Here is a 54,626-nt window from a genome sequence, read left to right on the forward strand (position 1 = left end):
CAAGCGCGGCGTATCCCTCCTCCTCTCCGCTTTCGACAATGTGTGAATCTAATAGCCCCAGCGGGGAGAAGGTGGCCGAAGGGTCGGATGAGGGGGTTTCGCCGCACGGCACTGCCCTTCGCTTGCGCTCTGGACGCTCGTCGCTTTGCTCCCCCTCATCGCCTCGCGCTGCTCGGCACTTCTCACGGCTGGGCAGAAGAAGATTCATGGCCACCCTCGTAGGCCCGTTTGAATCCATTGCTGAGAATTGCGCCTTTAAAGAGCTAGCGCAAACACTGTTTAGCGTAACGAGCAGCACCTAAGGAGGAGGCCCCTACTGCACAAACACCCGCACACTCGCTGCCCTGCCCGCGGCATCGATGACCGTCAGCGTCGAATAGCCATCTCCGTCCGGCACCCATTCGCTGATGCGGTTGCGGAAGACGCCCTCCAGCGGCTTGCCGTTCGCCAGCCAATGGAACGGCGCCCTACCCCCTTGCAGCTTCAGAATCAGCGGCAATAGCGTGCCGTCCGTGTCTGTGCCGAGTTCGACATGGGCGCCCTCCGGCGGATAGACGATCTGCGGCGCCTGCTCGCGAGCGGAGGCCGAGAGCAGGCCGCTGGCGTCGAGCGAGAAGCGGCGCTGGCTGATGGGGAGCTGCGCCTGGGCGATGCGCACGGCCCCTGTTGGCGCCGGCGGCAGCGGTGTGACGGCGACACCGGATTTCTCGAAGCCTTGGAAGAGAATCGGCGCAGCGGAAACGTATCCCGACAGGCCGGGAACGGCGCCATTGTCCGGCCGGCCGACCCAGACGCCGAGCACGTAGCGGCCGTCATAGCCGACGGACCAGGCGTCGCGATAGCCGTAGCTGGTGCCAGTCTTGTAGGCGATGCCGCGCTGGCGGCTGCCGGCGGGCGCGATGACGCCGGAAAGGATATCGGCAACGTTCCAGGCGGCCACCGGCTCCAGCAGCGGCTCGCCGTCAATCGCGCCGGGAATGTCCTGGATGCCATCACCGATCCGGATCGGCCGGCCGCGATTGGCAAGCCCGGCATAGAGCTGCACGAGGTCCTTCAGCGTGATGCCGACGCCGCCGAGCCCGATCGCAAGCCCCGGCGCCTCGTTCGCCGGCAACGCCGGCTTGACCCCGGCGCGACGGAAGCGGACCATCAGCCGCGTCGGACCGACCGCATCGAGCAGGCGCACTGCCGGCACATTCAATGAGAGTTGCAACGCCTGTCGCACGGTAACGTCGCCCTGGTAGCTCATGTCGAAATTCTTCGGCCGGTAACCGAAGAAATCGGCGGGCTTGTCCTCGATGATCGTTTGCTGTGCGACCAGCCCCTGTTCGAAGGCAAGGCCGTAGATGAAGGGCTTCAGTGTCGAGCCCGGCGAACGGTTGACGCGGGTCATGTCGATCCAGCCGGAGCGACTGGCGTCGAAGTAATCCGCCGAACCGACCTCGCCGACGATGGCGCCCGTCGTCGCATCCGCCATCACCATGGCGATCGAGACCTTCGGGTTGAGCTTTGCTGCCGCCTCGCGCGCCACCGCCTCCAGCCCCTGCTGGATCGGCCGCTTTAACGTCGTGCGATGCTGGTCGACCGCAGGCTCCTTCCGAAGCGCGGCTTCCGCGACGTGAGCGGCATAGGCGGGAAGCTGCATGCGCGTGCGCGGGATCGCCTCCGCCTTCGCCCGCCCGCTCTCGTCGCCACCGATGGCATTGACGACCGCCACGCGCTGGAGCACGCGGTCGCGCGCGGCCTGCGCCTCGGCCGGATTGCGATCCGGCCGGCGTTTCTCCGGAAGCTGCGGCAAGGCCACGAGGAGCGCTGCCTGCGCCACCGTCAGACGACGGGGCTCCTTGCCGAACCAGGCAAGGCTTGCGGCGCGCACGCCTTCGAGATTGCCGCCATAGGGGGCGTGCGTCAGGTAGAGATCGAGGATCTGGGCCTTGGTCAGGCGCCGTTCGATCTGGATGGCGCGGGTGATCTGCATGAGCTTCGCCGTCAGCGAACGGCCGCTCCGCGGCTCGATCAGCCGCGCCACTTGCATGGAAAGCGTCGAGGCGCCGGAGACGATGCGGCCGTTGCTCACCAACTGCAGAGCGGCGCGACCGAGTGCGATGACATCGACGCCGCGGTGTTCGTAGAAGCGCCGGTCCTCATAGGCGACCAGCATGCGCAGGAATTGCGGGTCGACGTCGGAAGCCTGCGTCTTCAACCGCCAGCGCCCGTCGGGCGTTGCGAAGGCGCGCAGCAGGTCCCCGTCCGCATCGAGAACCTCCCTGGAGACCAGCTTGGCACCATCGAGCGGCGGCGGGAAGGCCCGGTCGGCGGCATCAAGCCCGAAGCCTAGGCCCGCCGCCAGAAGCAGCAGGCCGAGGGAGCCGATCGCCAGTTTTCGCCGCATGGACATCAGTGTGCCGCCAGGACCTCCGTGCGGCCCGTCGCCGTGCGGGCCGAAAATTGCGGCCGGTACATGTCCTCGACATTGGCCGCCGGCTGGTCGTAGACGCCGGGGGTCACGGCGCGCACGACATAGGCGAGCGTGATGTCGCCGCTACCGTCGCCGTCAAGGCTCGCGCCCGTACCGCGGTCGAATGCGGCGACGAAGCGGTCGTCACGGAATTCGAGATGGGCGGGATTGACCTCGCCGATCCAGTCGAAGTTCGAAAGCTGCGCACTGTTGACGATGCCGGGATTGTCGATCTCGAAGCCGGCCGGCAAGAGATCGGTGATCAGGACGCGTGACGGCCAGTCATTGATCTGAGTGACCTTCAGTACGACGACATAGCGCTCGTTCTGCTGCACCTGGCTGATATTGGCCTCCGCGCCATCCATCGTGTAGTAGGTCTTCTCGATCGTGTAGCCGTCGCCGCCGGCCGGCAGCGGCTGTTTCGGCGCCGCATAGGTCGTGACCACAGCCGAGACCGGATCGCCCGTCTCGTTACGCACGGTCACCGGATGGGCGAGCAGCTGGTCGCCGGTCATGTGCGCACTATAGGCGCCGCTGTGCTCCGCGCCGTTAACCTCCAACTTCAGGTCGCTGTCGCCCTCCTGCAGGGCGCGGGCGGCAAGCAGCATCCAGGTCTGTTCCTGGGTGCTGGTGTAATTCTTGTGCTGCCATTCGCTGGAAACCACCTTCGTCAGCTCCGGTATGATCGGCGGCACGGGGCGGCTTTCGGCGGCAAGCGCCAGCACGGCGGCACCGTCGCGCAGCGATGAGCCATAGTCGGAGCGCACGAAGCTGACCTTCGTCACCTGCGCCTGCTCGGACATCTGCAGCGCATCGGCGAAGATGTTGCGCGAGCGCGTCGCATCGCCATAGAGCGCAAGGGCTGCCGCCAGATGCGCTTTGGAGAGCGGTGTCGGGAAGCTCGAAAGCATCGTATCGGCATAGTAGCGCAGGTCGCTGATCGCCGCCTTCCTGTTGCGGGCGAGCACATAGAGCGCATAGGCGATCTCGTTGCCCCGGTCCTGGATATTGGTCTCGTAACCGATCGCATTCTGCAGATTGTCGAGCGCCTGCACCATCGCCTGGTCCGGCACCTGATACTTCTGCTCGCGCGCCCGCGTCAGGAAATCGGTGACATAGGCGTCGAGCCAGAGATCGCCCGAGCCCGGCGCCCAGAGGCCGAAGCTGCCGCTCGAGGACTGATAGGACAGCACGCGCCAGATCGCCTCCTGCACGCGCTTCTGAACGTCCGGATCATCAGGCAGGCCGGATTTCTTCGACAATTCGCTGAGATAGAGCAGCGGCAGCGCCCGGCTGGTCGTCTGCTCGGCGCAGCCATAGGGATATTTGTCGAGGCTCATCAGCAGCGCCGGGATGTCGAAGCCATCGGCGCGCGCCACATTGAGGCTGACGGAAGCGCCGGGCAGCAGGCTGTCGGCAAGAAGATTGCCGTCGACCGTCAGGCTATTGCCGGCCTGGATAGTCAGCGGACGCCGTTCGGCGACCGGCAGCGACGAGGGCCTGACCGGAATATCGAGCGACTGGTCGAGCGACATTCCCGATGCGTCCAAAAGCCGGATGGAGACAGTGCCGGCACCGGGCTCGCCGCCGGTGAGCGGCAGGGTCAGCGAGGTCTTTGCGCCCTGCGCCAGATCGAGTGTCTGCGAGGCGGAAGCCTGATCGATGCGAACATTGTCATTGCTCGTCACCTGCATCTGGAAGGCGCCCGACGGCGCGTCGGTATTGGCGATTTCCAGGAGAAGCCGGGAATTGTCGCCCGGCGCCAGGAATTTCGGCATGCTCGCCGTCACCACGACCGGATCGCGGATGACGACGTCGCTTGCGGCATGGCCGAGACCGGTCTTCGACCAGGCGACCGCCATGACGCGCACCGTGCCGTTGAACTGCGGGATGTCGAAGCTGACATCGGCCTTGCCCTCGGCATCGACCTTCACCGGCCCAGAGAAGAAAGCGACGAGCTTCTGCGTCGGCGGGTTGCCGTTGAGCGGCATCGCGGCGCCGTCGCCGCCGGTCCTGAGCCTGCCGGTTGCGCCGAGCGATCCGTCGATCAGCCGGCCGTAGAGGTCGCGGATTTCAAGCCCGAGCTGGCGCTGACCGAAATACCAGCCGTCCGGATCGGGAGCCTCGTAGCGCGTCAGGTTGAGGATGCCGACGTCGACGGCAGCAACCGTCACGTAAGCCTCCTCGCCGACGCCCGCCCCGCTCACCTGCAGCGGAATATCGAGCGTCTGGCGCGGCAGCGTCTTTCCCGGCGGAGAGAGCGTGACTGCGAGCTTGCGCTCGGCCGGATCCACCTTCAGCCATTTGACGCCGATCGCGCGCATCGGCATTCGGCTTTCCTGCGCCTCGCCGGGACGGAACAGGGTCGCGGTGACATAGGCCCCCGCCCCCCAAGCGGCGGTGACGGGAATGTCGACCTCGCCGCCTTCCGCCGGAATGGTCGCCGTCTGCGTCGCGATCAGATTGTCGGTACCGATATTGACGAGAACCTCGCCGGCAAAGCGCGGCGAAACCTTGAGCTTGGCGGTCTCGCCGACGGCATAGCTCTCCTTATCCAGGCCGATCTCCAGCGCGTCAGGCGTTTCCGTCGAGGTCGCCTGCACATACCAGCCGGCATCGAATTCGACGCTGGTGGCTGGGCCGTCGACGGCTGCCGTCTCGATCTCCAGGCGGTAGCGACCCCAGCCGACGGGCACCGAAATCTCCGCACCGTCAGTGGTGACGCCGATCGAACCGTCGGAAATCTGCTTGGTGCGGATCACCGGCTCATATTTCCAGGCCGTGCCGTCGCGATACCATTGATAGTTCCGCTCGAGATTGACGAGCTTCCACTTCAGCCCCGAAAGCGCCTGCTTCCTGCCCTCCTGGTCGATGGCGATGACATGGAACCGCCCGACCGAATTCTCGGCAAGATCGCCCGAAAATTCCGGCTTGACGCCGATCATCGGGCCCTGCGGCCGCACAGGCAACGTCAGCGAGCGCTCAACCGCTCGGCCGCCCGCCTCCTGCATACGAACAGTGACATTGGCGTTCAGCAACTGCGTGGTGGAGGGAACGTCGGTCAGCCCGACGTCGAAGGTCGCACGGCCCTGGTCATCCAGCGGCTGAAGATTGTCGAGGGGGATGCGGGTATCCTCGCTCGCCTGCTCGTCGACGAGGCCGAACTGATAGCCCGGATAGTCGGCGCTCTCGCGCGTCGTCTTCAGCAGCACCTCGCCTTCGAGATTGAGTCCGGCGGCGGGCGCGCCATAGAGGTAGCGGCCGTCGACCGTGACCGGAACCGGCGTGCCGACATCGATGGCCTTCGCCTCGCTCGTGAGGTCGAATTCGGTACGATCCGGCACAAAGTCGTCCACTAGGAACTGCTTCTCGGCGATTGCCGTCCCCTTGGGATCGGTGAAGATCTGCATCGTCCAGGTGCCGCGCATGGCATTAGGCTGGAGCGGCAGCTCCAGCGTATAGCCGCCGAGGGTGCCGCCATTGTCGACGGTGCGCCGATCCTCAACACCGTCGGGACGGGTGAAGACGAAGGTGAGCGGCAGGTTTTCGATGGCATTCTGCGCCGTGTCGCGGGCAAGTGCGGAGGCATGCACCGTCTCGCCGGCGCGATAGATGCCGCGTTCGGTCCAGGGCAGGATATCGATCGCCCCCGGCGCCGTGCGGCCGGTGACGCCGCGGTCGGAAAGATCGAAGCCGGCGCGCGTCATGTCGAGGAAGACGTAGTCGCCGCTGCCATCCTTCGCGTCACCGTTCCTGGCGGTGATGACGGCCGGCATCATCGCCGCCGTGCCGCGGATCAGGCCGGCGCTGAAGGTGGCGCGGCCGTTGGCATCGGTCCTGGCCGTGCCGAGGATCTCGTTGTTCTTGGCAAGCAGCTGCAGGTCGATATTCGCGAGCGGCTTGGCGCTTGCGAGCGACCGTGCAAACACATTGAGCCCGTCGCTGCCGGCATAGGTGGAAAGGCCGATGTCGGAGACGACGAACCATTGCGTCGCCCGTGCATCCCACTCCTGCCCCGGTGCGTTCGGCAGCGAGGCGGTCAGGACATAGATGCCCGGCTTGCGCTCGGGCAGAGCCTCGTCGACCGGAAAGCTGGTGACGACATCCTTGTTGAGATCGGACTGGATATCGATCGAACCCTGCCAGACGAGCTCGCCGGACTGATCCTGGATCTGCTGGGCGCTGTAGCCGTCGATCTGCGTCAGGAACTGCGAGCTCGTCAGCAGCGGGGCGATCCCGCGCTCGCCGATGCGGTAGAGTTTCAGCTCCGCGCCCGTCGTGTTGACGGAGACGATCGGAATGCCGCGCCGGACGGCAGATGGCAGCACGAAATTATCGCCGGTGAAACGTACGGCGGCGGAGCGGTCCCTGACGTAGAGGTCGAGGTCGACCTGCGCCTCCAGGCTTTCGTCGACCGAGGACGGCAGGCCGGCGCGCACCGACAGCCGGTAGCGCTCGCCATGCTTCAGGCCTTCGACACAGATCTGACGGCCTTCGGCCTCAACCGCCTGGGGTGCCGCGCCGTTCAGCGTCACGAAGGGCGCGTAGTCGGTGCTCTTGACCAGGTCTTCGGAGAATTGCACGCAGGCGCGCGGCGTGATGCTGTCATTGTCGACCGTATTGCCGACGATGCGAAAGCCCTGCCGCTCGCGCAGGTCATGATAGGCGGCGGCGACGGTCTTGGCGTCGACCAGCGCAACGCTCGCCTTGTAAGCGCTGAGTGCCGCGCGATAATTCTCGGCATTGGCAAGTGATGCCGCAAGCACGGCGAGCGCGTCCGCGCGCGTCTGCGTCGTGCGGGTCAGCTGGTAACCGTTCAATGCCGCGATGGAGCCCTGGGCGGCCGCATCGGTATTGTTGCTGACCGTGTTGATCGCCCTTGCCAACTCTATCCAGAGGTCGCCATCATCAGGCGTGACCGCCAGCGCCGCGCGAAAGGCGGCAAGCGAATTTTCGATATTGCCGGCGGTGAGCTCGATGCGGGCGAGCGCCAGCAGGCTTTGCAAGCCTTGGGCCTTCTGCTCGTCGCTGAGAGCCAGGTTTGCCTTGGCCTCGCGCGCATCCTGCATCAGCTGTTCGGAGATGAAGGGAAGCCCCGGTGCGGCACCGATATCGGGATCGCCCGCGACATCGACGATCTTGCCGGCAATCGCACCGTTAAAGGTGTTGAGCTGGTTGAAGTCGGACTTGAGGAAACACCACTTTACTTTCGGATTATAAGTGAAAGCCCGGCAGGAACGGTTGCCGAGGCAGCTTTTCTCGCATTGGTCGAGCGTCACGTTCTGCTCCGTCCGCAGATCGAAGCCGAAATAGTCGCCGTTCTGCGTGGTCACCACCTTGCGCGTCGTCTCCGCAGCACCTGTCGGCAGAACGGTGGCAAGGCTTGCGAGAAGAAGAGCTGAAAATCCGATGAAAGCGCGCCTGGACATGGTGTCTTCCCCCAACGCCGTCCGGTTTAGATGAACGATACTCGTCAAAATTTCAGAGGCTTGTCAACCGGTTCCAACGACCTGTGGGGGCCGATGCAGAGCATGCGGGAGACGGCCGCTTGCCCGCGTCCGCCAAGGTATGCGGACGAATATTGCCCTTTGTCGGGATCGAAAATATCCACACGGCTGAGATGAAATTTTTGCGACGGTTGTGGCCGATAGGCGCCCCTCTATCCGGAGCTTTCCCTCTCCCCGCACGCGGGGCGAGGGAACGATCGAGCAAGCGGCGGCGACGGATGTTCTATTACAAGAGCCGACCTGCCGCCATTACAGATGTAGGCAAGCCCGAAATATCCATGCAGCGAAGGACTGCGAATCTCCCATTCGATGACGGGATAGATCTTCATGACCGTGCCGAAGCTCCTGGACCTCCGACGTCCGCGTAACCCGCGGTCGCCGGCCAGACAGAGTCCGCGCGCGAACAGGATGCAGGAGATCCCGTCACACCGTGCAGAACGGCGGTACGGAGGACCACCAATGTCATCCCTTTTATCCTTTGTCGATAGTCCGCTGGCAGTCGCCAGCTTCGTTGCGGGTGCGGTTTGCTATGTCGGATGGCCTTTCTGCCGCAGCCATCGTTGGATGATGATGATGCAGGGGGGGATCGGTATCGGTTTCGGCTTGCACTATGCCCTGATGGGCGCTTCCACGGCGGCGGCCGCCAATGCGCTTTCCGCCGCTCAGATCATCGCCACCCTGCTGTTTGGCGCCAGCTCCCGATCGCGGTGGATCCCCTATGTTCTGTTCCCGGCAACGGTCGCGGTCTGCCTTTTTACATGGGACGGCCCGCATTCGCTGCTTGCGACGATCGGCACTCTTCTGATCGGATTCGGCCGGCTGCAGATGAATGCCGACAGAATGCGCATCCTTGTTGCTTCCGGAGTCCCTTTTTGGCTTGTGCACGATCTGGCCATCATGTCACCGATCGCCGTCTTTGATGCCATAAGCCTCGTCACGGGCATGTACGGGCTGTGGAGGCAAGGCCTGCTGAGAAGCGTCCGCGTGAATGCGCCGCCCGCCGGTTCAACACCTTACAGGCGTTCATTGGGAGTCTGATGGAATCTCCCGAGTTTCGCTTCCAGCCGATGACGCGAACGAAGCGAGATCAAACGTGCTCAACCATCCTCGCCTTTGAGGCGAGGATCCAATTCTGATGATGCTGGTGCGTGAAGCCTGAGGTCTCTTCGCCCTCGGCTAACGCAGCTCTTTCTCCTGGGACAGAGCCTGCTCACGCGCTGCGGCGGCAATCTCCGTCGTGCCGTTGGCGTGAAGGCGCTTGCGCACCAGGACCCCCATGACGCGGGCGGCGGTGGAAAATGTCATCTGGTCGAGAGGTCCCTCGCCCTCCCATGGCTTGGTCAGCCGTTCCGTCACGGATTCAACAATGATCCTCGGCACGATATCCGTGCATTCGCGCATCGACTGGAAAACGAGGCTGATCGGGATGACCCTTCCGTCGAAGGTGACGACCGGCTCGGTCAGTTCGCTATCCCATTCCTCGAAGGCGTAGAGCGCCTCCCGGAACAATTCTTGAAGGGTAATCGGGGCGTGTCCGTCGTGAAGCGGCGGCAAGGCATTCATCATGTCTGTCTCCTTCCATGGTCGGGCTTTTTCCCTATACGGCTTCTTCTGAAGTCGCCGAAACGCGGGTCACAGGGCCAGGTTCCGTGAACGGCCGTTTACCCGACTCAAGTTATAGTGAATTTGCCGGAAGACCAAGCAGGAATGTCCGGAAAACGACGACATGTCATTTTACGACTGCCGCAGAGGGTCGAAAGGCGAGACCTGAACTGCAGATTCCGCTCCAAATCGACCCTTCTTGCATTTCGGCAGTAGAAGTTTGTTTACCGTGTTACAAGCAATTCCAGGAAAAGTGTGAAGCGGTTTTCCGTAGGGAATTGCGCGAAAACCAAAGGTTAGCGCGGCTTTGTGCCGCTAACGCACAACCGCCGGAATTCGCGATCGATTCACGGAAGGAGTTGCAAACCATCTTTAGCGCGTCCTGTCGGATGCGCGGATGCTCCACTCGCCGAAATCGTCAAGAACGGAGGGATGGATGATCAGCCTTTTGGCATTTCTGCGACGTTTGGCTGTACGGTCGGCATAGTCGAGGATACGGCGGAAAAAGCGACCGCCAAGGGCATTTCGAATTTTAGACATTGATGCAACTTTTCTTTTTTTTGTTAGCCGGCCATGATTTAGGGTGTCAAAACGAGTGTCACAAGACCTTCATAATTCACTGCTGCCATGCGAAATTGCAGAGCTCGCATGCGAGGGACGCCATATTGTATTGGCGAATCATTCCGCTCAGACTGTTCGCCGATGGCCGGCCGGCCCGAGCGCTGCGCGCTCGGGCCGGCGTGAAAACCGCGTTTCAACCGGCTGACTTAATAGCAGGGTGGATAGGGATAATATCCGCAGGCCGGCGGCGGATAATAATAAGGATGATAGTAATAAGGAGCACGGTAGGCCGACGCCGCAGCCGCCCCGATGGCCGCCCCCGTCGCGACGCCCCACGCATAGCCGCCGTGACGATACCAGCCGCCGTGGGCCACGTGCCCGCCGCCGGCGACGAACCAGTCGATGAAGAGCGAAGCAGGTCCGTCCGCACCCATGAGATCGCCTTCCAGCACGGAAACCTCGAAGGTCAGGTTGTTTCCTTCGAGCTTCGGCGTCTTGAGCACGACGACCGCATCCTTGATAGAGTCCCCGTTCCGGCCAAGCACGGAGATCGTTGCATTTGGCGGATCCTTCGCGAAGCTGTCCTTGCCTTGGTCCCACTCCTTGATGAATTCGGATGTCAGCACATGGCCCGCCGACCTGACGGGACGATCGGCAAAGACGATGGAATTGGCCGAGACGCCGTTCATCGTCAGCTTGCCTCCTTCGAGCGTCGCGCCGTCGGCATTGAGGACGGCGAGCGATGGGACCATCTGGGTCGCCGAACCGCCAATCGTCTTTTGCGCGGGCTCCTTTATCGCATCCTGGGCGACAGCCGGCACGCATAGCAGGCTCGCCGCCAAGGCGAGCGCGGAAATACTGTACCTCATTGTCATCTGACTTACCCCCCGATTGGAAATGTCTTGAGCTTGGTTGAAACAGCTACCTCGATATTTCAGAATTTGCTAAATAACATAGCTGGTCGCAGCCCGACACTGTTTTCGGAAAAGACGCGCGCGATGGGGAAAGTATTCGTTGGATGCTTAACCTGGAGATGCTGTCCCGAGCGGACCATGACCATCGCATCCTCGCTTTAGGACCAGGAATTCCAGTCCCAGGAGGCCATCCAACTGCCGCCGGATAAATCCACGCACCCGTGCCGACCGTATCCGGGAACATGGAGCAAGTCATGACCAAGACCGTCATCCAGCATGTGCTTTCCCGCCTCCATGACATCGGCGTCGACGACGTCTTCGGTGTGCCCGGGGACTATTCCTTTCCCGTCAACGATGCGATCTGCAACCACCGCGACGTCCGTTGGATCGGATGCTCCAACGAGCTCAATGCAGCCTATGCCGCCGATGGCTATGCCCGCATCAAGGGCGCCGCCGCCCTCTGCACGACCTATGGCGTCGGCGAACTCAGCGCCGTCAACGGCATTGCCGGCTGCTATGCGGAACACCTGCCGGTGTTCCACCTGGTCGGCACGCCCAACATGACGGCCCAGATGGGGCGCAAGCTGATGCACCACACCCTCGGCACCGGCGAATATGACCTGTTCCGCCGCATGACCGAGCCGGTCGTCATCGCCCATGCGGTGATGACGCCGGAAAACGTCGCCTATGAGACCGAGCGGCTGATCTTCGAGGCGCTTTACCATCGCCGCCCCGTCTATATGGCGTTCCCGGCCGATCTTGCCGAAATGCCGGTGCTGGGCAGCGCCGAACCAATCCCTGCCCCACGCAGCAACCGCGCCAACCTCGAAGCGGCCGCTGAGACGATCGCAGCTCTTCTGGAGCAGGCCGAAACCGCCTGCGTCCTTCCCGGCATCCTTGTCGCGCGCGCCGGCCTGCGGCCGGAGCTGCAGGAATTCATCGATACCTCAGGGCTGCCCTTCTCGACGATGTTTATGAGCAAGTCCGTCCTCGATGAGCAGCATCCTTGCTATATCGGCATGTATGACGGGGCCTTGATGAACGAGGACGTGCGCGATTTCGTCGAAGGCTGCGATCAGGTGGTGAGCATCGGCGCTCCGATGACCGATTTCAACAGCGGGGCCTTCACCTCCAGGCTCGACCATAAAAGGACGATCGCGATCGGCCAGCACCATGCGCATGTGGGCGGCAGGACCTATTCCGGCGTCGAGATGGGCGACCTTCTTTCAACACTGGCATCAAGGGTGCCGCACCGGAACTGGAAGAAGATCCGGCCCTCCTCGCTCGGGCCGATGATGGGGTCCGGTGCCGACGCCATCGATGCCGAAACGCTCTATCCGCGCTGGGCTGCTTTCATTCGTCCTGGTGACATCGTCATCGCCGAGACCGGCACCGCATCGATGGGCCTTGGCTTCGCTCTGATGCCGAAGGACGCGACCTTCCATAACCAGACGCTCTGGGGCTCGGTCGGCTGGGCGACGCCTGCCGCCTTCGGCGCAGCGGTCGCAGCCCCCGAAAGGCGCATCGTGCTGGTGACAGGCGACGGCGCGCACCAGCTGACGGTCCAGGAGATCAGCCAGTTCACGCGTTACGGGCTGAAGGCCGTCGTCTTCGTCCTTAACAATGACGGCTATCTCATCGAACGCCTGCTCTGCAAGGATCCCGCCATCGCCTATAACGACATTGCGCAATGGCACTATTCCAACCTCCCGCACGCCTTCGGCTGCGACGACTGGGTGGCGAGAAGGGTCGCGACCTGCGGCGAGCTGGACGATGCGCTGGAGGAAGCCACGGAGGCAAGGACGGGCGTCTACGTTGAGGTCGTGACGGACGCCTATGCGGCTTCGCCGCTCGCGGTCAAGCTGCACGACGCGATGCAGGCGCTCTACAAGGCGTGATTGGCACAGCCCCATCTGCTGCTTCCGGCACCTGCTATAGCCAGGCGAAGAAGATTATTCTGGCTCGATTGTCCCCTCTCCCCGCTTGCGAGGAGAGGGCTAGGGTGAGGGGCAAAACTCTCGACGAATCCGATAGTTGCGGATCAAAATTGGAGTGCCGCGACAACCCCTCATCCGCCCTCCGGGCACCTTCTCCCCGCAAGCGGGGCGAAGGGGGAGTCGCGCCCTCCGTCATCCCTTACTGCGGCGACGGTTTGTAGCCGCTGCTTGCTCGATTGTCCCTTAAGCCACACAGATACCTGGAACCGCAACCTTCTGGAACAGGTGGGGAGAAGCAACCGCGCTAGACGGATATGCCCCTAGTTTCGCCCGGAACTGCGGATGCGAGAACGCTGCCCGGAAAGCTTCCGTGGATTCCCAGACCGCATAATTCAGATAGGCGCAACTTTCGCCGATGGCGCGGTGAAGCTGGGTGGAGATGAAGCCCGGCTGCTGCTTCATGAATATTGCGTCCTCCTGCCAAGCAGCAAGGAATGCCGCTTCATCGGCAGCATCAAGCGTGAAAACATTCACCAGGACGACAGGAGAAGCTTCTACCGAGATCTGCCGTTCGATCGGAAAAGCGGGGTCCAACGGACGGATGAGAGACATGGCAGGCCCTTTCAACTTTGGTCAATTTGTCATAATAATGTCGATATGACACTTAGCATCCAAACATAATGACATCATAATGTCAATTGAGGCTCATCGCTACAAATGACCGATACCAAAAGAACGCCTGCCGGAGACGCCGTGACCACCCTCATCCTCGACCTGTTTCGAGTTAATAATCGTCTGTTGAGTGCCGGCGACAGGCTGGTGGCCGATCTCGGACTGACGAGTGCGCGCTGGCAGATCCTCGGCGCAATCGTCGCGGCGGAACGGCCGCAGCCGGTGGCATGGCTTGCCCGCGACATGGGCGCGAACCGCCAGAACGTGCAGCGCATCGTCAACGATCTCAATCGCGAGAACCTCGTTTCCTTTGCGCCCAACCCGCATCACCGCCGCGCGAATCTCGTCGTGCTGACTGAGCGCGGCGGCGAAGTCTACGAAGCTGCCATGCGGCTGCAGGCGCCGTGGATCAGTCACCTCGCGGAAGGGCTTGCGCCAAGCGACGTCGAAGCCGCACGCCGCGTTATTGCGGCTCTGCGTGGGAAGCTTGAACTGTCCGTCGATGCTTCCGAACAGGATGAATAGGCAGGCGACGCAATCGGACGCAGCGCCGCGCGCTCCTTGCCGGGGCGGTAGCCGTGCGATCCGACCTATCCCCAAGTCAACGGGTCGAGCCGGAGATAGAACGCCAGGCGTTCGCGATCCGCTACTGCTATCCCCAGAACTTCGGACAGAACCGCAAGTGCCCGCTCACTTTGGTCCGGTGTCGTCCAGCTCTCCTCGGCATTTGCAACCATAAGAGCCAAGTCGGCATAGCGGTCTGCTTTTCCGAGCCGGCCGAGGTCGATCATACCCGTGCATCGCAGGCTAAAAGGGTTAACCATAAAGTTCGGCATACAGGGGTCGCCATGGCAGATTACCCGGTCGATAGCCTCCTGATCGAGACGCACCGGCAGCTCACACTCCAGGCGCGCCAACAGTTCATATGCAGGCGTGCCCTTGTCCTCGTCGGGCAAGAAGTCGGGATTGACGGCGTCGCGGGAGACAACGTCAGCAGCCTGATTGAACATCAGCGACAGACCGCGATCGAACCGGCATTGGTCTACCGGCAGTTCGTGAAGCATCCCGAGTTGCCGCACCATCGAAGACCATGCCTTGAGCAAATCGGGTCCGGGCAGATCCACCGCCGGCACGCCGGGGATTGCAGTCATGACCAACGCAGCTCCTGCCTCGCCTTCGCGCCAGTCGATGACCTCGGGGCAGGCGACGTCTCGGCCGCGGAGCCAAAGAAGCCGGTCGCGCTCGCCGGCAAGGTCGGCTGATCGCCTTGTTGGAGCGACCTTCGCATAGGCAAGTCCATCGTCGCGTCGATAGACAAGATCGCCTGATTCCCCAGTTCCGACAGGAATCCAGCCAAACCGCGAATGATCCAGCAAGATCGAAGTCCAATCCAATGGGTAGTCCTCTCTGTAGCGCCATGTAGAGGTATTCAGACGATGGATTAGGGAGTAGAGTGAAAGCTTAATACGGCAATAGATTAAAATATGCAGTTAATTGCTTGGAAGCTTGCTTCTGTCACAAGCCTGAAACACATCTTGATCAAATCTGATTTCATCCGTTATGGTTTAACGAGATGTAATTTCAGCTCTTTTTCCGAAGAACCAGTCTCATTTAGAGGAAGCGTCCCATGAGTGAGGTCGTCGTCAAAACACCGCTGCAGTATCTCGATAAGGCAATGGCAACCCTGCGCGATCTTGGCCTTGTCACCGACAAGGCGGAGGATGCGCCTATCGTTGGTCTCCTTGAAAAGATCTCCGATATCGAGCCGGAAAAGATCGCAATCATCACCCGGACGCTGCAGCAGATGAGCGTCTTTAACGAAGTGGTTCGCGAGCAGGTCGCCGAGATGTCGATCGGTGAGCGCTACGAGAAGATTTCGAAAGCCTTCGATTCCATCCGCGATGACGCGAAATCCATGGTCGACCAGATCGAGGACGGTAAGCTCGACATCTTCGAGCGCGCCACCAATATGTGGATGAAGATTGCGCGCGGCGATATCGCCACCCGTTTCGACGAAATCAAGCAGACCTATCTTGCCGTCTCCAAGGACACCAAGGCCAATATCGAGCGCGAACAAACCATCCTGGAAGCCTACCGCGATTTCCGCGGCGCCTTGAAGCATGGCGAAGTCGCAGCGCTTGAAATCCTCAAGGCTGCGGAGGCCAAGCTGAACGAAGCCAAGGCCGAATTGAAGGGCGCATCCGATGCGGTTGCTGCTTTTCCCGAGGGCGGTGAAGTGACGGAACGGGCAAAGCTCGAACTGGTGCGCGACGAACATCTTCGCCGCGTCCAGAACGAAGAGGGACGTTATCAGGTAGCCAAGGATCTCGCCGATAACCTGACGATCAGCTACAACACGTCGGAAGTGGTGATGGCGCGTCTCGTCCAGACGACCAATGCCAAGGAGCGGGTCTACCAGCAGGCCGTGTCCTTCTTCTCGACCAATGAATCGGTTCTGACCGCGCTGAAAGCCTCCTTCACGGGCCTGTTCGGCCTGCACGAGGCAACGCAGACGCTGAACGAGATGAAGGAAGGTGTTTCGAAATCGCTTGAGGTGCTGGCGGAAATTGGCGGCAAGGTGCAGGAAGAGGCCCTGAAGGCCGGCTACGGTCCGACCATACGCGCCGACGCCGTCAAGAAGCTGGTCGACAGCGTCGTCAACTTCCAGTCCCGTTCCGTGGAGATCATTGCCGAGATGCGGGATCTTTCCACCAAAAACAGCGAGGAAATCCGCAATGCGGTCGAGGACGGCAAGAAGCGGATCGCCCGGCTTGCCGAAGAAGGAAACGCCCTGGTGATCGGCTGAGCGTCAGGCACTGGACTCGACGATGGCTGAAACTACTGCCGCGGCAACTTCCGCTCCTTCCGATGCCAAGGGACCTGCCCTTGACGAACTGATGCTGGCCATGGACGTGGTCGACACCCTGCGCCACCAGGAGGACGTCGCCCTTCGCGAACTGGCGCAGGAAGGGCGCGACGATGTTCTGAAGGAAAGGCTGCGGCGCATCTATGAAAGCCAGGGCCTGGCCGTTTCCGATCGCATTCTCGACGAAGGCATCAAGGCGCTCAAGGAAAGCCGCTTCACCTATGAACCGACGCCGCCGGGATTGTCGCGGACGCTGGCTGGCCTTTGGGTGAGGCGTGGCGCACTCGGCAAGACGCTCGCCGTGCTCGTCATACTCGCCCTCGCCTGGATCGGATGGTCCGTCTGGCAGCGGACGGCGGCCGAGCGCGCCGCAGAGGCGGCGCGCATCGAGCTCATTGAAACATTGCCCCGGCAGCTCGCCGCGGACGTACAGGCAGCACTCGCCGAAGCCAAGACAGGCGATGCGCGCGAGCGTGTGGAACAGCTGCAATCCGACGCATCGGCAGCGCTCGCCCGATCGGATGCGCAGGCGGCGCGTGTCGCTCTGGCCGATCTGGAACGGGTGCGAGGCGATCTCATGCGTGTTTATGAGCTCAGGATCGTTTCGCGGCCAGGGGAGCAGAGCGGCGTCTTTCGCATTCCCGACGTCAACACCAAGGCACGCAACTATTACCTGATCGTCGAAGCCGTAACGCCCGACGGAAAGCTGCTGTCCTTCCCGATCCTGAACGAGGAAAACGGTCAGACGAAAAGCGTGTCGAAGTGGGGCGTCCGCGTGCCGCAGCAGACCTATGAGGCCGTGCGAAGGGACAAGTCGGATGACGGCATTTTGCAGGGCAATGTTCTTGCGACCAAACCGCGGGGTGCGCTGGAGCCCGCCTACTCCATGGCCGTTTCCGGCGGCGCGATAACGGAATGGTAGGGCGGCGATGATCAGCGCATTTGAGGCCTTGAATTCCATCGAACGAGCAAGCCGTGGACTCCGCGAGGATGAGGACCGCCTTGCCCGGATCCTCGAGGCCGCCGCTGCCGAGACCGCGCGCCTGAGGACGGAGCAGGCCGGACTGTTCAGGTCGCTTGCCCGCATTCGGCTGGACGCCCTCAAGCAGAACCATATCCTCGGCACGCTGGACGAAGCAGAACGCAAGGCGCTGTCCATCATCGAGAACCAGCAGCAAAAGCTGGAGACGCTTTTGAAACGCCGGGAAGCGCTTCTTGCGGAGCTCTCCAAGGCGCGCGACGAGCGGACGGACAGGGCGAAGAAGGTCGCCGAGGCGACCGAGGCGATAGCAGGCCTTGAGGAAACGACGCAGAAACGGATGGCCGGGGACCTCGCCTGGCAGGCGCAGGCGGCGAAGCTGTCGGGTGCGCAGGCTCGGGCACAAGCCGCCGACGACAAGGCGAAGCAATCTGAGTCGGACCGGGATGAGAAATCGAAGCCCTATCTGGCCGACCCGTTGTTCGTTTATCTCTGGAAACGTGGATACGGCACGTCGGCTTATCGCGGCGGTCCGATCTCCCGTCTGGGCGACGGCTATGTCGCCCGCGTGGTCGGTTACGAGCCGGCCCGGCAGAACTATTTCACCCTCACGGAAATCCCGAAGAGGTTGCGCGAGCACGCCGACCGATTGAAGGCGCAGGTCGTGGAGGAGGAAGACAAGCTGACAGCGATCGAACGCGCCGCGCTGGAAGCCGACGGAATTGCCGAGCGCGAGGCGGTGCACCGCAAGGCAGAAGAGGACCTTGAAGTTTCCGATCATCGGATCGCCGAGCTTGAACAGGAAAATGCCGCACTGGAGCAGGAGCGCGCGGCGCTGCTCGGCGAAGGCGGTCAACAGGGATTGGCCGGCGCCCTGGCCGAGCTTGCCGAGTCCATGCAAAGGGAGGATCTCCGTGTCCTGCTGCGCGACGCGCTACAGACACCGACGCAGGAGGACGAACGCATCGTCCGTCGGCTGCAGGATATCGAGAGCGAACTGGCCCGACAGGTGGAACAGGCCGATGAATCCCGCCGCGCCTCCATTGAGCTTGCAAGGAAGCGGGCGGAGATCGAGCGGTCACGTGATGAATTCCGTCGCTCCGGCTACGAACGGCAGGGGGGCGGCTTCAGCAACGACAAGCTGATCGGTGATGTGATCGGCGGCATTATCGGCGGCATCCTTTCGTCTCGTGAGCTTGGAGACGCCTTGCGGAGCGGATATCGTCCCGGCGGCAGCCGTTCCAGCTTCCCCTCCCGCCCCGGCGGCGGAACCTTCGGCGGATCAAGGGGAGGATCGGGCGGAGGATTCAGGACCGGCGGCGGCTTCTAAAGCCTGTCGCATGAAGGTAGGTTCACGCGACAGGTTTTAGCTTGTTGAAAAACCGCTTCACATTATTCCTGGAATTGCTCCAGGCCGGCGGCCACTACATTCGTGCAGGTCCCTTCACGTCACAAAAGCTCCTGAACGACAAACGCCTCAGGTATTCAGGCCGCCATCCACAGTGATAATGGCTCCGGTGATCTGCCTCGCCGCAGGACTTACGAGGAAGGCCACGGCTGCTGCCACATCCTGCGGCTCGCCATACCGGCCAAGAGGTATAAGAGCGCGTTGGAAGTCGGCAAAATCACCGTTAGACGGGTTCATATCGGTGTTGGTCGAACCCGGCTGGACCAGGTTTACGGTGATATCGCGAGATCCGAGTTCGCGAGCGAGGCCGCGCGTGAACGAGTGGAGCGCGGATTTTGTCATGAAATAGACCGTACTGGTGTCACCGACGATGCGTTCGGCGCCGGCTGAGCCGATAGTAATTATGCGGCCGCCTTCCTTCAGATGTGGAATGGCGGCCTGCGAGGCGAGCACGGGCGATCGCACATTGACGCCCAGCAGCGCATCGACCTGAGCGACGCTGATGTTGGCGATCGTATCGTAAAGCGCGATTGCGGCATTGTTCACGAGAATGTCGAGGCCACCGAGCGCCCGGGCAGCCTCGTCGACCGATCGCCTAACCGCCGCTGGATCGGCGCTGTCCGCCTGGATGGCGATCGCTTTGCGGCCCTTGCCCTCGATCACCCGGACGACCTCGGCGGCGCGATCGGCCGAACGCTCATAAGTGATGGCAATATCCGCGCCTTTATCGGCAAGGGCCGATGCGATGGCGGCACCAATGCCACGTGAGGCACCCGTCACAAGGGCGCGCTTGCCAGCTAGTTCGTTCATGGTTCTCCTTTCTGTAGTGATCAACACAGAAATAGGTAGAGGTGTTGCCATGAGGTGTCAACGGATTTATATATCAATCGATGCAGAAATTGGGCCAGACAGCGAGAGACGATAAGACGGCCGACGCGCGCGGCCGCGGCAGGCCGCGTGCGTTTGACCGGGAAGCTGCCTTGGCACACGCGACACGCCTGTTCTGGGTCAAGGGTTTCGAGGCAACTTCAATTGCCGATCTTACTCAGGCAATGGGAATCGGATCGCCAAGCCTGTACGCGGCATTCGGCTCGAAGGAGGCGCTCTACGCCGAGGCATTGCGCCATTACTGCGAGAACAACGAGGCACTTGTCTGGGCAGGCTTCTTTTCCGCCGGCACGGCCCGCGAAGCGGTCATGTCGCTTCTCATGGACTCGGCCTCGGCCCTGACCGGTTGTGTCGCGGACATTCCCCTCGGTTGCATGGTGACGCTCTCGTCAGTCGGCAGTGAAGGCCATACGGAACTCGGCGAACTTGTGCGAACTGCCCGCGCCGTAACACTCGACCGCCTCAAGGTGCGCCTGAGCCAGGCGATATCAGAAGGCGAAATTCCGGTTTCGACCGACGTCCATGCACTCGCCCGCTTCGTGCAGACCGTCCAGAACGGCATGTCGATCCTCGCCCGTGACGGAGCGAGCTGTACCGAACTCGAAGCCGTAGCCCAAGTTGCGATGCTGGGATGGGACGCTCGCACAGCTCAACAGACCATAAGCGACACATGAACAAGTGGCAGCTGTCAGAGCTGGTGGTGCCCTAATCGAATTCCTCAAATTGTCCCGACGTTGAATTAACCTAATAAGATCGTAAACGGATTCTGGAGATACATTCGCCAGCATTGATACGTATATGGAGCAGCGTTTCAGATGAGAGCATTGTCGATTGCCGCGATCGGACTTCTGCTCGCGATGGCTAGCTCGGCGGCCGCGGCAGGATTTCAGAGCGTCACTGTCCCGGACGCCGACGACAAGCCTCTAAACGTTGGTGTCTGGTATCCGACCAACTCCCCGTTAGCGAAGAAGGTAAGCAATGTTGCCGGTCAATTTCTGGCGGTCGATGGAGCTGTAAAGGGAGACCACCTTTCGCTGGTTGTGATATCTCACGGGAACGGAGGCGGTATCCTTGCCCATGCCGATACGGCTGAAGTGCTGGCGGATTCCGGCTTTGTCGTCGCTGCCGTCGTGCATACCGGCGACAACGGTGACGACAAATCTTATCCAGCATCAAGATGGTCAGTGGACCGGCCCCGGCACATAAGTCGCGTGATTGATTTCATGCTCTATCAATGGGGCGGACGGAGCCGCATCGACGCCGAACGGATTGGCGTATTCGGTTTTTCGGCCGGCGGCTTCGCAGCCTTGGTCGCGGCGGGCGGGATACCCAACCCAGCGCTGGCCGCTTCTCACTGCCGAGAGTTACCTGGGGAAGTGGCTTGCCAGCTGGGTATGGTGCGCGACTTCGGCAAACCATCCGGTGGAAAACGAGACCCTTCCATTTGGAGGCACGATCCTCGCATCAAGGCAGCCGTGATCGCTTCGCCCGGATTTGGCTTTGCTTTCGACGATACGGGTCTCGCTAATGTCAAGGTGCCCATCCAGCTTTGGGCTGCCTCGGATGACGACAACGTTCCCTATGCGTCGAACGCTGGCATCGTTCGACAAAATCTGCCCACGGAACCAGACTTCCACATGGTCGAAGGTGTCGGACACTTCGCCTTTGCGCGGCCGTGTAACAGGAAGCTCGAGCCTCATCGTAAACGCAGTTGCGTTGATAGCCCGTCGTTCAACCAAACGGCCTTTCATGCACAATTCAATGAAGGCATTAGGGCGTTCTTTGAGAATGCTCTCTCACCGCATCATTGATCACGAGCCGTTGGCAGGGTTCATCGAGGCTGGAATAGGAGAACAAGTGCAAGCCTTCATAATGGCCGGCAGCAAGTTGTCATAGCCGCTGGATGAGCGCGCGTCCGATGACCTTGGGCGGTTCGCCACGCAGCACGAGAGACGTCGTCACGGCGCCGAACTTCGCAATCGTATCCACGATCATCTCCAGTTCCCCCGGTGACGGGACAAGAACCTTCAGGAGAAAGCAGTCCTCGCCCGTCAGGCGCAGCACCTCGATAACCTGTGGCATCTCGGAAAATAATTTCAGGCATGCTCGGATATGCTCGTGCGTCGTGCGCAGCCGTATGACCGCCATCATTCCAAAGCCCAGGCTGGCAGGATCGATGCGTGCCCCATAGCCAGCAATAATGCCCCGCTCCTCCAGCCGTTTGACCCTTTCTGACGCTGCCGGCTGCGAAAGGCCGATCCTGCGCCCGACCTCCGAGATCGCCATCCGGCCATCTTCCTGCAAGACTTCAATGATTGCGATGTCGGTCGGATCTAGAACAAGGCGATCGTTTCGGGCAACTGCCATGGCTAACCTTTAATTCATCGGAAATCGGATGCGTTTTCCGATGATTGCCCATTCATTGCATCTAGGGAAGCAGGCATCTTTCCGGCTCAGCGAAAAATAGAAAGGAACGGCATGACCGATGTTGTTATTCTGCCCGGGATCGGTGGTTCGGGAGAGGAACACTGGCAAACCCATTGGGAACGACGCAATTCGCGGATCAGACGTTTTCAGCCGACGGATTGGGACCGGCCGGATTTGAGCGACTGGATTGCCGCGCTAGACCGCGCCGTCTTTACCGCTGAAGAGGCGCCGCTGCTCGTGGCACATAGTCTCGCCTGCCTTCTGGTCGCCCATTGGCAGCGTGCATCTCGCCTTCCGGTGGCAGGGGCATTTCTCGTCGCCGTCCCCGATCCGAAATCCGAAGTCTTCCCCGCGGAAGCCGCAGACTTTGCAGACGTGCCGCGGGACAAGTTCCGCTTTCCCTCACTTATCGTGGCAAGTTCCGACGATCCATACGGCGAGATCGAGTATGCAAGGGCACGAGCGGCCCAATGGGGTAGCGGCATCGTCGAAGCGGGACCGCTTGGGCATATCAATGGCCAGAGCGGACTTGGCGACTGGCCAAATGGATGGGCCCTTTTCCATGCCTTTGCGGCAGGAACGAAACGAGGCTGAACTGCAGGACCATAACGGTCTTGCCGCGCAGATCAACGACACTATCCGAACGCCACCAATCGTTCGATGAAACGCGCCCTACGAGCATGGCGCTCGCGGATTCCGCTCAAACGGCGACCGAACTCTTCCATCGTGCCGCGTTTCTCGGCGATTGCCTTGAGGTCGGCGAGGAGGCCGGCTGCCCTGTCGTAGGCGGAGGCGTTGCCGCGGTCGATCTCGGTCTCGATCTCCTGCCAGACCTTGCCGCCCCGTTGTTCGATCGCGTCGAGCCGCAGGCGGCGGGCGTGAGCCTCCTCCTCCGCTTGCCGTTTGCGTTCGGCGGCGACCCTCTCGGCCTCGGCACGTTCGCGGGCGTCACGGATGGCCTCGGCACGGGCACGGAGTTCACCGACAGTGCGCCGAGCGACGATGACCGGCTCCACATGGGACGCTGACGCCGAGCGGTTCCGAATAAGCGCCTGAAGCTCGCTGCGCACATGCGGATCGCCCTCCGCAAGGCGGATGAGCAACCCAGTCTTCTCTCGGTCGGGCAATGTCGAGATGATATGTCGAGCGGCATCCGTCGACACTGTCTCATCCGCCGGGCTGCATTCAGCCGCCGCCGCAACGAGGTCGTCATCGAGGCGGAGAAACTCTGTCAAAGCCTCGATCGCTCCGGTCATCGGACCTATTCCCGGCAGCGGCTCCACCGCATCCGACGGCAGAGCGTCGGCTTCGACCGCCGTCAGCCATAGCAGATAGAACAGCCGCAGATCGCCGGCGAGTATATCCGCACGCAGCGGCGCGAAGGCTGCGAGCCAGCCTGTGCCGTCATCCCAATCATCCTCTGGTTCCGTTTCCTCTGGTAATACATCAAGAATCAGGTTTTCGCCGGAGGCCGTCAGCTCGACGCAGTCGACCTCGCCAAGAAAATCGTCGAGACGCTGCTGATCCACCAACCGCTTTGGCAGGCGAATCATGAGCCGGCGCGTTCCCCAGTTGGCCACGTAGACATGAAGGTCGAACCAACGCTGCATCAGCTCGACCGGATCGCCTTTGAAATCGCCCCACTCATATGAGTTGGTGAAGCTTGTGGCCGTGATCCGTGCTCGCGTCGATAAGCGGCGAAGGGCCTGGCGATCTTCGGCGCTAAGCGGCCGGTCGACCGCCTGGAACTCGTAATATTGATATTCGCTCATGAATTTCGATACTTACTCATGATTGCAGTCACAATGATGACGGCCTGGACGGCTCCAACCTGCGATCGGTTGTGATGGTTAGACCGGATGCAGAATGCCATCCGTTTGCAGGATTTGAAGTGCGTCGGCGAGAGTCACACCAGCATAGAGCCGCCACCATTTGCCCGTGTGCCGCATCCAATAGATATCGAACCGGTCCGGTCCCATGTGGTCGAGACGGGCAAAGGGTGCGTCGAACTCCTCGCCGCGATTGTGCTCCATGCCTGACCTGTAGCGCTGCATGAAGCGATATCGCGCGCCGGCCCAGGAGCCGTGGATATCGACCACATAATTCCATTCGGTCGGCCGGATCTCGGGCAGGAATCGCGGCTTCAGGAAGTCGCGAATGAAGGTCTCACAGGCAGCGATGATCTCCTGCTTCTCCGAATTGTCTGCAGCAACTGGCTTTCCGGCAGGAGGCATTTCGCTCCAATGTATTCTGCGAGCCATATCCGCAATCCGTGTGATTCTCGCATGTCATCTTACAGGTTTTATTCTATATCTCGAAAGCGTTGAATCATTGAGCGATGAAAGGACGGCGGACGTGAAACTGGGATGGCAACCCAAAAAATGGATCGAGAAAAAAGCCAAGCGGGGCGGACGGGGCTATCCCATCGGTACGATCGCCTACTATGGCCCAGATAATCTTCATGCAACGAAAGCGGTCGCCAGCGTCATATCGGCGCCGGAATCCGACCCGGAGTTGCGCCGGTGGTTTACCGAAACCGGCGATGCGCGGGCGGACGCAACGGTCACCGGAGAGATAGCGACATTCTTGCGCGCACACGAAGTGAAATCCGTGGTGATGAGGGACGGAATCTTTGGCTGCCCTCACGAGGAGGGTATCGATTATCCGACAGGCGAGAGCTGCCCGGCTTGTCCCTATTGGGCTGGACGGGACCGTTTCACGGGTAAGCTCGAAGCGAAGTGACCCGGTCCGCCCGGAGGAAATTTGAGCGCCGCGACAGCCCCTCATCCGACCCTTCGGGCCACCTTCTCCCCGCAAGCGGGGCGAAGGGGAGTCGCAGCCTCCGTCGTCCTCACGCCGGAATTGATCCGTCGCCGCTTGCTCTATCGTCCCCTCGCCCCGCTTGCGGGGAGAGGGCTAGGGTGAGGGGCGAAAACTCTCAGCGAATCCAGTAGCTTCAGCATCCGGAATCGACGGCCCACGGCGCTCCGTCTCCGTCGCCTCCCACCAGTCGGCAACGGCATCGATCAGCGGCACGAGCTTCCTGCCAGCAGGCGTAAGATCGTAATCGACCCTCAGAGGATAGCCCGGATACGCCGTGCGCCGGACGATGCCCGCCTCCTCGAGCTTGCGCAGTTCCAGCGTCAGAATCCGGTGCGATACGGTCGGATTTTCACGCCTTAAGTCCCTGAACCGCTTGGTCCCATCCTTGAGATAGTAGAGCAGCAGCGTTGGCCAGCGGCCGCTCAGGACCCGCATGGATTTTTCGATCGGGCAGCGCGAAACGACGTCTTTCATCACAGCATCCAGGCTCAAGTTACAAAAATGTGCGTAATTTACATGGGGCGGACGATGTTTATGTTCCAGTTCGCTGCGCAGCGCGATGCAACGAAATCACGGAAAAAGACAATGGAACCGATACTTCTTTATGGCTTCCCGGCGGGAAGCTCGATGGGACTTGTCACTGCGCTGGAATGGCTCGGGCGGCCCTATCGCCTCTGCCGCGTCGATATGCTCGGAGAGATGCGCGACCCCTCCTACGGACGGCTGAACGGCCGGCATGAAACACCGGTGCTGATAACGGACGACGGCCGCGCGCTGACGGAGACCATGGCAATCGCGGCCTGGCTGGAAGCGCGCGATACGGACGGGCGCATCAGTTTCGACCCTCGCTCTCCCGAGGCCGACCGGATGCATCAGTTGATGGCCTTCATCAATACCGGCTTCACCGCGGCCTTCACGCCGCTATGGGTTGCACTCGAAATGAGCCCGCCGGATCCGGCACTGCAGGCTGCCTTACGCACTTTCGGACAACGCATGGTGACGGAACGACACGACAAGCTGGAGGCGATGATCGGCGATACGCCCTATCTGGTGGGCGAGAAGCCAACGCTCGCCGACGGCGTGTTGATCGGTGTGGCGCGATGGCTGGAGTTTCACAAGGTCGCCGATCTCGAACGCTGGCCGAAACTGTCGCGGCTGCGCGAGCGGATCGAGGCCGATCCCGCCGCCCGCTTTGCGCTCGCAATCGAAGACGGCGAGACGCCGGCCGGTTCAGGCGCCTTCTTGGGCCATATGCCCTTGGCGGATGTCATCGAGCGCTACGGCAGATGATCCACTGACGTGGCAAGGCTCAAGAGCGCGATGCTGTCAGCTTGCTCGCGCATTATGACGTTGTATCGGACGCTACGGTGTAATGCTAAAACCTGCAACAACGGAGGACGCGGCGACCGATGCGCCGCGTCCATGCTCATCTTTGGGTTCGCGGCGATATAGCCAGCCCGAGAAAGACCAAAACGGCTTGATTGAGCCGGAGAATATCCTCGTCGTCGAGCCGGCCGACCGACGTTCCGACCTTCGATTTCGGGACTGTCGTAATCTTGTCGACCATCAGCCGACACGGCAAACGCAGCCCATTGCGCTCGTTTGGTTCCACCAGCAATCGAATGAGCGGTGCATCGGTTTCATCGGTCGTAAAAGCGCAGATGGTGATGGAATCGGTCGCATCGAAGCTGTTATCCTGAATGATAACGACGGGTCGAGGTTTGCCCGCATAGTCCTTGCCGCCCGCAACCGTCCGGATATCTCCCCGCCTCATTCATCGGCCCAATCGGATATGGCATCGATGAATGCCTGATCCTCATGGGCCCGAGCGCTCGCAGCGACGGCCTGAGACTGTCGATGCGCTTCCGATCTGAACGCGGGCGCCCGGACGTCAGGCACCCATATCTGAATCGGGCGAAGGCCCTGTTCCCGCAAGCGCTCACGATGCCTCTGCACCTTCGCGCGCGACGACTTCCGATTCGATGCTGTGGCCATGCCAAATCTCCAATATAGGTTACATGTAACCTAACATCCGACGAGACATTTGGCCAGGCTTTAAACGGATGGGCACCGCCGCCCTTCAATGTCAGTCGTCCGACGCCTGCCCCAGGATCCAGCCCTCCCAAAGCTGGACATCTCGTCCATCGGGCTGGCCTTCCCGTCTGCGCCCCGTAACCACCTCAAGCATGCCCAAAAGCCCGACCGTGGCATCGAAGCGGTCCTCCCCTGCCTTGTCGGTTCCGAACCCATCTTCGATATGGGCAACAAGCTCGACCACCTCGAAATCGGCATGCGTCTGCAGCCACTGAATCAAATGCGATGCAACAGCCTTGCGATCGGATTGCCGGCGCTTGCTCCACCCCGGCATGCGCGGAATACCAATCCGTCGGTAGACATCACCCGGATAGGTTTCCGCCACCGTCACCGGATATTTTCGGAGAAGTTCCGCAAGCGACCCATCAAATGGCCAAAGCCCGATCTCGCCGAGATCAGGGATTATGACGTCCCTCCATCCGGCAATCGCGGCTTTTCCCACCTGATTGCCGCCGAGCGTCCAAAAGAGCATGCAGGCCGCCTGCCGTTCGGAGGTCGCCCTCTCGCAGCGACGAAATAGCTCCTTCTCGGCCAGGCCAAGCGCATCGAACAGATACCGGCGGCTCGTTCCGCCCGGACGCATTGGATAGAAAGGGCGATGAAGCGATATCCGGTCGGGATGATCGGCAACCGAAAACCATTCGGACCAATCTCCGGCCCCAAGCGTGCCGAGCATCTCCCGGAAGGATGCCATGCCGGTCAACCGGCCATATCGGGCGGGCAAGCCGATCGGAAAATCAAAGCCGATCAATACGCCGCCATCCCGATGCCCCGCACGGTCCCGGAGGCGCATCAGCAGCGTATCGGCCGGTCCCACGAGTTCCGGCGAAGCCAACTGCCAGCGTCCGTTCGCGCGTCTCGCGACGCTCATCCAGCGCTTTGACCTGTCGATGCTCCAATCACAATGCGCGATCAGCGATGGTGAATCCGGCGCGCGCAATCAAAACCTCCGACTGTCGAAAAGCTTCAGAGAGTGCCTTCGCGTTCATCCCGCCACCCTTTCGGCCCATCCCCTCGCCGTCTCGGCCGTTGTCGCCAGATGATCGGCCGCCGAAAAGCCGGAGATTTTCTTGCGCGGCTTCAGATCGTGATCGCCGTCCTCCAGCCAGAGGATCTCGATTGTATCGGAAAGATCGTAGGCTTGAACTTCGTCGCGCGTGCCGAACTCATCGCGGGTTCCCTGGCAGATCAGGGTCGGGGTCTTCAGCGCGGCAAGGTGCTTGGTGCGGAGCTCGTTTGGCTTGCCCGGCGGGTGGAAGGGGTAGCCGAGGCAGATCAGGCCGGCAATTTTTCCCGCTGAATAGAGTTCGTCGGCGATCATGCTGGCGACGCGACCGCCCATCGATTTACCGCCGATGATCAGGGGGCCGGCCGCGCCGAGTTCCGCAATTGCGGCCCTGTATTCGGGCATCAGCGTTTCCGCCCGCGGCGGCGGCTTGCGGCCTTCGGACGTGCGGCGCGCGGCCATGTAGGAAAATTCGAAGCGCGCCACGCGAAAGCCGACTGCAACAAGCGCCTCGGCGGCGGCCGTCATCGACTTGGAATCCATCGGTGCGCCCGCGCCATGCGCGAGCAGAATGGTGAAGCGGGCGTCGTCTCCGCCCTCAAGCAGAAATCCTTCGTGCATCGACGTCCTTTCCGTCTGGCCGAGTCTTCGTTCGAAGGAAAGGCCAGTAGCCCATTGAGGAAATAGACAATGTCGAGGATCGGCGGGAACGTAAAGCCTGGCCGCGTAGTTTCGATGCGAGGCGTCGTCATTTCGCAATCGCGGGTCAGCGTCGTGGGTCTTTCCGGTCCGAATCCGGATGCCTCTCGCAAATCTGATCTGCCGCACGATTCAGCCGATCAGGACAACAATCTCCATTACTTTGAAATTGCCTTGACGCAGTAACCGCATGCCAGCATCCTGAATATTAGTCGATCTTGATGCAGTGGTGGCTATGCGGCGCTCCATGGAGTACCCGCTGGGGGAGCCTCATGGACGACGACCTATCTCCGGGCAAGATCAATGTGGACGCGGGCAAGACTGGCCAATCGTCAACGGAAAGAAGAATTACCGACTTCGTCAGGATCGGCGTCGTCGGGCTCTTCGCCTACTGGTCGCTCACGCTGGTCGCCCCGTTCGCGGTAATCATCATCTGGGCCTCGATCCTCGTGGTCGCCCTCTACCCGGCCTATGCTAGCCTGCGCAGGCTGTTCGGCGGACGCGGACGCCCTGCAGCGATCCTGATCACGCTCGCCAGTCTCGTCATCATTATCGGCCCAGTCGCGGCGATCGCACTCAACTTCGCCGAAGCCGCGCAAGCCTTCTTCGCCAGACTGACGAGCGGGACTTTTGTGGTGCCGACGCCGCCCCAAAGTGTCAGGGAATGGCCGCTGATCGGTGAGCGCGCCTATGCCGCCTGGAGCCTGGCATCCACCAATCTGGCCGCGACGCTGAAGCAGTTCGAGGCGTCCTTGCTTCAGGTGGGAAGCGCAGCACTCGGCCAGATCGCCAGCATCGGCGGCGGCCTCGTGAGTTTCGTCGTCTCTGTGATCCTCGCCGGTTTTCTTTTCCGACCGGCGCCGCGGCTGGCCGAAGGCGTCAGGAGTTTCGCGCGGCGGATCGCGGGCGACCGGGGCGTGGGCTTTGTCAATCTGGCCGGCGCGACGATCCGCAACGTCGCGCGCGGGGTGATCGGGGTCGCGCTGCTGCAGGCTTTTCTCTGCGGGTTGATCTTCGTCCTGTTCGGTGTCCCCGCCCCCGGCGTGATCACCTTTGCGATCCTGATACTCTGCATCGTCCAGATTGGTCCGGCGCTCATCCTGCTGCCGCTCATCGTCTGGGCCTGGGCGACCTGGACATCGCTGCCGGCACTCGTCTTCATGCTTCTTCTGATCCCGATCATGATCATAGACAATGTCATGAAGCCGCTTCTGGTGGCGCGCGGGCTCTCGACGCCGATGCTGGTCATCCTCGTCGGCGTGATCGGCGGCACGTTGTCCCATGGCCTCGTCGGCCTGTTTCTCGGACCGATCGTGCTCAGCGTCTTTTATGATCTCCTCGTCGCCTGGGTATGGTCTCCCCCACAGATATCCGACGAAGACCGGTTGGCCGAGAGCGGGCAGTGGCGCTGAGACAAGCGCTCCAACGCTGCCCGCTTGCTGGCGGACGGTGTGGTCTTGCGCCAGGCCCTACGCTCCCCTTTTCTGTGCTTGTCACCGGAATCCAGCAGCCGTGCGCCCGCGTGGCAAAAGACTCGATTGCGCGGTGCCAGGTTTCGGTTGGCCTTGCCGCTCTCCAGCGCTTCGTCGACTCCCCGGGCTAACCCCGAACGTCAGTTCCCGACTTTTCCTCCCGGAAAACGAGCTCCAGCAATATGCCGCCAGGCGTGCGCACGAAGAGACGACGTTCGCCGAGGTCCGGAAGGTCCATTCGGGAATATTGGATGCCGAGGGCGTCGAGCTTGGCGCGGTGGGCCTCATAATCGTCCAGCCGGAATCCGGCGTGGTCGATGGTTTCGGCATTGCTGTCGACCATTTCGCCGCCGCCCGGAATGAGATGCACGATCGGATCGTCGCCCTTGTAGAGCCAATAGCCGGGGAAAGAAAATGGCGGCCGATAGCCGGTCCTCACACCAAGCAGCGTCTCCAGGAAATCCCGCGTCGCCTCGAGATCGGCCGTCCTCAGAGTGACATGATCAATCATCATCGCATCACCCGATCGCTCCGCCGCCATCCACCCGAACGGTCGAGCCTGTCGCAAAAGGCGTGGTCATCAGGAACACCACCGCATTGGCGATGTCCGACGGCTGGCCGATCGCCTTGACGGGAAGATTGCCGGCGATGCGGTCGAACATGGCCTTCCTTGCGGCCTCATCCATTCCGGACCAGAGCGGCGTGTCGATAGTCCCCGGCGAAACGGCGTTCACGCGGACGGGCGACAGTTCGAGGGCGAGTCCCCGAGCCAGCGCTTCGAGCGCCGCATTGATCGCGCCCTGGAGAACCGAGGTTGCCGACGGCCGCTCGCTCAGATAGCCCGATATGAACGTCAGCGAACCGCGCTCGGCGAATTTCGCGGCACGGGCGATCCGGTAGGCGCCCCAGAACTTGCTTTCCATCGACTTCTTCGCGTCGTCGAGCGCAAGCTTGCGGACCGGACCGGTCGTGGTCCGGGCTGCCGAAACGGCGATGTGATCCCAGGCCTCTTCCGATGCAAAGAAACGCTCAATGCCGTTTTCGTCACCGGTGTCCAGCACTATCGAGCGCACGCCACCGCCAAGCTGCCGGACGGCCTCTTCCAGCTTCTGTGCCGACCGCGACGCGATGGTGACCGATGCGCCTTCGGAAAGGGCCCGGCCGGCGATGGCAAGGCCGATGCCGGAACTGCCGCCAATCACGAGCACACGCTTGTCATTAAGGGATGTCATCGTTTTTTCCTTCCATCGCTATGCTATTGTCCGCATGACGCCGCCGTCTGCGCGCAATGCCGTCCCGTTTGTGGCCGAGGAAAGCGGGCTTGCGACGAAGGCGACGAGATTGGCGATTTCCTCGGGTTCGATGAACCGTTGCAACAACGACGAGGCGCGATGCTTTTCGAAGAATTCCGCCTCGGCCTCCGCGGGGGTAGCGTTCGGGTTCGATACGACGCCTTTCAGGAAGTCGGGAATGCCTTCCGATCGCGTCGGACCGGGCAAGACGGCATTGACGGTGACCGCCGTGCCCTTGGTCTGCTCGGCGAGACCCCGCGAGACCGCGAGCTGTGCCGTCTTGGTCATGCCGTAATGGATCATGTCGCCCGGCGTCATCAGACCGGATTCGCTGGAGATGAAGATGATCCTGCCCCAGTTGCGGTCGAGCATGCCCTTGAAATAGTGCCTTGCCAAACGGACGCCGCTCAGGACGTTGATCTCGAAATACCGGCGCCACTCGTCATCGTCGATATCGGCAAACGGCTTGGTCTCGTATATGCCGAGATTGTTGACGAGAATGTCGACGGACGGAACGGCGCTCACGATCGTCGAGGCGCCGGCATCCGTGCCGGGATCGGCCAGGACGCCGGACACATGCTTGCCGCCCGAGGCGCGAATGCTTGCCACGGCCGCGTCGAGCTTTTCCCGGCTGCGTCCGGTAACGATCGCGCTCGCTCTCTCCAACGCGAGCTTTCGAGCGACTTCCAGTCCGATGCCAGCCGTGGAACCGGTGACGAGCGCCGTTTTTCCTTCCAGGTTCAGATCCATGTCATTCGCCTCTCTTTTGCTGATGGGATGAACATAGGGTTCTGGGCTGATAGTAAGAATAACCCTTTGCAGGCGATGGCCCATTGCAATTTTAGCAAGGATGCCATGCAGCTGAAGGTTTAGCGCATCTTTATCGGGTTCGCTCGAAGACGCCCGGCTCTATGCCGCCTTCGAGACGCACATCTTGCACCCCGACGCTTCGAGTGCCGCACCGGCGACTTCGACGAACAGGTGGCGGAACCACACAGCACGCGCATCCGTGCGGTCCACGCGTCGATAGAGCATCGTCACCGGCTGGGCGGGCAAATCGAGCGGCGGGTCGGAAATCTTAAAGCCATGGAGCTGCGCCATGCAGCGCGCAATCGATTCCGGCACCGTCGCAATGGCCGGCATGGCGCGGAGCGCCGTCGGCAAGGCCGAAAAGCGCGGCACGGTCGCAACTACCTTCCGGCTATAACCGACGCGGCCGAGTGCGATGTCGATCGTCGTCGCGGTGATACCCTCGAAGGAAACGGTGATATGGCGTGCGCTCGCGAAGTCGTCCAGCGTGATCGGCGCCTTCAGCTTTATCTGGTTCGGATCATAGATGCAGAGCGAGGTCTGATCGAACAACGGCGCGCGAATATGCCAGGAGGCCGGCTCGTCATGCACCGAGATGCTCAAATCGAACACGCCCTCGTCGAGCATCCGCCCCACATCGCGTTTGTCCGAGCTCAATCCGATCAGCCGTGCACCGGGCGCCAGCGCATGCAGGCGCGCCGCCAGCGGACCGAAAAAGGCCGACTCCAAATTATCGCACATGCCGATGCGGAATTCGCCCTCCCAGTTCGCCGGATCGAAGGCCGCCGGCGGCCGGATCGCCCGCTCGATGCCCGAAAGCGCGTCCTCGATCGCGGGTGCGATGGAGAGCGCCCGCGGCGTCGGCTGCAGGCCACGCCCTACCCGCACGAACAGCTCGTCATCGAGAGACTCGCGCAATCGCCTGAGCGCCGCCGAAAGGCCCGGCTGCCCGAGCAGCAGGCGCTCAGCCGCGCGGCTGACATTGCGCTCCTGCATCAGCACCGAAAAGGCGAGCAGGAGATTGAGATCCATTTTGCGGAGGGTGGCGTCATTCATCATCATGAGTAATACCTGACATAGCTACTATCAATTTGCAATAGGATTGGAAGCTGTACATTTTCTCGTTCCCTGCCGCGGCATCCTCCCAAGAGCGGCAGCACGAAAGGAACGATCACCAATGACCATTTCCAAATCTCGAGGGGGAGCCGGACTGGCGTTGCTGCTGCTCTGCGCTGCCAACTTCCTTGACGCGATGGATGTTTCGACCATCGGCGTTGCCCTTCCCGCCATCCAGGCCGAGCTTGGCATGCCGGCGACATCACTGCAGTGGGCGGTCAGCGCCTATGTGCTCGGCTATGGCGGTTTCCTGCTGCTCGGCGGTCGGGTCGCTGACCTCTTCGGCCACCGCCGCGTCTTCCTCTGGTCGCTGGGCATCTTCGCCGCCGCCAGCATTGCCGGCGGCTTCGTCGACAGCGGACCGACGCTGATCGCAGCCCGGCTGGTCAAGGGCATCGCCGCCGCCTTCACAGCGCCTGCGGCCCTCGCCCTGCTGCTCTCCGTGTTCGGCGAAGGAAGCGCCCGGGCGAAAGCGCTCGGCGTCTTTTCGTCGACGGGCGCTGCCGGCTTCGTGCTGGGCATGGTGCTCGGCGGCGCGGCGACCATCCTCAGCTGGCGGGCGACGCTCGTCATGGGAGCGCCGGTCGCGATCGCAGCGCTGGCGCTCGCACCCTTCGTGCTGCCGGCTGATCACCGCCGCAGCGGGCCGCGGCCGCATTTCGACTGGGCCGGAGCACTGACGATCACGCCGGGTCTCCTGCTCTTCGTCTTCGGCATCACCAATGCCGCAGTCGAAGGTTTCACGGCGTTCCCGACCTGGGGTTCGCTGATCGCAGCTCTCGTCCTGATCATCCTCTTCATCGTAGTCGAGGCGCGCCATACGGACCCGATGGTGCCGCTTGGCATCTTCCGGCGGGCAAAGCTCAGCCATGCCAACCTCATCGCCGCGCTGTTCCAGGGCGTCTATGTCGGCTTCCAGTTCATCGCGACGCTCTATTACCAGAACGTTTACGGCTGGTCCGCCTTCATCACCGGTTTCTGCTTTGCCATTGGCGGCGTCTGCGTCATGTTCCTGGCGCCACGCTTTGCCACGATCGCACAGAATCGCGGCAGCACCGGCCTGATGGCGCTGGGCGTCATGCTGCAGGCACTGAGCTACATCTTCTGGGTATTGTCGCTCGGACACATCAATCCGATCCTGCTCGTCGCGATCTCGCAGCTCCTGCTCGGCCTTGGCTACGCAATGACCTATCCGTCGGTGCAGGTCGCAGCCCTCTCCGATGTCGAGGAGGACAAGTCTGGACTGGCCTCCGGTCTGCTCTTCGCCGCCTTCCAGATCGGCGGCGGCGTCGTACTGGCGGCCGCATCGGCGATCTTTGCCGCCGCACCGAATTTCGGCTGGGATCCCTACTATGCCGGCACGGCCTTCGTTGCGATGCTTGCAACCGCCGTCACGTTGCTTGCCGCCCTCGGGCCAAGAACATCGGTCTCGCGCTCGGGCGCCTACGAGGCGGCGGAATAGTTTGCATAAGGGATGCCCGCGCCGACCCCCTGGCGCGGGCATCCGAGGCCTTGCCGATCGGGCAACGGTTGTCGACCACTTCTATGCTTCCAGGCTGGGGATCCAAATAGAATTCCACGAAAAATGCCTGTAATCTCTTAAATTACCCCATATGATTGTAGCGGAGATCAGCATCCAGCCCGATAGGCTTCAGCAGGAAGGCCCTATGCGTCGCATGCTCCGCATTCTGGTCGCGACCCTTCTTTCCCTGATCGTTGCGCTGGCGACGGCCTGGGCGGCGCTTGCCCTCTGGTATCGGCTGCCGGCGCCGGAGCTTGCACGAGGCCTGACCGGGGGCCTTCTGCTGCTCTTTGGCATTGCGACGATCGTTGCGCTGTTCACGCGCCTGCGCTGGCACGGGCTCGCCGCCTTCCTCGTGGTATTTGCCACCATGCTCACCTGGTGGGGCACGATAAGGCCGTCAGACGACGTCGACTGGTCACCGGACGTCGCACGCCAGGTAACCGGCACGCTGAGCGGCGATCTCCTGACCCTGACTGATGTCCGCGACTTCGAGTGGCGCAGCAACACCGATTTCACCGAACGCTGGACGACGCGCAGCTACGACCTCAACAGCCTCAAGACGCTCGATCTTTTCATGTCCTACTGGGCCGGACCGGAAATGGCCCATGTCATCCTGAGCTTCGGCTTTGCCGATGGCGACTATCTCGCCTGGTCGATCGAAGTGCGCAGGCGCGCCGGCGGCGCCTTTTCGCCGATCGCCGATCTCTTCAAGAGCAACCCGCTGGTGATCGTGGCGGCCGACGAGCGCGATGTCGTCGGCGTGCGGTCGAATATTCGCGGCGAGGACGTCCAGATCTATCGTCTCAACGTCTCGCCGAAAGCCGCCCGGGCGCTGCTCGTCGAATATGTCAGCGATGCCAACGCACTTTCGACGACGCCGCAATTCTACAATTCCATCACGACCAACTGCACGACCACCATCTTCAAGATGATGCGCGCTGTCGGCGATGTCGTTCCGTTCGACTGGCGGCTGATCGTCAACGGCTATCTCCCCGAATATGCCTATGACCGCGATGCGCTCGACATGCGCCTTCCGCTTGCGGAGCTGAGGGCACGCGCCCATATCGACGAACGCGCCCAGGCTGCCGGCCTCACGCCGGATTTTTCCCGCCTCATCCGGATCAACGTGCCGTCTCCGGCAACACAGCAGGTGCAATGAACCCGAATTGATGGGCGAGGTGGGAGTTCCGTGAGGGTGATATACAGGGCAAATTCCGCCGATCCACGATCTCATAGATCAGGCTTCGGGCAATCGGTATGAAGGAGTCTTTTCGCCGTGCGGACGCACGGCGGCTGGATCCCTGTGACAAGCACAGGGAAGAGGGAGGTCGGGGAGGCTTCCACAGCAAACAACTGCCTCCGGAGACTTGGCAGCGTTCTATAATTTCCAGGATCTCAGGCGGTGATTGGGGCACGGACGGCCCCCCACATTCCCTCTTCCCTGTGCTTGTCACAGGGATCCAGCCGCGCCGTGTCCACGGCGCGAATGACCTGCTTCCTCTGGTGAGGATGCAGATGTAACCCTTCATGGTCACAGAACAGCGAAAGATTAGGCTTCAGGCAATAGATATCACGGAGTCTCTCGCCGTGCGGACGCACGGCGGCTGGATTCCTGACAGGCACAGGAATTGGTGGAGAGAGGCGCACCTCGCGCAGATGTTACCGTAACGTACTTACGCGGATCGGTGTAAAATCCGTATTTTCCGATCACCTGCAATGACTTGTCTTGCACGCGAAGGATCGCGACGAGAGCTCAAAGTATACCGGTAGGTCCAATGACAATGCTTCCGCTTTGGCAACGCCTCATCATCACCGTGATCGCCATGCTGGCCGCGAGCTTTCTCATCGGGCTTGCCTGGCAATGGCTCTTCGGCTTTGCGATTCCAAGCTATATCGCCGGTATCGTCGGTGGCGTCGCCGCCCTGCCGGTCTGGGAATTCATCAAGCGGATCCGTCCCTCCGAGCGTTAAGCCGATCCGGAAAATCGACGGTTCATCCCGCCGGACGACCTCCTGTTTGCTGCAGTTTCGCAGGATGGGCAGCAATTTATCTTTCGCCTTAACCAGCGGTTCACCGCGTGCAGCTTTTATCCGGCTGCCGGTGGCGAAATCATCGCTCTGGATACTTTATGATTACGGCCTAGGCGCTATGGATAGCCCACTGCATGTTTCCTTAGATCGGAGCTGATCCAAGGATAAAAACATGCAGCAGTTCAAAGTGCTACAGCGACCTTTGTGCATCTGAAAAGACGCACGGCACTGTAGAAGATCTCCCTGGCATGATGCCCTCCGGGATATGATCCGCCTGTCGTCTTTCCCTGTTCAGCGTTCGCAAAGAACCTCTTCGAGGTCCCGACACCATGACCTATTTCAGTGACTTCAGACCCCTGGACGACGATCTCCAGGCAAAGATCCTCGCCCATTCCAAGGCCGGCAATGCGCTGATGGAGCGCGGCGAATGGCTCGCGGCAATCGCCGAATTCCAGCATGGCGTTGACCTGCTGCCCGAGCCAAAAAACTGGCACGAGCACTATATGTGGCTGATGGCCGGCATCGGCGATGCCTATTTCATGATGAGCGATTTCACCAATGCGAGAGCAGCGCTCACCGAAGCGCAATCCGGCCGCCCCGGCCAGCAGAATGCCTTTATTCAGTTGCGTCTCGGCCAGTCGTTCTTCGAGCTCGGCAAGATGAACCGCGCCGAGGAATATCTGATGCGCGCCTACCTGCTGCACGGCTTCAGCATATTCGATAGGGATGATCCGAAATACCGCGACCACATGGCCGCGAGCTTCAATCTTCGGTAATCAGTCCTTCGATAATCAGCGGGCGACGCCGACGGCGAGATCCTTCGTCGCGATCGGGATGATTTCCTCGACGCAGGAGACGAAAATCTTTCCGTCGCCGCTGCGCCCGGTCTGCGCCGTCTGGCAGATCGCCTCGATCGCGGCGGTCGCCCCCTCGTCCGGGGCAATGAGCTCGAGCTTGAGAAGCGGGAAAAATTCGAACCCGTATTCGGCTCCGTGGCAGTATCCCACCCGGCCCCTCTCGCCACCGAAGCCCTTTGCCTCCGTGACGGTAAAGCTGTCATGCCCGAGTTTTTCAAGGGCCTCCCTAACCTCGGCGAGCTTGAAAGGCTTGATGATCGCTTCGATCTTTTTCATCAGCTGTTCCTCCCACTTCCCTCACTCGAAATAGACGCCGGCTTCAAGAAGACGCCGGGCAAGCGAGACGGGAATATGGGCTGATCCCGAGCGTCGCGTCTCCGGACGCTGTGTCTCTTGTCGCCAGGGGACGATAAAGTCCGCCGTCGGATAGGACGCCGCGCCGATCAGCGCGAAGCCTTCGATAAGGGACTGGAGAAGCATGCGCCGCCATCGCCGCTTCTTCGGCGGGGATGCGGGAGCGGCCTCCGTTGCGAATTGTGCGGCATGCAAAGGATCATTCCATTCAAGCAGGCTCGCCAGTTCGTCCGCGATGATCTCGCCATCGACGGCAACCAGCCTAAGCATCTGGCGGCCGCCATCGGGCTTCGGATAATGCATGTTTTCCGTGGGAGGCATGGAATTCTCCTGATCGTGGTCACGGGAGAAAATCCGGCTCCAGGATTACAGCACTGTCACTGAGGGCGCACAATCGTCTTACATTCGTAACGAGATGGGAACAGTTTGCAGAAGAGCGATCCCCAATATGGACATTCCCGGACAAGCGCGCGAAATGGCGGCGAACTCTCTCGCCGATCTCATCGTAACCGGCGTGCCATCAACAGACGCCTCGCACGTCGCCAGGGGGATCATACCTGTCAACGGTGCCTGGTGGCACGCCGGTTACCGGGCCTTGACCACTGCATCCTGGGGGAGATTGGGGTCCCCGGTCGCGGCCCGGATTAGACAATCCCCTCCGTTGGTTACAGCTTGGTATCGGAAAAGGTCCGATCGTCCTACATTCGTAACAAAACGAAGGCTCCCTAGTTGTCGAAGGAGCCTTGTTTGCTCGAGTGAACCTTATCTTATGCCAGCAGGTTTTCGATCCTGATCGGCAGTTCGCGGATGCGCTTGCCCGTCGCATGATAGACCGCGTTCGCAACCGCCGGCGCCATGCCGACCAATGCGATCTCACCAAGGCCCTTGACGCCGAGCGGATTGACGATCGTATCCTCCTCGTCGACGAAATGCGCCTCCACATGTTCGATATCGAGATTGACCGGCATCAGGTAGTCGGCCATGTGCGCGTTGACGGGCCGGCCGTTGCGGTCGTCGAGCGCGGTCCGCTCCATCAGCGCCATGCCGATGCCGCCCACCATGCCGCCGATGCACTGGCTGGCGGCAAGCTTCGGATTGACGATCCTGCCCGCCGCATAGGCCCCGATTGCGCGGCGCACCGTAACAGTTGCGACATCCAGATCGACGGCAACCTCGGCAAAGACCGCGCCGAAGGAGTGCATCGAATATTTCGCCGCGACATCGGGATCGCGTGAGGCGGACGCGTTGGCGACGATCGGCGCACCGCCTGCGGCCGTGACGATTTCGCCATAGGTCAGCCCGCCGCCGCTCTCGCCCTTGACGTGCAACAGGCCACCGCGCCATTCGATCGCTTCGACCGTGCGTCTCGCGACGGGCGAACCGTTCGTGGCAATCGCCTTCTGCGCGGCCTGATTCTGCGCCTCGAGGCAGGCGGCCCGGATCGCTGAGCCGACAGAGGCCATGGTCCAGGAGCCGCCATGTGAGGGCGCTGGAGGAAAATCCGAACGCCCCAGACTGAACCGTACCTTGTCGAGCGGCAAGCCGAGAAATTCGGCCGCGACCTGCGTCATCGAGGTATAGGTTCCCGGCCCCATGTCGCTCGCCGAAACTTCGACATCGGCCGTTCCATCGGCATTGAGCCGGACGCGGGTGCTGGCCGGAGCCTGAAAGGCCGGATAGCTGGCGGACGCCGTGCCGTAGCCGATCAGCAGGCGGCCGTCGCGCATCGAGCGGGGCTCAGGCGTGCGTCTCTGCCAGCCGAAGCGCTCGGCACCGAGATCGTAGCATTTCATCAGCGAGCGGCTGGAGAAAGGCACGTTCCGGCTCTCGTCCATCGCCGGCTCGTTGATCCGGCGCAGCTCGATAGGATCCATCTTCAGCAAATAGGAGAGCTCGTCCATCGCGCATTCGAGCGCATGAACGCCGCTCGCCTCCCCCGGACCGCGCATATAGGTCGGGGTGGAGGCATCGAGCGGCATGATGCGATAGCGGGTGCGCACGTTCGGGCAGGAATACATGAAGTCGGTGACTGAGGTCAGCGCCTCGACGAACTGCTCGTAGCGGCTCGTCTCTCCGATGCCCTCGTGCACGATGCCCGTAAGCTTGCCGTCCGCATCGGCGGCAAGGGCAACCCGCTGGATCGAAACTGGACGGTGACCGGTGGTGAAGAACATCTGGCGCCGCGTCAGCACCAGCTTGACCGGGCGCCCCACCTGGCGGGCCGCAATCGCCGCCAGCGTCACATGCGGCCAGGTCCGAAGACTGGTGCCGAAGGCCCCGCCGACGAAGGGACAGATTACTAGCACGTTTTCGGGGAGAAGGCCGAAGATCGCCGCTATTTCCGCCTGCTCGTTGACGACGTACTGGCTCTTGCTCCAGAGCGTCAGCCGGTCGCCATCCCAGGCGGCAATGGTCGCGTGCGGCTCCATCGGATTATGGTTCTCGCGCGCGATCGTGTAGTCGACATCCAGTTTTATATTCGATGCATCGAGTGCCGCATCCGCATCACCGCGCGCGATATCGGCACGCATACGCGCGTTCGGCCGCAGCGCCATCTCCGGGATGATGAGCTCGGCCGCTTCGTCATGCGGGCTCACGATCGGGCGCTCGGCGTCATAGCTGATCTTGAGCGCATTGGCGGCTCGCTCCGCCTGGTCGAGCGTCTCCGCGACGATGATGGCGACCGGCTGGCCGAAGAAGTGTACCCGATCATCCTGCAGCACGTGCAGACGTTCGCCGACAGCCGGATCGATCGACCCCTTGTGCTCGTTATAGGCAAGCTTCGGAGCATTGTGATGCGTGATGACGGCAAGGACGCCCGGCATCTTCTCGACCGGCGCGTTGTCGATTGCGGAGATGCGCCCGAGCCCGACCGTCGCGCTGACGATCACGGCATGGGCCTGTCCCGTCTGGTTGAATTCGGCCGCATAGGTCGCCTGGCCGGTCACCTTCACCCGACCGTCGACGCGTGCGACCGGGGTTCCGATCGCGGGGCTCATGCTGCACCTCCTGCCATCTCGAGTGCGCGGACGATCGTGGGCGGCAACAGCGTTGCCTTGAAGCCATTTCCGGAGCGCGCCCGGATGCCGTCAAGCGAAAGCCGCGCCGCCTCCTCGAAGCTTTGCCGGTTGGCCGGCTTGCCGACGAGCGCTTGCTCGACCGCCCGCATCCGCCAGGGTTTTGTGCCGACGCCACCCGCCGCCACTCTGGCTTCTCGGATCGCCCCGTCCTCCACATCAAGCGCAGCCGCGGCCGAAACGAGCGCGAATTCATAGGAAGCACGATCGCGCACCTTGAGATAGCGCGCCGTCCTGGCGTAGCTCATCGGCGGCACGCGGACCTCGATGATCAGCTCGCCTGGCGTAAGCGTATGCTCGAGATGCGGCGTATCCCCCGGCAGTCGGAAGAGCTCCTCGACCGGGAAGCTGCGTTCGCCTTCAGGTCCCCTGACCCGCATGGTCGCATCGAGCGCCACGAGGCTGACGGCAAGATCGGAGGGATGTGTCGCGATGCAGTGATCGCTGGTGCCGAGTAAGGCCGTGCCGGCATTGATGCCGTCGATCGCGGAGCATCCCGATCGCGGCTCACGCTTGTTGCAGGGCGCATCGAGCATACGGAAATAGGGACAGCGCACCCGCTGTAAGAGATTGCCACCGATCGAGGCGACATTGCGGAGCTGGGGCGAAGCACCCTCGACCAGCGTCTCTGCGATCAGCGGGTGCAGACGGGCGGTCTCAGGGCTTGCCGCCACTGCCGACATTCGCGCGAGCGCTCCGATCACCAATGCGCCGTTCTCCTCGCGAATATAATTGAGGGGCAGACGGTTGATATCGACGAGCCGCTCCGGCTTCTCCACCTCCTCGCGCATCAGGTCGACGAGCGTCGTGCCGCCGGCAATATAGCGTCCGCCGCCGGCGACAGCGGCGATGGCATCGGCTTCGCTCGCAACTTTCTCGTAACCGAAGGGGATCATGTGTGCTCCTCCTTCGCAGCCTGCTCCACCGCGGCGACGATGCCGGGATAGGCGCCGCAGCGACAGATATTGCCGCTCATCCAGAACCGGATCTCGTCGCGCGAGCTCGCATGGCCCTCACGGATGCAGGCGACGCCGGACATGATCTGCCCGGAGGTACAGTAGCCGCACTGGAAGCCTTCATGATCGATGAAGGCCTGCTGCAGCGGATGCAGGTCCTCCCCCTGTGCGAGCCCTTCTATCGTGGTGATCTCGGCACCGTCATGCATAACGGCAAGCGTCAGGCAGGAATTGACCCGCTCACCGTCGAGAAGCACTGTGCAGGCGCCGCAGGCACCTTGATTGCAGCCCTTCTTCGTGCCGGTCAGGAAGAGGTCTTCCCTGAGCACGTCGAGAAGCGATTGGCGGGAATCGATCACAAGATTGACGGCCTCGCCGTTGATGCGCAGTTGCACTTTCATCATCCGCGGCGTCTCGTTAGTGCCTTGCTGGGCAGTCGCCGGCTCACCGGTAAAGGGGAGCGCAACCGCGGCGGCGGCACTGTTCGATAGGTGCAGAAGCTCGCGGTGTCTCAGCTCGAACGCATTCGCTGAAGGCCCAAGAGCCTTTGCCTCGTCTCGGTCATCCGGAAGTCGATCATGTTGTTGGGAACAGGGCGACATTGCCGTACCTTTCATCGCCGGTTGGACAAAGATGCAGAATGGATCGCGAGAGTGCCCGCTCGAATCGCGCAACGAATTGAAATTGCGACGCCCTGAGCACATCCGCAAACGAGCTTAGCGGATTGGATCAAGAGTGCAATTGTTACGTTTGCAACGCCAGCCGTCCCAAACGACATCAGACAGAAATGCGCAATCCTCAGTTTTACCCCGGCATGCGACCGGTCACCCCGATCGATGGACGAGAAAATATGCGAGGATTGAATGACAGATTTGGCGAGCGCGCCCCAGACGGAAGGCCCAGTTTCGATTTCGGTTTCCGAGCTGGACGTCGATCCGCATGGGATCTATCGGCGCTATCGCAGCAGGACACCCGTACTCAGACGTGAGGACGGTGTATATCTTGCATTGAGGGCGGCCGACATTCAGTCTTTGATGACGGATCCGCGCACCCGGCAGATGGAGACGGAACTGGTCGCGCTTCGCGGCGTGACCTCCGGGGCACTGTTCAATTTCTTTCGTTACAACATGCTGTTTTCCAATGGGACCGATCACACGCGCCGGCGAAGCCCGATGACACGCACCTTCGCCTTCCGAATGATCGCCGAGCTTCGGCCGCGTCTGCGCGCACTCGCCGATGACCTGCTCGATCAGTGTTATTCCCAAGGAGAAATGGATTTCCTCGAAGGCTTCGCCGCCGCAATTCCGGCACACACGATTGCAGCGATCCTCGGCATGCCCGATGCAGACATTCAGCACTTCACCAGCTCGGTCTATGTGCTTTCGAAGGCACTCAGCGGATCCTGGACGATCGCAGATATTCCGGAATTCGACAAAGCCGCCGGCGATCTCTACCGCTATGTAAGTGACCTGATCGAAGACCGGCGCAAGAACCCGCGAGAGGACTTTCTTTCCACTTATGTGCAGGCGGTCGACCGCGCGGGAGACCTTTCCTCTCTCGAAGCCGTGACCCAGATCGTTACCGTTGTGCTCGGCGGAAGCGATACCACACGGGCGGCGATGGCCATGCAGGTCGCCATTCTGCTGCAGCATCGCGAGCAATGGGAGACAATCTGCCAGGATGAAGGATGGATTCCCGCGGCAGTCTCCGAAGCCTTGCGCTTCGAGCCCTCCGTCGCTTCGGTCCCACGCTTCACGTTGACCGAGATCGAGATCGGTGACCAGACGATCCCGGCCGGGCGCGCGATTGCGCTGGTAACGATGGCGGCGATGCGGGACCCGGAGCTCTATGCCGATCCCGACACGTTCGACATATTTCGCAAGCAGCCGCGCTGGCACCTGGCCTTCGGTGGCAGTGCGCATCGCTGTCTGGGCGAGGCACTGGCGCGAGCGGAACTGGAAGAAGGTCTTGCCGCGCTCACTGCGCGCCTTCCGCATCTCAGGATCCTCGGGGACCGCCCGGTGCTCAAGGGACATGCCGGCATCCGGCAGATCAGCGACATGCGCGTGGCATGGTCGTGAACAGGGAAGAGGTAATTTAGATGGACAATTTCTATGGGCAAAGTGACGTCCCGGAATATGACGCCGGGGAACACGATGACGGAAAACGTCAAGACGCGGAACGGAACAACGGGAAAAGAGGCGAAGCTCAAGGCAGCGAGAGACAAATGGCGCTTCGCAGTCTGCTGCTCGATACGACCGGGCTCGTCGTCGGCTTGATGCTTCCCGGCACCATTTTCAAGGCTCAACGGCCTCAAGGGCAGGCTGGCCTGTTTGATCCGAGCGCCTGGCTGCATATCAGGACGGATGATCGCGTGGTGATGTTCATCCGGCAGGACGAGTTCGGGAAAGGCCCCTACACGGCTCTCGCAATGCTGGTTGCAAACGAGCTGGACGCAGGTTCGATCGAGGTATGGGCCGAAGGCGCCTCGACCGACGAGGCACCCCGGAAAACACTGCGCGGTGCCTCGGCGAAGCCTGCCTGCGATGAGCTGATGCTGAAGGTCGCCGCCACCGCGCGGGCCATGCTGACATCGGCGGCATCCAAACGCTGGGGCGTCACGCCCGAGGAGATAGAGATCGGCCAGGGCGTCCTGTCGCATCCGCAAAGCGGCAGCAGCGGACGGTTTGGAGAATTCGCGGCCTTGGCCGCGACATTGCCGGTGCCGGGGCGTGTAACGCTCAAGCGATAAAGCACGGTAAGCCGGAGCATACCGGCGAGATCTCAAGAGAAGGCTAGGACGGAATATCAGCGGCGTAGGGCGAGGCCGGATTGAGTTCACAGCCTGCTGCCGACAGCCTCATATGGCAAACCGCTGCAACGCTTAAAGCCACCGGAAGTAGCTACGGAACTTTTCCGTCGCTTCCGAGTTTAGGTTTTTGCGGAGGACTAGTCATGACTAATGATTTCGATAGACAGAACCGTGATCCAGCCAACCGGCCGACGTCGTCATACGAGCCGCCACCGGTGCGCAGAGGAACATCGAGCTGGGCCTGGATAGCCGCCCTCGCCGTCATCATTGTGATTGTTGCCCTGGCGCTGGGCTTCTGGCCAGGAGGCACAGGAACCGCCCCGACAACGGGTGAGACCAGCACCACGCCGCCACCGGCGGGTGAGACGGCCACACCGCCGGCTGCTCCGACACCGCCGGCAACAACAACGCCACCGGCAACCACACCGGCAACGCCGCCTGCACAGAACCCGCAGCAGTAGCGCGGCGAGGAATGGCGGATAACCGAGGCTCCTGTCAGATGGCAGGAGCCCTGTGATGTTTATGTGTATCTGATCGGCACCGAGGTCGATCCCCTCGCCCCCGCTTGCGGGCAGAGGATTACGGTGACGGGTAAAATTCTCAGCGAATCAGATAGTTGCGGATCAAGATTAAGGTGCCGCACCGGCCCCTCATCCGACCCTTCGGGCCACCTTCTCTCCGCAGGCGGGGCGAAGGAGGAGCCGCACCCTCCATCGTCCCTTACGGCCATCGTAAAACCAGCCCCTGTGTGAATGGTCCGTTCTGCCACCCATCTATCCAGTTCGGACAGATCCCGAAGCGTCCTTGCGCATTCGTTGAACCGCGACCCTCCCGTTATGCGATTATTATTATGGCTGTAACAATCGGATTACGGGTGTAGGACGTTTCCGCCTTCCCGTGACAAGCATGTAACCTGACTTTGCGATCTCTGGTGTTGTAAACACGCTGGAGAGTTCAAATGTCATTCGAACGAAACTCGAATCATCAATACGGGCTCGATCGACGCTTTCCGGAGCTCGTCGCAGCCAATGGAAAGGCATCTCCGTCCGATCGAACAAGGGATCGGCATCACGACTGGAGCCCGTTCCGTGACCCGCTGGCTTACGATCGATCCGTTCCCGAGCGGCCGGCTTACGAACGGACGATTGTAGGCGGGGCCACGAACCGACAACCGGCGGCGCCCCAGTCGCCTCCGCATGTCGGATGGTCCGCAAGCCTTGGAACCGGCCTCTATCGGCTATGGGCGAACTGGCAGCACAAGCGCGAAATTGCACGCTCGATCGAACATCTGCGCGAGCTCGATGATCATCTGCTCAGGGATATCGGATTGGAGCGGTGGCAGATCCAAGGCAGATAGTGCCTGTGGGCACCCCGATAGCAGGCACCGGATCTGATTTGGCTTCCGGATGTCTGCCTTTCGGAGGTCTGCGAAAATTCTCAAGAATCACGACAAGCCCAAAATTCCGCATCTACCGGCGCCGGGTTCCCTCGGCGGCCTGATCGCCATTCGTCTTTAAAAGGCGAAGTTGCGGCCAGGCTCGCGCCTTGATGCAACGGCGCCTTGCGGCCCCTGGAGCCACCTCCCAGCCCAGGGAAAAGGCGGCGACCGAAAGATCGGTCGCCGCCTGCAATTCCGATGGAGCAGAATTGCTCCGGCAAGACTCGCGCTCATCCCTTCCCGATCAAAACCCAGACGATCCGCCGAAGCGCATCCGCAAATGTTACGCCAAAGGCCGCCGCCCCGATCCCGACAACGGCGAGCGCGCCCATCCCCATCAGCTTCCATCGGCGCACATCATCGGTGACAGGCTTCATTTCCCTCACCTCCTCCTGCACGGTGACGACCGATGTCTCGACCTTGCCGACGCGGTCAACCATTTCATCTAGGCGTCGGTGCATGGATGCCCGGCCTGCATCGGATTGATCCTCCGATCGTCGGATGGCCTCATGCAGGCTTTCGACCTTCGCCAGCAACATGCCGAGCTGCTGGTGAACGCTTGCGTCATAGTCTGAGGTCAATGGTGTGTCCTGCTTTGTCCCGGTATTGCAATGATGTTCTCGGGTCCATGAGAGCAATGAGCGGCGCTTCGCCCCAGTTGACGATTGATCGCCGGGAATATGGTGGCATCCGCATGTAAGCTAGGGGGCGGCGGCGGTGTCACGCTTATGTCACGCGACTCTTCGCCAGCATTGTGATTTATTTCCCTTTGAGGGGCTGGGGCCACTCATTCATAGGGCTTCACGTGTGTTCGAAGTAGCGAGGCCCGTTTCTTCTGTTCAAGGCCTGCCACACCCCTGGCAGGCCTTTTGTGCACAATCTTTGAAATTGAGGAAGGCGGAGCGTGGTGTACCCATATTAGATGCCCGGCGCCATCACACGCCCTGGCCGAGCTTAACGCCGGACGAGGCAAGATACATGGCCGTATGCGGTTACTAATAAGATGAATGTAGGATGCTCGATACACTATTCAGAATGTGAACAAGAAAGTGCAAAAGAGCTTTGGGCTGATCCAAAAGTTTTAGCCGATTGACTTCGGAATAGTGTCACGAACATGATATTGGCGGATTGTCATAACGATTACCCGGCGAGAACGGATCATATTTCTCGGGAATGCCTATGCTATTCGGCGCCTCTAGTGTTAAAGAGACTGTGGCAACTTTCATTTCATCAAGGTTTTAATCTCAAGAGGGTTTTATGTATTGGCGTGGCGACCTCAAAGTTAATGCCAACAAGGCATCTGCAGTTCAGGCATTCATATCGTATTTCACTTCTCCCAGCTTTAAAGTTGTAGCCAGATACCGAATGTATCGGTGGCTGTATCAACGAGGTCCGATCGGCAAGGCTCTTCATAAGCCGCTGTGGTTCGCAAACTGCAAAATGGGCGCGTACATCTCGCCCAAAGCCAAGATCGGTGCAAGCTTCTATCTACCTCATCCCATAGGCGTTGTCGTCGGCGAAGGCGTCGTCATTGGCGATGATGTTACGCTGTTCCAGGGCGTAACGCTCGGGGTTAGGCGTGAAGGGGGACATGATTATCCGACCCTCGGAAACGGTGTAACCGTCTATGCAAATGCCACCATTGTTGGCGCAGTCGTTCTAGGCGACCGCGCAAAAGTCGGCGCCAACGCATTCGTTCGGGAGAGCATTCCGGCGGACACAACAGTGGTCAGCGCACCAGCCACCGTCGTTCCGCGTAAAAACGCCTCTGCACGTGAAACTCAGATTTCGAAGGCAGTTGCGCATTCCTGAAGCGGCAAAGTGGCGCCGTTTATCACGCCACCAACTTATACATATTGACCTGCACCTCTTCGACTTGTGCTTGTGTGAAAACATAAGACGAGAAGCCCAGCGCGAGGCGGTCGCCTTTGAACGTCCTCTGGAACTGGTGACTCATAATCGTCGCGTTGTCGTCGCTGTCCACGACACCGGCGTTGTTGTTCACCGCCACCGCGCCATCCATATGCGCGATCGGGGTATCTCCGATCGAAACATAGGACTTGCTGACGCCCTGTAGTCGAAGCGGCTTACGAAGCGCGTAGTCCGCAGTACGGCTATAGCCAACAGGCGCCTCGAAGGTCGCGATCTGAAACGTGAGGCAATCGGCCTTCCATCCATTGCCGATGTTATCTAAGACGGCAGGCCCGGTCGGGGCGTCGAGAAGCTTCTGCCCCTGAGACGTGTCTTGGTTCCCCCATACTGGCCGCGAATAAGTCACCCCGCCGATGACTTCCCCAAAAGTGAAGATATTGTGCGAAGTGTTGCGGTTGTACTTACCCATCGACTGGTTCGCGCCGTCGTAGACCGTTGCGCCGAATTGGGTATCGTCGGCATAGTGTCGCGTTCCCATCACTCCGCCTGGGTCGCGAGATCCGGCCATTTTGCCTGTGAAGGTGATGCAGTTGTGATCGTAGCCAAGACCCCATGACCAGTCGGGGTTCTGGCCGTCGTTCTGATTGCCGGTGCCTTGGATGACGACCGCCGATAGATCGTTGGAGTACGATCCGGAATTGCCAGTTGGATCGCGAAGCGATAGCGCCATGATAGTGCCGCTCGTTACTCCGCTGAAGAATGTATTCGTCGCCTTGAAGCCGTTTGCAGGGTTGTTGTCGTCAGGAGAATAGACGCCCTGCAAGCCGCAATGCGGGGTAATATGACCGAAGTTGAAATTGGCCGTCCCTTCGGCAAAGGAACCAACATTAAACTGAAGCGCGAGCTGGCCCTTCTCTCCCATAACCAAGCCGGTGGATTGGTTGATGTTCTTTAGTAAGACGATGTCGTCGAAGTATTCGAGGATATCGGAGACGGACTTGATCCGGTGCTGTTGACCGATGGCATTTGTCTTGCTTCGGGCAAGATAGCGTTCCTTGTCGGTACGCGGCTTCCAAACGATCATTCCGCCGACAATGATGTTGGCTTTGGTGGCGCCAAGCGTAGGGGCCGACGTAGAATTAAAGATACCGCCAACAACGATATCACCGTTCGACACCGCCCCTGCGGCCATGTTGGCAGCGTGCGTCGCATTGAAGGTAGCCATTTGGTACTTGCGACCGAAATCGTAAAGGATCATCGCGGTTCCATTGACCGCGTAAGTGAAGATGCGCTGCGCATAGCGCTTGCCAGACTTAGCGCCGTTCACACCGTCGGAATTGAACACAGCCGATGAACCGGCAGGGGTCACGTATTTGAGGGTGCTAGTCACCGTCGTCGGGGAAAGCGATCCGATGATATGCTGAACGTAGTTATTCGACCGCGTTCCCCAAGCGAAGACATTTTCGGGATTGGCATTCCCCCCAAACATGTCCGATGCCACGACATCCGCCCGAACCTTGCGCTCGTTGAATGCGCACAGGAGATCGACTTCGATCCCCGCGACCTGATCCAACGTGGGCGACGCCAAGCGCAGATTACCAACGTCACGCCCGAGGTTCGCACCAACACCCCCATCCGTCGCCGAGCGCGTCAACTGGACATCGGCGCCCATTGTTGTCCCAAAGCGGAGGACGGAATTCAAACGCACAAGAGAAACGGTGCCCTCGGCGACCCATTGTCTCGCGCTTCCCATTTGGTCGATGAAGTAGACAAGATCGACGTCTGCACCGCTTCGCCACGTGTCGACGGCGGCCTTATCGAATTTGCCATCACCGGCAAAGCCAAAGTCCTGCACGGCATTATCAGACAGCCGCTTGAGGCGAACCGTGTTCCCGAAATATCCGTCGACTAGACGATCAAACCCGAAGGCATAAAGTGCCTTGGATGAGTTGGCCGAATAGATCGGAGCGTCAAGGCTAAGTGTCGGCGTTGGCGGTACACCGCCGCTCGTGCGCATTCCGTGTCCCATAGTCAGCGAGAAACCAAGACCCATCATCATCGTTCTCCAAACTTCGTTTTCACATCGTCATAAAAATCAGCGCAGCGCCCTGTCCGCGCATTCTGGCGATCAAGCGCCGCCTGCTCCCGCTTCAAGACTGCCCGCAATTCCGCGCCGACGGCGACCGCCGCATGGGCTTCCTCGGCGCGGCAGTCGGCCGGCCAATCCGGGAGCATGACACCTGCCCTTACCTGCCCCTGCGTCTCGGCAGCGCCGTTGAGCCTATCGGTGAGGCTGCAGGAACTGCACGTCAGCATCATCAGCAAGACAAGCGCGGTTCTTTTCCGAGAGCTGAAGCTCATAGGATGCGATCTCCTGTTCGAGGGTGTCTTGTGCCTGCCGTTCCGCCTGCCGTGAGGCGCTGAGGCGCTTGCGGTATTCTTCAAGCGATTGGGCCGAGGCGTTGCGTTGCCGGATCATCTCGGCCGCCTGGGCCTCTGCCGCCTGCTTTTCCACGAGGAGAACATAGCCGGCGCGCGCTTCCCGCTCGACGGAAGGATTGTCGATTGCAACGTTATAGACATGGTAGATGAGGATGCCGGCGGCGATGCCCGCGCCCATCTTGAGAAAGTCGAGGAGGTCGAGCATCACGCGCCCTCGAGGCAATATTCGCGCTCTTTCTGCCGGCGTCGTGTCAAACCTGGAAAGGTGATGCCGGCAGCCTTGTTCCACTTCAAGAGCGCATCGCAGCCGGCTTTCGTCTGGCCTGCATTGATCAGCTTCACGACACTGGAGCCGCACGCAGCCTTCGTCCCGACATTGTAGGCGAAGGAGACAAGCGCGACGAAACGTCTATCCGGAAGTGCCACAGCAATGCAGCGCTCAATTCCGTCCGCATAGACCTGCAGCGAGGAGACCAGCATGTCCTTGCATTGCTTTATGGTGTAATGGTCGCCCGGCTTCACTCCTTTGGCTTCGCCGTAGCAGACGGTCCACGGCGGCCCTTTTGTTGCCGGGTCAGGATATGCCGTCTGGCGCAGCCCTTCGAAACCACCGACGAGCGCGGTAGCCATGGCAGCGATCGCCGTGCCCTTCTTCAATCTATTTGCCATCGGAAAGCCCCTTCTGAGCGATGACGCGCGCCACGATCGCGCCGGCCAGGACGAGACCGTCGACAATGGAAAGAACGATGCGGAGAACCGGTGACCAGCCGGCAGAGATGTCGAGGAGCGTCGAAGCGACCGGCTCGAGCATGACGAGCAGGAACGCCAACGCCATCAGGCGGACGGACCACGCATAGCGCAGCACCTCCCGCCAATCGGACGTGAGTTTCATGGGTATCTCTGGATTATGAGAATGTAGCGGATCAGGACGCGGGCTGAGGGAATTTACCCGGCGTTACCCTTACTCTTTTGGTGAAATTGAACAGTCAGACTTTGCGTGGCTCAGATGACGGGCGCAGTCGCTCGGCCCTCTCTGGGCGGCCGCGCGGGAGCCTGGTTCCGTCCGATCCAACAATCGGCGGGCCGGGCATCCTTCGCCACCAGCAAACGCGCCTTCCCACACACGCTCGATCTCAAGCTGGCGGCTAAATTAGATGGTGCTCAGTCCAGTCGACCCCGACTGAATTATGAAGTGCGGCATTTGATCGCGCGCCTGTGGATATTAACCCGGCGTTATCCTTACCAGGTGATTGAGCTGGATCATTTTGGAACAGTCTGGCTCAGTTCTTGCACCGTTGCGATGCCCTTTCGAAACGGTGAAGAGACCCGGCCCGACCCCAGCCAAAATGCACACCGGGTCTCTTCTTATGCCGGCCAATAGGCCTCATTCGTTGCATAGTCGGCCGGGATCGGGTCCATGGCCTGAAGCGCGAAAGAAGCTGCCCAAAGCGGCTGCCGGAAGTCGGCGGCGGCAAGCAAGACTTGCTGCCATTCGGCCGGCGTGACCTCTACCGGCCCCGTGTCCGTCACCACGGCTATAGGCGTCATGCTGTCGCCGGTGGCGAGCCGCGCGGCGGAGAGCTGCGTCACCTCCTCCCATCCCGTCATGTCGGAGGCCGTCGTGCCGATGTGGTGCACGCCGCGGCTATCCCCGAAATCATAGTCGAAGCCGAGCGCGAGACGCCGTGAACGTTCCTCGGCAACATCGTCGATCGTCGGCGGCAACGGTTCGGGCTCGGGATCGTCGTCGATGCTGTCTTCCCTGACATATCCCCATGCGCCATCTCGAAAGACGCTAATGTTGCCGTCGACCGACGGCAGTGGCGGCAGCGTCGTCGCGAAAGCCGGGATAAGCGGGTTGTCGCGATCGAGCGGATTCTTGTCCGCCTCGCCCTGCCCGAGAAAGGCGCCCGTCTCGAAATGGTAGTGGTAGATGAACATCCGCACTTATCCTTGGAATTGAATGCAGAACAGGACTGAGAGGTTGACCGGTCGGCTTTCATTGCCGCCGCTCGCCTGTAGGGAGATGCCGGTTGCGGCGGCGAACGTCGTGCGGGTGTAATCGATCAATTGCAAAGGCAGCGGCTGCTCGCTCTGCAACTCGTCCCACTGGCGGATATCGTATGGCTGGCCTCGATCGTAATAGGTGTGGGAGTGACCGGGATCATTGACGCCGTGGGAATGGGAAGCGTTCTGGGTCCCCTGAGCCGCGCCGATCGCACGGCTGGCATCCAAACCCCGGCCATCATCCCATGCGCGCGGGAAATAGCCACGAAAGTCGGGAAGGCGGAATGTCGTCGAGCCGTCGCCAGGCGAGAACAGACCAAATTGCGCCGAGGATGACCAGGCCGCATCGCTCGCGGCAAGTCCTCCGCTCGCCTGTGCATAGGCCCAAAGCGCCGCATAGGTCGTGCGCGAGACGAGCGCGCCGTTCGCTTTCAGGGCGCCCGCCGGCGGCACATTGCCAACGACCATGAAGATTGAACCGACACGGACAGCCCGATTGTTATAGGCGTCGAGCTGCTTCCTGGTCACCGCATCCTGAGGGTTTTCGCCATCGGCAAGATTGAGAATCTTGAATGCGCCCATGTTCAGGTCGTCGCCCATCGGCGCCACACCGTTGCGCAGGAGAACATTGTTCAGCGCCTGGGAGATGTCCTGAAAGGGCGGGTTGTGCTGGCTCGGCAGGACGGTGTCGCCGGTCTCGACGAAATAGCTGCCCGGCAGGGTGTAATTGCCATTTGCATCATAGGGCATTGAAATCTCCAAAAAATGCGGAAGCCTCAAAGATAACGAGGCTGATTATCTCGACTTATGCGCGAGAATCTGATGAAGATAGCGCTGCTTTGTCTTGGGGGACATCATGGGTTCATTCAGCATTTTTCATTGGTTTGCGGTTCTCTTTTGGATCGCATCGATCGTAATCACGGCAATTTCCGTTTCCAGGATTCTAAGGAAGGCCGGCTTTTCTGGCTGGTGGACGATTACCGCCTTCGTTCCCCTCCTGAACCTGGTCATGCTTTGGGTTTTCGCCTTCAAGGAGTGGAAGCCGTCTCGTCCGTAAGTCCGCTTGCGCGCCGCCGCATCCCACAACCTCCACAATCTTTTATGGACTAGACGCCTCCCATTGTCTGGGCACGAGGTATTCGAAGCTGTATTCACGGGCGCAAACAGCGCACTAAAGCTTCATGAAGAGCGCGAGCATATCGATAAAAGCCTGGATCTTGGCGGGCTTATGGGTGGACTCTATCGAATCGAGAGAGCGATTAGTCTGCTGTCCTGGCTCAATCTCATCGGCGTTGCCGCTCTGGTGATGATTGCCATAAAGCTTTGGTATCCCTGATTTTTCGGAATCGGCAGCCAGTCTATAGCCCTTCGATCGATTGCGCCTCCGTTTGTTCCAAGCGGTTGATTGCTTGCGCGAGATCGTTACTGCTCGTTTCTCGCCGATGCTGCACCGCCGCTCAGCAGAAGAGCTTTCACAACCGGATCGACCAACGGCGGTGTGGTCCCGATTTTCGATGAGGCTATCAGAGCCTTGATGACATTGTCACGTTGCTTACCGACCAGCGTGCGAGCCAGACTTTCCTTTGTTGCCAAGTTCGTATTGCGACGAAGCGATTTTGCTATGTCTTCGACTGTATCAAACGCAACGGATTGAACGGCGCCCGCGGGACCGCCAGCCTTTAATCCACCGTAAGCGTTCTTAATTCCGCGCCACACGGGCAAACC

Annotated in this window: 57 protein-coding genes (1 of these 57 running past the window's edge); 23 read left to right on the top strand and 34 right to left on the bottom strand. The window is 61.0% G+C overall.

What is annotated here, in order from left to right; translation table 11 throughout:
- The 3 genes from AAE029_RS30865 to AAE029_RS30875 all read right to left on the bottom strand — a co-directional run.
- On the bottom strand, positions 1-208 hold a 208-nt coding region (locus AAE029_RS30865), incomplete at its 3' end, for a hypothetical protein (protein ID WP_371076741.1).
- Between the two features lie 105 nt (positions 209-313).
- Positions 314-2,392, bottom strand: coding sequence for a penicillin-binding protein 1C (gene pbpC, locus AAE029_RS30870; RefSeq protein ID WP_371076853.1), 2,079 nt, complete (start codon positions 2,390-2,392; stop codon positions 314-316).
- A 5-nt stretch (positions 2,393-2,397) separates the two neighbouring features.
- Positions 2,398-7,887, bottom strand: coding sequence for an MG2 domain-containing protein (locus AAE029_RS30875; RefSeq protein ID WP_371076742.1), 5,490 nt, complete (start codon positions 7,885-7,887; stop codon positions 2,398-2,400).
- Positions 7,888-8,424: 537 nt separating this feature from the next.
- Here AAE029_RS30875 and AAE029_RS30880 point away from each other — a divergent pair.
- Entirely contained in the window at positions 8,425-9,003 is a 579-nt protein-coding gene (locus AAE029_RS30880; RefSeq protein WP_371076743.1) for a YgjV family protein, read from the top strand.
- A 138-nt stretch (positions 9,004-9,141) separates the two neighbouring features.
- On the opposite strand, the gene AAE029_RS30885 is transcribed toward AAE029_RS30880, so the two are convergent.
- The 3 genes from AAE029_RS30885 to AAE029_RS30895 form a co-directional block, all read right to left on the bottom strand.
- Positions 9,142-9,531: a hypothetical protein gene (locus AAE029_RS30885; protein ID WP_371076744.1), complete on the bottom strand. Its 390-nt coding sequence runs from the start codon at positions 9,529-9,531 to the stop codon at positions 9,142-9,144.
- A gap of 408 nt (positions 9,532-9,939) precedes the next feature.
- Positions 9,940-10,107 (bottom strand): hypothetical protein, encoded by a 168-nt coding sequence (locus tag AAE029_RS30890; protein ID WP_371076745.1) that lies wholly within the window; start codon positions 10,105-10,107, stop codon positions 9,940-9,942.
- A 227-nt stretch (positions 10,108-10,334) separates the two neighbouring features.
- A complete protein-coding gene (locus AAE029_RS30895) occupies positions 10,335-11,003 on the bottom strand; it encodes a hypothetical protein (protein WP_371076746.1) in 669 nt (222 codons plus the stop codon).
- A gap of 293 nt (positions 11,004-11,296) precedes the next feature.
- On the opposite strand from AAE029_RS30895, the gene AAE029_RS30900 reads away from it, so the two are divergent.
- A complete protein-coding gene (locus AAE029_RS30900) occupies positions 11,297-12,940 on the top strand; it encodes an alpha-keto acid decarboxylase family protein (protein ID WP_371076747.1) in 1,644 nt (547 codons plus the stop codon).
- A 282-nt stretch (positions 12,941-13,222) separates the two neighbouring features.
- On the opposite strand, the gene AAE029_RS30905 is transcribed toward AAE029_RS30900, so the two are convergent.
- A complete protein-coding gene (locus AAE029_RS30905) occupies positions 13,223-13,591 on the bottom strand; it encodes an antibiotic biosynthesis monooxygenase (RefSeq protein ID WP_371076748.1) in 369 nt (122 codons plus the stop codon).
- 105 nt (positions 13,592-13,696) lie between these two features.
- Here AAE029_RS30905 and AAE029_RS30910 point away from each other — a divergent pair, with 105 nt between their 5' ends.
- The gene (locus AAE029_RS30910) at positions 13,697-14,176 is read left to right on the top strand and encodes a MarR family winged helix-turn-helix transcriptional regulator (protein WP_371076749.1); all 480 of its coding nucleotides are present in this window, start codon (positions 13,697-13,699) and stop codon (positions 14,174-14,176) included.
- Between the two features lie 65 nt (positions 14,177-14,241).
- On the opposite strand, the gene AAE029_RS30915 is transcribed toward AAE029_RS30910, so the two are convergent.
- Positions 14,242-15,027, bottom strand: a complete 786-nt coding sequence (locus tag AAE029_RS30915) for an APH(3'') family aminoglycoside O-phosphotransferase (RefSeq protein ID WP_371076750.1) — start codon at positions 15,025-15,027, stop codon at positions 14,242-14,244.
- Positions 15,028-15,278: 251 nt separating this feature from the next.
- Here AAE029_RS30915 and AAE029_RS30920 point away from each other — a divergent pair, with 251 nt between their 5' ends.
- The 3 genes from AAE029_RS30920 to AAE029_RS30930 are packed head-to-tail and all read left to right on the top strand — an operon-like array spanning position 15,279 to position 18,826.
- Complete coding sequence (locus tag AAE029_RS30920) at positions 15,279-16,457, top strand: cell surface protein (protein ID WP_371076751.1); 1,179 nt, start codon at positions 15,279-15,281, stop codon at positions 16,455-16,457.
- A 22-nt stretch (positions 16,458-16,479) separates the two neighbouring features.
- Positions 16,480-17,439: a DUF6384 family protein gene (locus AAE029_RS30925; RefSeq protein WP_371076752.1), complete on the top strand. Its 960-nt coding sequence runs from the start codon at positions 16,480-16,482 to the stop codon at positions 17,437-17,439.
- Between the two features lie 7 nt (positions 17,440-17,446).
- A complete protein-coding gene (locus AAE029_RS30930) occupies positions 17,447-18,826 on the top strand; it encodes a hypothetical protein (RefSeq protein WP_371076753.1) in 1,380 nt (459 codons plus the stop codon).
- 147 nt (positions 18,827-18,973) lie between these two features.
- On the opposite strand, the gene AAE029_RS30935 is transcribed toward AAE029_RS30930, so the two are convergent.
- A complete protein-coding gene (locus AAE029_RS30935) occupies positions 18,974-19,714 on the bottom strand; it encodes an SDR family NAD(P)-dependent oxidoreductase (RefSeq protein ID WP_371076754.1) in 741 nt (246 codons plus the stop codon).
- Between the two features lie 80 nt (positions 19,715-19,794).
- Between AAE029_RS30935 and AAE029_RS30940 the strand changes: the two genes are divergently transcribed.
- Both AAE029_RS30940 and AAE029_RS30945 read left to right on the top strand, forming a co-directional pair.
- Positions 19,795-20,466 (top strand): TetR/AcrR family transcriptional regulator, encoded by a 672-nt coding sequence (locus AAE029_RS30940; RefSeq protein WP_371076755.1) that lies wholly within the window; start codon positions 19,795-19,797, stop codon positions 20,464-20,466.
- 141 nt (positions 20,467-20,607) lie between these two features.
- Complete coding sequence (locus AAE029_RS30945) at positions 20,608-21,603, top strand: alpha/beta hydrolase family protein (protein WP_371076756.1); 996 nt, start codon at positions 20,608-20,610, stop codon at positions 21,601-21,603.
- Positions 21,604-21,682: 79 nt separating this feature from the next.
- On the opposite strand, the gene AAE029_RS30950 is transcribed toward AAE029_RS30945, so the two are convergent.
- Positions 21,683-22,159 carry an Lrp/AsnC family transcriptional regulator gene (locus tag AAE029_RS30950; RefSeq protein WP_371076757.1) on the bottom strand — a complete coding sequence of 159 codons (477 nt, stop codon included), beginning with the start codon at positions 22,157-22,159 and terminating at the stop codon, positions 21,683-21,685.
- Positions 22,160-22,270: 111 nt separating this feature from the next.
- On the opposite strand from AAE029_RS30950, the gene AAE029_RS30955 reads away from it, so the two are divergent.
- Positions 22,271-22,813, top strand: coding sequence for an RBBP9/YdeN family alpha/beta hydrolase (locus AAE029_RS30955; RefSeq protein WP_371076758.1), 543 nt, complete (start codon positions 22,271-22,273; stop codon positions 22,811-22,813).
- Between the two features lie 41 nt (positions 22,814-22,854).
- Here AAE029_RS30955 and AAE029_RS30960 read toward each other — a convergent pair whose 3' ends face one another.
- Both AAE029_RS30960 and AAE029_RS30965 read right to left on the bottom strand, forming a co-directional pair.
- Positions 22,855-23,991, bottom strand: coding sequence for a hypothetical protein (locus AAE029_RS30960; RefSeq protein ID WP_371076759.1), 1,137 nt, complete (start codon positions 23,989-23,991; stop codon positions 22,855-22,857).
- A 78-nt stretch (positions 23,992-24,069) separates the two neighbouring features.
- The gene (locus AAE029_RS30965) at positions 24,070-24,480 is read right to left on the bottom strand and encodes a hypothetical protein (RefSeq protein ID WP_371076760.1); all 411 of its coding nucleotides are present in this window, start codon (positions 24,478-24,480) and stop codon (positions 24,070-24,072) included.
- 94 nt (positions 24,481-24,574) lie between these two features.
- Here AAE029_RS30965 and AAE029_RS30970 point away from each other — a divergent pair, with 94 nt between their 5' ends.
- Positions 24,575-24,961, top strand: coding sequence for a hypothetical protein (locus tag AAE029_RS30970; protein WP_371076761.1), 387 nt, complete (start codon positions 24,575-24,577; stop codon positions 24,959-24,961).
- Between the two features lie 174 nt (positions 24,962-25,135).
- Here AAE029_RS30970 and AAE029_RS30975 read toward each other — a convergent pair whose 3' ends face one another.
- Positions 25,136-25,516 (bottom strand): winged helix-turn-helix transcriptional regulator, encoded by a 381-nt coding sequence (locus AAE029_RS30975; RefSeq protein ID WP_371076762.1) that lies wholly within the window; start codon positions 25,514-25,516, stop codon positions 25,136-25,138.
- Between the two features lie 111 nt (positions 25,517-25,627).
- Here AAE029_RS30975 and AAE029_RS30980 point away from each other — a divergent pair, with 111 nt between their 5' ends.
- Positions 25,628-26,332 carry a glutathione S-transferase family protein gene (locus AAE029_RS30980; RefSeq protein WP_371076763.1) on the top strand — a complete coding sequence of 235 codons (705 nt, stop codon included), beginning with the start codon at positions 25,628-25,630 and terminating at the stop codon, positions 26,330-26,332.
- 136 nt (positions 26,333-26,468) lie between these two features.
- On the opposite strand, the gene AAE029_RS30985 is transcribed toward AAE029_RS30980, so the two are convergent.
- The 4 genes from AAE029_RS30985 to AAE029_RS31000 form a co-directional block, all read right to left on the bottom strand.
- Entirely contained in the window at positions 26,469-26,816 is a 348-nt protein-coding gene (locus AAE029_RS30985; RefSeq protein WP_371076764.1) for a type II toxin-antitoxin system PemK/MazF family toxin, read from the bottom strand.
- A complete protein-coding gene (locus AAE029_RS30990) occupies positions 26,813-27,037 on the bottom strand; it encodes an antitoxin MazE family protein (RefSeq protein WP_371076765.1) in 225 nt (74 codons plus the stop codon). The genes AAE029_RS30985 and AAE029_RS30990 overlap by 4 nt, the downstream gene beginning before the upstream one ends.
- A gap of 91 nt (positions 27,038-27,128) precedes the next feature.
- The gene (locus AAE029_RS30995) at positions 27,129-28,076 is read right to left on the bottom strand and encodes a DUF429 domain-containing protein (protein WP_371076766.1); all 948 of its coding nucleotides are present in this window, start codon (positions 28,074-28,076) and stop codon (positions 27,129-27,131) included.
- A gap of 45 nt (positions 28,077-28,121) precedes the next feature.
- Positions 28,122-28,763, bottom strand: coding sequence for an alpha/beta family hydrolase (locus AAE029_RS31000; protein WP_371076767.1), 642 nt, complete (start codon positions 28,761-28,763; stop codon positions 28,122-28,124).
- 350 nt (positions 28,764-29,113) lie between these two features.
- Here AAE029_RS31000 and AAE029_RS31005 point away from each other — a divergent pair, with 350 nt between their 5' ends.
- A complete protein-coding gene (locus AAE029_RS31005; protein WP_371076768.1) occupies positions 29,114-30,253 on the top strand; it encodes an AI-2E family transporter in 1,140 nt (379 codons plus the stop codon).
- Positions 30,254-30,440: 187 nt separating this feature from the next.
- Here AAE029_RS31005 and AAE029_RS31010 read toward each other — a convergent pair whose 3' ends face one another.
- From AAE029_RS31010 to AAE029_RS31025, 4 genes are all read right to left on the bottom strand, one after another.
- Positions 30,441-30,827: a VOC family protein gene (locus tag AAE029_RS31010; protein WP_371076769.1), complete on the bottom strand. Its 387-nt coding sequence runs from the start codon at positions 30,825-30,827 to the stop codon at positions 30,441-30,443.
- 4 nt (positions 30,828-30,831) lie between these two features.
- Complete coding sequence (locus AAE029_RS31015; RefSeq protein WP_371076770.1) at positions 30,832-31,545, bottom strand: SDR family oxidoreductase; 714 nt, start codon at positions 31,543-31,545, stop codon at positions 30,832-30,834.
- Between the two features lie 18 nt (positions 31,546-31,563).
- Positions 31,564-32,355, bottom strand: coding sequence for an SDR family NAD(P)-dependent oxidoreductase (locus AAE029_RS31020; RefSeq protein WP_371076771.1), 792 nt, complete (start codon positions 32,353-32,355; stop codon positions 31,564-31,566).
- A 159-nt stretch (positions 32,356-32,514) separates the two neighbouring features.
- Positions 32,515-33,474, bottom strand: a complete 960-nt coding sequence (locus tag AAE029_RS31025) for a LysR family transcriptional regulator (RefSeq protein ID WP_371076854.1) — start codon at positions 33,472-33,474, stop codon at positions 32,515-32,517.
- A gap of 118 nt (positions 33,475-33,592) precedes the next feature.
- Here AAE029_RS31025 and AAE029_RS31030 point away from each other — a divergent pair, with 118 nt between their 5' ends.
- The 4 genes from AAE029_RS31030 (at position 33,593) to AAE029_RS31045 (ending at position 37,862) form a co-directional block, all read left to right on the top strand.
- A complete protein-coding gene (locus tag AAE029_RS31030; RefSeq protein WP_371076772.1) occupies positions 33,593-34,993 on the top strand; it encodes an MFS transporter in 1,401 nt (466 codons plus the stop codon).
- A 205-nt stretch (positions 34,994-35,198) separates the two neighbouring features.
- The gene (locus AAE029_RS31035) at positions 35,199-36,215 is read left to right on the top strand and encodes a DUF4105 domain-containing protein (protein ID WP_371076773.1); all 1,017 of its coding nucleotides are present in this window, start codon (positions 35,199-35,201) and stop codon (positions 36,213-36,215) included.
- Positions 36,216-36,831: 616 nt separating this feature from the next.
- Complete coding sequence (locus AAE029_RS31040; protein WP_371076774.1) at positions 36,832-37,026, top strand: hypothetical protein; 195 nt, start codon at positions 36,832-36,834, stop codon at positions 37,024-37,026.
- 389 nt (positions 37,027-37,415) lie between these two features.
- The gene (locus AAE029_RS31045; RefSeq protein WP_371076775.1) at positions 37,416-37,862 is read left to right on the top strand and encodes a tol-pal system YbgF family protein; all 447 of its coding nucleotides are present in this window, start codon (positions 37,416-37,418) and stop codon (positions 37,860-37,862) included.
- Between the two features lie 15 nt (positions 37,863-37,877).
- Here the strand turns inward: AAE029_RS31045 and AAE029_RS31050 are convergent, their stop codons facing one another.
- The 5 genes from AAE029_RS31050 to AAE029_RS31070 form a co-directional block, all read right to left on the bottom strand.
- Positions 37,878-38,219 (bottom strand): P-II family nitrogen regulator, encoded by a 342-nt coding sequence (locus tag AAE029_RS31050; protein ID WP_371076776.1) that lies wholly within the window; start codon positions 38,217-38,219, stop codon positions 37,878-37,880.
- A gap of 21 nt (positions 38,220-38,240) precedes the next feature.
- Positions 38,241-38,618 carry a hypothetical protein gene (locus tag AAE029_RS31055; protein WP_371076777.1) on the bottom strand — a complete coding sequence of 126 codons (378 nt, stop codon included), beginning with the start codon at positions 38,616-38,618 and terminating at the stop codon, positions 38,241-38,243.
- 446 nt (positions 38,619-39,064) lie between these two features.
- Entirely contained in the window at positions 39,065-41,296 is a 2,232-nt protein-coding gene (locus tag AAE029_RS31060) for a xanthine dehydrogenase family protein molybdopterin-binding subunit (RefSeq protein ID WP_371076778.1), read from the bottom strand.
- Positions 41,293-42,270, bottom strand: a complete 978-nt coding sequence (locus AAE029_RS31065) for a xanthine dehydrogenase family protein subunit M (RefSeq protein WP_371076779.1) — start codon at positions 42,268-42,270, stop codon at positions 41,293-41,295. The genes AAE029_RS31060 and AAE029_RS31065 overlap by 4 nt, the downstream gene beginning before the upstream one ends.
- Positions 42,267-42,932 (bottom strand): (2Fe-2S)-binding protein, encoded by a 666-nt coding sequence (locus AAE029_RS31070; RefSeq protein ID WP_371076780.1) that lies wholly within the window; start codon positions 42,930-42,932, stop codon positions 42,267-42,269. The genes AAE029_RS31065 and AAE029_RS31070 overlap by 4 nt, the downstream gene beginning before the upstream one ends.
- A 261-nt stretch (positions 42,933-43,193) precedes the next feature.
- On the opposite strand from AAE029_RS31070, the gene AAE029_RS31075 reads away from it, so the two are divergent.
- From AAE029_RS31075 to AAE029_RS31090, 4 genes are all read left to right on the top strand, one after another.
- Positions 43,194-44,411 (top strand): cytochrome P450, encoded by a 1,218-nt coding sequence (locus AAE029_RS31075; protein ID WP_371076781.1) that lies wholly within the window; start codon positions 43,194-43,196, stop codon positions 44,409-44,411.
- A gap of 146 nt (positions 44,412-44,557) precedes the next feature.
- Entirely contained in the window at positions 44,558-45,082 is a 525-nt protein-coding gene (locus AAE029_RS31080; protein ID WP_371076782.1) for a molybdopterin cofactor-binding domain-containing protein, read from the top strand.
- A 203-nt stretch (positions 45,083-45,285) separates the two neighbouring features.
- Positions 45,286-45,603, top strand: a complete 318-nt coding sequence (locus AAE029_RS31085) for a hypothetical protein (protein ID WP_371076783.1) — start codon at positions 45,286-45,288, stop codon at positions 45,601-45,603.
- Positions 45,604-46,100: 497 nt separating this feature from the next.
- Positions 46,101-46,499, top strand: a complete 399-nt coding sequence (locus AAE029_RS31090) for a DUF1127 domain-containing protein (protein WP_371076784.1) — start codon at positions 46,101-46,103, stop codon at positions 46,497-46,499.
- 311 nt (positions 46,500-46,810) lie between these two features.
- On the opposite strand, the gene AAE029_RS31095 is transcribed toward AAE029_RS31090, so the two are convergent.
- Positions 46,811-47,161 (bottom strand): DUF1515 family protein, encoded by a 351-nt coding sequence (locus AAE029_RS31095; RefSeq protein WP_371076785.1) that lies wholly within the window; start codon positions 47,159-47,161, stop codon positions 46,811-46,813.
- Between the two features lie 676 nt (positions 47,162-47,837).
- Between AAE029_RS31095 and AAE029_RS31100 the strand changes: the two genes are divergently transcribed.
- Positions 47,838-48,392, top strand: a complete 555-nt coding sequence (locus AAE029_RS31100; protein WP_371076786.1) for a serine O-acetyltransferase — start codon at positions 47,838-47,840, stop codon at positions 48,390-48,392.
- A 22-nt stretch (positions 48,393-48,414) separates the two neighbouring features.
- On the opposite strand, the gene AAE029_RS31105 is transcribed toward AAE029_RS31100, so the two are convergent.
- From AAE029_RS31105 to AAE029_RS31130, 6 genes are all read right to left on the bottom strand, one after another.
- A complete protein-coding gene (locus AAE029_RS31105) occupies positions 48,415-50,511 on the bottom strand; it encodes a hypothetical protein (protein ID WP_371076787.1) in 2,097 nt (698 codons plus the stop codon).
- Between the two features lie 222 nt (positions 50,512-50,733).
- Positions 50,734-51,099, bottom strand: a complete 366-nt coding sequence (locus AAE029_RS31110; protein WP_371076855.1) for a hypothetical protein — start codon at positions 51,097-51,099, stop codon at positions 50,734-50,736.
- Positions 51,099-51,563: a lysozyme gene (locus AAE029_RS31115; protein ID WP_371076788.1), complete on the bottom strand. Its 465-nt coding sequence runs from the start codon at positions 51,561-51,563 to the stop codon at positions 51,099-51,101. Before AAE029_RS31115 ends, AAE029_RS31110 begins: the two co-directional genes overlap by 1 nt.
- The gene (locus tag AAE029_RS31120) at positions 51,553-51,786 is read right to left on the bottom strand and encodes a hypothetical protein (RefSeq protein WP_371076789.1); all 234 of its coding nucleotides are present in this window, start codon (positions 51,784-51,786) and stop codon (positions 51,553-51,555) included. The genes AAE029_RS31115 and AAE029_RS31120 overlap by 11 nt, the downstream gene beginning before the upstream one ends.
- Before the next feature lie 473 nt (positions 51,787-52,259).
- Positions 52,260-52,835 (bottom strand): hypothetical protein, encoded by a 576-nt coding sequence (locus tag AAE029_RS31125; RefSeq protein WP_371076790.1) that lies wholly within the window; start codon positions 52,833-52,835, stop codon positions 52,260-52,262.
- A gap of 6 nt (positions 52,836-52,841) precedes the next feature.
- Positions 52,842-53,651 carry a phage tail protein gene (locus AAE029_RS31130; RefSeq protein WP_371076791.1) on the bottom strand — a complete coding sequence of 270 codons (810 nt, stop codon included), beginning with the start codon at positions 53,649-53,651 and terminating at the stop codon, positions 52,842-52,844.
- A 72-nt stretch (positions 53,652-53,723) separates the two neighbouring features.
- Here AAE029_RS31130 and AAE029_RS31135 point away from each other — a divergent pair, with 72 nt between their 5' ends.
- Both AAE029_RS31135 and AAE029_RS31140 read left to right on the top strand, forming a co-directional pair.
- On the top strand, positions 53,724-54,011 hold the full coding sequence (locus AAE029_RS31135) for a hypothetical protein (protein ID WP_371076792.1): 288 nt from the start codon (positions 53,724-53,726) through the stop codon (positions 54,009-54,011).
- Between the two features lie 10 nt (positions 54,012-54,021).
- The gene (locus tag AAE029_RS31140) at positions 54,022-54,237 is read left to right on the top strand and encodes a hypothetical protein (RefSeq protein WP_371076793.1); all 216 of its coding nucleotides are present in this window, start codon (positions 54,022-54,024) and stop codon (positions 54,235-54,237) included.
- A gap of 86 nt (positions 54,238-54,323) precedes the next feature.
- Here the strand turns inward: AAE029_RS31140 and AAE029_RS31145 are convergent, their stop codons facing one another.
- A protein-coding gene (locus AAE029_RS31145; RefSeq protein WP_371076794.1) for a hypothetical protein crosses the window boundary here: on the bottom strand, positions 54,324-54,626 show its 3' portion. Its footprint extends 12 nt past the window's final position; 303 of the gene's 315 nt are visible here — the last part of the coding sequence; its start codon lies beyond the right edge, outside the window; its stop codon occupies positions 54,324-54,326.

Source organism: Sinorhizobium sp. CB7 (assembly GCF_041357635.1).
GTDB lineage: Bacteria > Pseudomonadota > Alphaproteobacteria > Rhizobiales > Rhizobiaceae > Rhizobium.

Bases quoted from the DNA above. Each gene is read 5' to 3' on its own strand.
- pbpC (WP_371076853.1), bottom strand. From the start codon at position 2,392: ATGCGGCGAAAACTGGCGATCGGCTCCCTCGGCCTGCTGCTTCTGGCG.
- AAE029_RS30875 (WP_371076742.1), bottom strand. From the start codon at position 7,887: ATGTCCAGGCGCGCTTTCATCGGATTTTCAGCTCTTCTTCTCGCAAGC.
- AAE029_RS30880 (WP_371076743.1), top strand. From the start codon at position 8,425: ATGTCATCCCTTTTATCCTTTGTCGATAGTCCGCTGGCAGTCGCCAGC.
- AAE029_RS30885 (WP_371076744.1), bottom strand. From the start codon at position 9,531: ATGATGAATGCCTTGCCGCCGCTTCACGACGGACACGCCCCGATTACC.
- AAE029_RS30890 (WP_371076745.1), bottom strand. From the start codon at position 10,107: ATGTCTAAAATTCGAAATGCCCTTGGCGGTCGCTTTTTCCGCCGTATC.
- AAE029_RS30895 (WP_371076746.1), bottom strand. From the start codon at position 11,003: ATGACAATGAGGTACAGTATTTCCGCGCTCGCCTTGGCGGCGAGCCTG.
- AAE029_RS30900 (WP_371076747.1), top strand. From the start codon at position 11,297: ATGACCAAGACCGTCATCCAGCATGTGCTTTCCCGCCTCCATGACATC.
- AAE029_RS30905 (WP_371076748.1), bottom strand. From the start codon at position 13,591: ATGTCTCTCATCCGTCCGTTGGACCCCGCTTTTCCGATCGAACGGCAG.
- AAE029_RS30910 (WP_371076749.1), top strand. From the start codon at position 13,697: ATGACCGATACCAAAAGAACGCCTGCCGGAGACGCCGTGACCACCCTC.
- AAE029_RS30920 (WP_371076751.1), top strand. From the start codon at position 15,279: ATGAGTGAGGTCGTCGTCAAAACACCGCTGCAGTATCTCGATAAGGCA.
- AAE029_RS30925 (WP_371076752.1), top strand. From the start codon at position 16,480: ATGGCTGAAACTACTGCCGCGGCAACTTCCGCTCCTTCCGATGCCAAG.
- AAE029_RS30930 (WP_371076753.1), top strand. From the start codon at position 17,447: ATGATCAGCGCATTTGAGGCCTTGAATTCCATCGAACGAGCAAGCCGT.
- AAE029_RS30935 (WP_371076754.1), bottom strand. From the start codon at position 19,714: ATGAACGAACTAGCTGGCAAGCGCGCCCTTGTGACGGGTGCCTCACGT.
- AAE029_RS30940 (WP_371076755.1), top strand. From the start codon at position 19,795: ATGCAGAAATTGGGCCAGACAGCGAGAGACGATAAGACGGCCGACGCG.
- AAE029_RS30945 (WP_371076756.1), top strand. From the start codon at position 20,608: ATGAGAGCATTGTCGATTGCCGCGATCGGACTTCTGCTCGCGATGGCT.
- AAE029_RS30950 (WP_371076757.1), bottom strand. From the start codon at position 22,159: ATGGCAGTTGCCCGAAACGATCGCCTTGTTCTAGATCCGACCGACATC.
- AAE029_RS30955 (WP_371076758.1), top strand. From the start codon at position 22,271: ATGACCGATGTTGTTATTCTGCCCGGGATCGGTGGTTCGGGAGAGGAA.
- AAE029_RS30960 (WP_371076759.1), bottom strand. From the start codon at position 23,991: ATGAGCGAATATCAATATTACGAGTTCCAGGCGGTCGACCGGCCGCTT.
- AAE029_RS30965 (WP_371076760.1), bottom strand. From the start codon at position 24,480: ATGGCTCGCAGAATACATTGGAGCGAAATGCCTCCTGCCGGAAAGCCA.
- AAE029_RS30975 (WP_371076762.1), bottom strand. From the start codon at position 25,516: ATGAAAGACGTCGTTTCGCGCTGCCCGATCGAAAAATCCATGCGGGTC.
- AAE029_RS30980 (WP_371076763.1), top strand. From the start codon at position 25,628: ATGGAACCGATACTTCTTTATGGCTTCCCGGCGGGAAGCTCGATGGGA.
- AAE029_RS30985 (WP_371076764.1), bottom strand. From the start codon at position 26,816: ATGAGGCGGGGAGATATCCGGACGGTTGCGGGCGGCAAGGACTATGCG.
- AAE029_RS30990 (WP_371076765.1), bottom strand. From the start codon at position 27,037: ATGGCCACAGCATCGAATCGGAAGTCGTCGCGCGCGAAGGTGCAGAGG.
- AAE029_RS31000 (WP_371076767.1), bottom strand. From the start codon at position 28,763: ATGCACGAAGGATTTCTGCTTGAGGGCGGAGACGACGCCCGCTTCACC.
- AAE029_RS31005 (WP_371076768.1), top strand. From the start codon at position 29,114: ATGGACGACGACCTATCTCCGGGCAAGATCAATGTGGACGCGGGCAAG.
- AAE029_RS31010 (WP_371076769.1), bottom strand. From the start codon at position 30,827: ATGATGATTGATCATGTCACTCTGAGGACGGCCGATCTCGAGGCGACG.
- AAE029_RS31015 (WP_371076770.1), bottom strand. From the start codon at position 31,545: ATGACATCCCTTAATGACAAGCGTGTGCTCGTGATTGGCGGCAGTTCC.
- AAE029_RS31020 (WP_371076771.1), bottom strand. From the start codon at position 32,355: ATGGATCTGAACCTGGAAGGAAAAACGGCGCTCGTCACCGGTTCCACG.
- AAE029_RS31025 (WP_371076854.1), bottom strand. From the start codon at position 33,474: ATGATGAATGACGCCACCCTCCGCAAAATGGATCTCAATCTCCTGCTC.
- AAE029_RS31030 (WP_371076772.1), top strand. From the start codon at position 33,593: ATGACCATTTCCAAATCTCGAGGGGGAGCCGGACTGGCGTTGCTGCTG.
- AAE029_RS31035 (WP_371076773.1), top strand. From the start codon at position 35,199: ATGCGTCGCATGCTCCGCATTCTGGTCGCGACCCTTCTTTCCCTGATC.
- AAE029_RS31040 (WP_371076774.1), top strand. From the start codon at position 36,832: ATGACAATGCTTCCGCTTTGGCAACGCCTCATCATCACCGTGATCGCC.
- AAE029_RS31045 (WP_371076775.1), top strand. From the start codon at position 37,416: ATGACCTATTTCAGTGACTTCAGACCCCTGGACGACGATCTCCAGGCA.
- AAE029_RS31050 (WP_371076776.1), bottom strand. From the start codon at position 38,219: ATGAAAAAGATCGAAGCGATCATCAAGCCTTTCAAGCTCGCCGAGGTT.
- AAE029_RS31055 (WP_371076777.1), bottom strand. From the start codon at position 38,618: ATGCCTCCCACGGAAAACATGCATTATCCGAAGCCCGATGGCGGCCGC.
- AAE029_RS31060 (WP_371076778.1), bottom strand. From the start codon at position 41,296: ATGAGCCCCGCGATCGGAACCCCGGTCGCACGCGTCGACGGTCGGGTG.
- AAE029_RS31065 (WP_371076779.1), bottom strand. From the start codon at position 42,270: ATGATCCCCTTCGGTTACGAGAAAGTTGCGAGCGAAGCCGATGCCATC.
- AAE029_RS31070 (WP_371076780.1), bottom strand. From the start codon at position 42,932: ATGTCGCCCTGTTCCCAACAACATGATCGACTTCCGGATGACCGAGAC.
- AAE029_RS31075 (WP_371076781.1), top strand. From the start codon at position 43,194: ATGACAGATTTGGCGAGCGCGCCCCAGACGGAAGGCCCAGTTTCGATT.
- AAE029_RS31080 (WP_371076782.1), top strand. From the start codon at position 44,558: ATGGCGCTTCGCAGTCTGCTGCTCGATACGACCGGGCTCGTCGTCGGC.
- AAE029_RS31085 (WP_371076783.1), top strand. From the start codon at position 45,286: ATGACTAATGATTTCGATAGACAGAACCGTGATCCAGCCAACCGGCCG.
- AAE029_RS31090 (WP_371076784.1), top strand. From the start codon at position 46,101: ATGTCATTCGAACGAAACTCGAATCATCAATACGGGCTCGATCGACGC.
- AAE029_RS31100 (WP_371076786.1), top strand. From the start codon at position 47,838: ATGTATTGGCGTGGCGACCTCAAAGTTAATGCCAACAAGGCATCTGCA.
- AAE029_RS31105 (WP_371076787.1), bottom strand. From the start codon at position 50,511: ATGATGATGGGTCTTGGTTTCTCGCTGACTATGGGACACGGAATGCGC.
- AAE029_RS31110 (WP_371076855.1), bottom strand. From the start codon at position 51,099: ATGCTCGACCTCCTCGACTTTCTCAAGATGGGCGCGGGCATCGCCGCC.
- AAE029_RS31115 (WP_371076788.1), bottom strand. From the start codon at position 51,563: ATGGCAAATAGATTGAAGAAGGGCACGGCGATCGCTGCCATGGCTACC.
- AAE029_RS31120 (WP_371076789.1), bottom strand. From the start codon at position 51,786: ATGAAACTCACGTCCGATTGGCGGGAGGTGCTGCGCTATGCGTGGTCC.
- AAE029_RS31125 (WP_371076790.1), bottom strand. From the start codon at position 52,835: ATGTTCATCTACCACTACCATTTCGAGACGGGCGCCTTTCTCGGGCAG.
- AAE029_RS31130 (WP_371076791.1), bottom strand. From the start codon at position 53,651: ATGCCCTATGATGCAAATGGCAATTACACCCTGCCGGGCAGCTATTTC.
- AAE029_RS31135 (WP_371076792.1), top strand. From the start codon at position 53,724: ATGAAGATAGCGCTGCTTTGTCTTGGGGGACATCATGGGTTCATTCAG.